This is a genomic window from Psychroserpens sp. S379A, assembly GCF_049800755.1.
Classification (GTDB): domain Bacteria; phylum Bacteroidota; class Bacteroidia; order Flavobacteriales; family Flavobacteriaceae; genus Psychroserpens.
In genome coordinates, this window is the sequence record NZ_JBNAFQ010000001.1 from 62,672 (window position 1) to 120,342 (window position 57,671).

At 32.3% G+C, this 57,671-nt stretch carries 40 protein-coding genes and 3 tRNA genes (2 of these 43 running past the window's edge); 21 read left to right on the forward strand and 22 right to left on the reverse strand.

Translation table 11 applies throughout. The features are described 5' to 3' along the window. From ACP15M_RS00265 to ACP15M_RS00275, 3 genes are all read left to right on the forward strand, one after another. Positions 1 to 359 carry the 3' portion of a DUF4294 domain-containing protein gene (locus tag ACP15M_RS00265; RefSeq protein ID WP_425075158.1) on the forward strand. The gene continues 328 nt to the left of window position 1, outside the view, so 359 of the gene's 687 nt are visible here — the last part of the coding sequence; its start codon lies beyond the left edge, outside the window; it ends in the stop codon at positions 357 to 359. Beyond that, positions 359 to 985: a PAQR family membrane homeostasis protein TrhA gene (trhA, locus tag ACP15M_RS00270; RefSeq protein ID WP_425075159.1), complete on the forward strand. Its 627-nt coding sequence runs from the start codon at positions 359 to 361 to the stop codon at positions 983 to 985. Before ACP15M_RS00265 ends, trhA begins: the two co-directional genes overlap by 1 nt. A gap of 110 nt (positions 986 to 1,095) precedes the next feature. Then, positions 1,096 to 2,649, forward strand: a complete 1,554-nt coding sequence (locus ACP15M_RS00275; protein ID WP_425075160.1) for an NAD(P)H-hydrate dehydratase — start codon at positions 1,096 to 1,098, stop codon at positions 2,647 to 2,649. A 68-nt stretch (positions 2,650 to 2,717) separates the two neighbouring features. Here ACP15M_RS00275 and ACP15M_RS00280 read toward each other — a convergent pair whose 3' ends face one another. Further along, a complete protein-coding gene (locus tag ACP15M_RS00280; protein WP_425075161.1) occupies positions 2,718 to 3,755 on the reverse strand; it encodes a TlpA family protein disulfide reductase in 1,038 nt (345 codons plus the stop codon). Between the two features lie 126 nt (positions 3,756 to 3,881). On the opposite strand from ACP15M_RS00280, the gene hutH reads away from it, so the two are divergent. Further along, positions 3,882 to 5,393 carry a histidine ammonia-lyase gene (gene hutH / locus ACP15M_RS00285; RefSeq protein ID WP_425075162.1) on the forward strand — a complete coding sequence of 504 codons (1,512 nt, stop codon included), beginning with the start codon at positions 3,882 to 3,884 and terminating at the stop codon, positions 5,391 to 5,393. 377 nt (positions 5,394 to 5,770) lie between these two features. Beyond that, complete coding sequence (locus ACP15M_RS00290) at positions 5,771 to 11,989, forward strand: hypothetical protein (RefSeq protein ID WP_425075163.1); 6,219 nt, start codon at positions 5,771 to 5,773, stop codon at positions 11,987 to 11,989. Positions 11,990 to 12,280: 291 nt separating this feature from the next. Here the strand turns inward: ACP15M_RS00290 and ACP15M_RS00295 are convergent, their stop codons facing one another. Then, positions 12,281 to 12,649 (reverse strand): hypothetical protein, encoded by a 369-nt coding sequence (locus tag ACP15M_RS00295; RefSeq protein ID WP_425075164.1) that lies wholly within the window; start codon positions 12,647 to 12,649, stop codon positions 12,281 to 12,283. An 84-nt stretch (positions 12,650 to 12,733) separates the two neighbouring features. Next, positions 12,734 to 15,283 carry an ATP-dependent Clp protease ATP-binding subunit gene (locus ACP15M_RS00300; RefSeq protein ID WP_425076051.1) on the reverse strand — a complete coding sequence of 850 codons (2,550 nt, stop codon included), beginning with the start codon at positions 15,281 to 15,283 and terminating at the stop codon, positions 12,734 to 12,736. Between the two features lie 257 nt (positions 15,284 to 15,540). On the opposite strand from ACP15M_RS00300, the gene gyrA reads away from it, so the two are divergent. Together gyrA and ACP15M_RS00310 are read left to right on the forward strand one after the other, a co-directional pair. Continuing rightward, positions 15,541 to 18,090: a DNA gyrase subunit A gene (gene gyrA / locus ACP15M_RS00305; RefSeq protein WP_425075165.1), complete on the forward strand. Its 2,550-nt coding sequence runs from the start codon at positions 15,541 to 15,543 to the stop codon at positions 18,088 to 18,090. A gap of 32 nt (positions 18,091 to 18,122) precedes the next feature. Next, positions 18,123 to 19,388: a tetratricopeptide repeat protein gene (locus ACP15M_RS00310; protein ID WP_425075166.1), complete on the forward strand. Its 1,266-nt coding sequence runs from the start codon at positions 18,123 to 18,125 to the stop codon at positions 19,386 to 19,388. A 60-nt stretch (positions 19,389 to 19,448) separates the two neighbouring features. Here ACP15M_RS00310 and ACP15M_RS00315 read toward each other — a convergent pair whose 3' ends face one another. Both ACP15M_RS00315 and ACP15M_RS00320 read right to left on the reverse strand, forming a co-directional pair. Then, the gene (locus ACP15M_RS00315) at positions 19,449 to 20,198 is read right to left on the reverse strand and encodes an NlpC/P60 family protein (RefSeq protein ID WP_425075167.1); all 750 of its coding nucleotides are present in this window, start codon (positions 20,196 to 20,198) and stop codon (positions 19,449 to 19,451) included. Between the two features lie 11 nt (positions 20,199 to 20,209). Next, a complete protein-coding gene (locus tag ACP15M_RS00320; protein WP_425075168.1) occupies positions 20,210 to 21,388 on the reverse strand; it encodes an acetyl-CoA C-acyltransferase in 1,179 nt (392 codons plus the stop codon). A 173-nt stretch (positions 21,389 to 21,561) separates the two neighbouring features. On the opposite strand from ACP15M_RS00320, the gene ACP15M_RS00325 reads away from it, so the two are divergent. The 4 genes from ACP15M_RS00325 to ACP15M_RS00340 all read left to right on the forward strand — a co-directional run bounded on the left by ACP15M_RS00325 (position 21,562) and on the right by ACP15M_RS00340 (position 23,992). Further along, a complete protein-coding gene (locus ACP15M_RS00325) occupies positions 21,562 to 23,604 on the forward strand; it encodes an HD family phosphohydrolase (RefSeq protein WP_425075169.1) in 2,043 nt (680 codons plus the stop codon). Between the two features lie 95 nt (positions 23,605 to 23,699). Continuing rightward, positions 23,700 to 23,788: transfer RNA gene (locus ACP15M_RS00330), tRNA-Ser, on the forward strand. Between the two features lie 34 nt (positions 23,789 to 23,822). Beyond that, positions 23,823 to 23,897: transfer RNA gene (locus ACP15M_RS00335), tRNA-Pro, on the forward strand. A 21-nt stretch (positions 23,898 to 23,918) separates the two neighbouring features. After that, a tRNA-Arg gene (locus ACP15M_RS00340) sits at positions 23,919 to 23,992 on the forward strand. Between the two features lie 72 nt (positions 23,993 to 24,064). Here the strand turns inward: ACP15M_RS00340 and ACP15M_RS00345 are convergent. From ACP15M_RS00345 to ACP15M_RS00370, 6 genes are read right to left on the reverse strand one after another with little or no spacing between them, the layout of a single operon-like run. Continuing rightward, entirely contained in the window at positions 24,065 to 25,246 is a 1,182-nt protein-coding gene (locus tag ACP15M_RS00345; protein ID WP_425075170.1) for a class I SAM-dependent methyltransferase, read from the reverse strand. A 4-nt stretch (positions 25,247 to 25,250) separates the two neighbouring features. Further along, positions 25,251 to 26,339 carry an AI-2E family transporter gene (locus tag ACP15M_RS00350; protein ID WP_425075171.1) on the reverse strand — a complete coding sequence of 363 codons (1,089 nt, stop codon included), beginning with the start codon at positions 26,337 to 26,339 and terminating at the stop codon, positions 25,251 to 25,253. Between the two features lie 20 nt (positions 26,340 to 26,359). Then, positions 26,360 to 26,863 carry a TrmH family RNA methyltransferase gene (locus tag ACP15M_RS00355; RefSeq protein WP_425075172.1) on the reverse strand — a complete coding sequence of 168 codons (504 nt, stop codon included), beginning with the start codon at positions 26,861 to 26,863 and terminating at the stop codon, positions 26,360 to 26,362. 8 nt (positions 26,864 to 26,871) lie between these two features. Then, positions 26,872 to 27,531 carry a DUF4159 domain-containing protein gene (locus ACP15M_RS00360; RefSeq protein ID WP_425075173.1) on the reverse strand — a complete coding sequence of 220 codons (660 nt, stop codon included), beginning with the start codon at positions 27,529 to 27,531 and terminating at the stop codon, positions 26,872 to 26,874. Between the two features lie 49 nt (positions 27,532 to 27,580). Beyond that, a complete protein-coding gene (locus tag ACP15M_RS00365; RefSeq protein WP_425075174.1) occupies positions 27,581 to 28,699 on the reverse strand; it encodes a GTP cyclohydrolase in 1,119 nt (372 codons plus the stop codon). A gap of 12 nt (positions 28,700 to 28,711) precedes the next feature. Continuing rightward, entirely contained in the window at positions 28,712 to 29,692 is a 981-nt protein-coding gene (locus ACP15M_RS00370) for a transporter (protein ID WP_425075175.1), read from the reverse strand. 102 nt (positions 29,693 to 29,794) lie between these two features. Here ACP15M_RS00370 and ACP15M_RS00375 point away from each other — a divergent pair, with 102 nt between their 5' ends. From ACP15M_RS00375 to ACP15M_RS00390, 4 genes are read left to right on the forward strand one after another with little or no spacing between them, the layout of a single operon-like run. After that, the gene (locus ACP15M_RS00375; protein ID WP_425075176.1) at positions 29,795 to 30,076 is read left to right on the forward strand and encodes a DUF4834 family protein; all 282 of its coding nucleotides are present in this window, start codon (positions 29,795 to 29,797) and stop codon (positions 30,074 to 30,076) included. Positions 30,077 to 30,105: 29 nt separating this feature from the next. Beyond that, positions 30,106 to 32,574 (forward strand): YfhO family protein, encoded by a 2,469-nt coding sequence (locus tag ACP15M_RS00380; RefSeq protein WP_425075177.1) that lies wholly within the window; start codon positions 30,106 to 30,108, stop codon positions 32,572 to 32,574. A gap of 38 nt (positions 32,575 to 32,612) precedes the next feature. Next, complete coding sequence (locus tag ACP15M_RS00385; protein ID WP_425075178.1) at positions 32,613 to 33,899, forward strand: glycosyltransferase family 4 protein; 1,287 nt, start codon at positions 32,613 to 32,615, stop codon at positions 33,897 to 33,899. Positions 33,900 to 33,919: 20 nt separating this feature from the next. Next, positions 33,920 to 35,377: a polysaccharide biosynthesis C-terminal domain-containing protein gene (locus ACP15M_RS00390; RefSeq protein WP_425075179.1), complete on the forward strand. Its 1,458-nt coding sequence runs from the start codon at positions 33,920 to 33,922 to the stop codon at positions 35,375 to 35,377. Between the two features lie 96 nt (positions 35,378 to 35,473). On the opposite strand, the gene ACP15M_RS00395 is transcribed toward ACP15M_RS00390, so the two are convergent. Together ACP15M_RS00395 and ACP15M_RS00400 are read right to left on the reverse strand one after the other, a co-directional pair. Next, on the reverse strand, positions 35,474 to 36,595 hold the full coding sequence (locus tag ACP15M_RS00395; protein WP_425075180.1) for a hypothetical protein: 1,122 nt from the start codon (positions 36,593 to 36,595) through the stop codon (positions 35,474 to 35,476). Between the two features lie 193 nt (positions 36,596 to 36,788). Further along, positions 36,789 to 37,457 carry a hypothetical protein gene (locus tag ACP15M_RS00400; protein WP_425075181.1) on the reverse strand — a complete coding sequence of 223 codons (669 nt, stop codon included), beginning with the start codon at positions 37,455 to 37,457 and terminating at the stop codon, positions 36,789 to 36,791. 191 nt (positions 37,458 to 37,648) lie between these two features. Here ACP15M_RS00400 and ACP15M_RS00405 point away from each other — a divergent pair, with 191 nt between their 5' ends. Next, the gene (locus ACP15M_RS00405) at positions 37,649 to 38,752 is read left to right on the forward strand and encodes a DUF3667 domain-containing protein (protein WP_425075182.1); all 1,104 of its coding nucleotides are present in this window, start codon (positions 37,649 to 37,651) and stop codon (positions 38,750 to 38,752) included. 9 nt (positions 38,753 to 38,761) lie between these two features. Here the strand turns inward: ACP15M_RS00405 and uvrA are convergent, their stop codons facing one another. Next, positions 38,762 to 41,551 (reverse strand): excinuclease ABC subunit UvrA, encoded by a 2,790-nt coding sequence (gene uvrA, locus ACP15M_RS00410; RefSeq protein WP_425075183.1) that lies wholly within the window; start codon positions 41,549 to 41,551, stop codon positions 38,762 to 38,764. 229 nt (positions 41,552 to 41,780) lie between these two features. Here uvrA and ACP15M_RS00415 point away from each other — a divergent pair, with 229 nt between their 5' ends. After that, positions 41,781 to 42,365, forward strand: a complete 585-nt coding sequence (locus ACP15M_RS00415; protein ID WP_425075184.1) for an RNA polymerase sigma factor — start codon at positions 41,781 to 41,783, stop codon at positions 42,363 to 42,365. Positions 42,366 to 42,424: 59 nt separating this feature from the next. After that, on the forward strand, positions 42,425 to 42,568 hold the full coding sequence (locus ACP15M_RS00420) for a hypothetical protein (protein WP_425075185.1): 144 nt from the start codon (positions 42,425 to 42,427) through the stop codon (positions 42,566 to 42,568). A 448-nt stretch (positions 42,569 to 43,016) separates the two neighbouring features. Here ACP15M_RS00420 and ACP15M_RS00425 read toward each other — a convergent pair whose 3' ends face one another. Next, positions 43,017 to 43,673: an endonuclease III domain-containing protein gene (locus ACP15M_RS00425; protein ID WP_425075186.1), complete on the reverse strand. Its 657-nt coding sequence runs from the start codon at positions 43,671 to 43,673 to the stop codon at positions 43,017 to 43,019. Between the two features lie 35 nt (positions 43,674 to 43,708). On the opposite strand from ACP15M_RS00425, the gene bcp reads away from it, so the two are divergent. Further along, complete coding sequence (bcp, locus tag ACP15M_RS00430; protein ID WP_425075187.1) at positions 43,709 to 44,164, forward strand: thioredoxin-dependent thiol peroxidase; 456 nt, start codon at positions 43,709 to 43,711, stop codon at positions 44,162 to 44,164. A 71-nt stretch (positions 44,165 to 44,235) separates the two neighbouring features. Here the strand turns inward: bcp and ACP15M_RS00435 are convergent, their stop codons facing one another. Beyond that, on the reverse strand, positions 44,236 to 45,687 hold the full coding sequence (locus ACP15M_RS00435; RefSeq protein ID WP_425075188.1) for a TonB-dependent receptor: 1,452 nt from the start codon (positions 45,685 to 45,687) through the stop codon (positions 44,236 to 44,238). 93 nt (positions 45,688 to 45,780) lie between these two features. On the opposite strand from ACP15M_RS00435, the gene ACP15M_RS00440 reads away from it, so the two are divergent. Both ACP15M_RS00440 and ACP15M_RS00445 read left to right on the forward strand, forming a co-directional pair. After that, positions 45,781 to 46,542, forward strand: coding sequence for an MBL fold metallo-hydrolase (locus ACP15M_RS00440; RefSeq protein ID WP_425075189.1), 762 nt, complete (start codon positions 45,781 to 45,783; stop codon positions 46,540 to 46,542). Positions 46,543 to 46,552: 10 nt separating this feature from the next. Next, the gene (locus ACP15M_RS00445) at positions 46,553 to 47,068 is read left to right on the forward strand and encodes a hydrolase (protein ID WP_425075190.1); all 516 of its coding nucleotides are present in this window, start codon (positions 46,553 to 46,555) and stop codon (positions 47,066 to 47,068) included. A gap of 2 nt (positions 47,069 to 47,070) precedes the next feature. On the opposite strand, the gene ACP15M_RS00450 is transcribed toward ACP15M_RS00445, so the two are convergent. The 6 genes from ACP15M_RS00450 to ACP15M_RS00475 form a co-directional block, all read right to left on the reverse strand. Further along, positions 47,071 to 47,718 (reverse strand): alpha/beta hydrolase, encoded by a 648-nt coding sequence (locus tag ACP15M_RS00450; protein WP_425075191.1) that lies wholly within the window; start codon positions 47,716 to 47,718, stop codon positions 47,071 to 47,073. A gap of 3 nt (positions 47,719 to 47,721) precedes the next feature. Continuing rightward, complete coding sequence (locus ACP15M_RS00455) at positions 47,722 to 48,054, reverse strand: hypothetical protein (protein WP_425075192.1); 333 nt, start codon at positions 48,052 to 48,054, stop codon at positions 47,722 to 47,724. A 9-nt stretch (positions 48,055 to 48,063) separates the two neighbouring features. Next, positions 48,064 to 49,323, reverse strand: a complete 1,260-nt coding sequence (locus tag ACP15M_RS00460; protein ID WP_425075193.1) for a dihydroorotase — start codon at positions 49,321 to 49,323, stop codon at positions 48,064 to 48,066. Next, positions 49,320 to 51,245, reverse strand: a complete 1,926-nt coding sequence (locus ACP15M_RS00465) for a BatA domain-containing protein (RefSeq protein WP_425075194.1) — start codon at positions 51,243 to 51,245, stop codon at positions 49,320 to 49,322. The genes ACP15M_RS00460 and ACP15M_RS00465 overlap by 4 nt, the downstream gene beginning before the upstream one ends. Before the next feature lie 85 nt (positions 51,246 to 51,330). Further along, positions 51,331 to 53,661, reverse strand: a complete 2,331-nt coding sequence (locus tag ACP15M_RS00470) for a choice-of-anchor L domain-containing protein (RefSeq protein WP_425075195.1) — start codon at positions 53,659 to 53,661, stop codon at positions 51,331 to 51,333. 74 nt (positions 53,662 to 53,735) lie between these two features. After that, positions 53,736 to 57,671, reverse strand: partial view of a choice-of-anchor L domain-containing protein gene (locus ACP15M_RS00475; protein ID WP_425075196.1) — the 3' portion only. 1,728 nt of this gene lie beyond the right edge of the window; only the last 3,936 of its 5,664 coding nucleotides appear in the window; the start codon falls outside the window, past its right edge — the gene reads right to left on this strand; it ends in the stop codon at positions 53,736 to 53,738.

Consider the following 57,671-nt stretch of genomic DNA (forward strand, 5'->3'; position numbering starts at 1 on the left):
TTCAAAAGTATATTGAAGAAGAGTTTTCAGAAGAATTAAAAAAGTTAACACGAACCGAAGGTCAGATTTTAGTAAAACTCATTCACAGACAAACAGGTAAAACCACTTTTGAGCTCATTAAAGAACTGAGAAACGGATGGCGAGCTTTTTGGTTTAATACGACAGCGAGTATGTTTGATATTTCATTAAAGCGTGAATTTGATCCGCTTAATGTTAAAGAAGACTTCTTAATAGAAGATATTTTAGAACGAGCCTTTCAAGATGGTAAATTAGATAGACAAGAACCAGCTATTGATTTCGATTATTACGAACTTACAGATAAATGGTTAACCAGTAAATCACAAGTCACAAAACAATAATGCGAATACAATCTCCTTTTGAAGAACGTTTAAATGCATATAGTCATGGTTTGGGTGTGCTACTTGGTATTGTAGGACTTGTACTTTTAGTCATTTTTTTACAAAAAGACACACCTTACGCATTATTTAGTGTCATTGTGTATGGGATTTCAATTATCATACTTTTTTTAGCATCAACATGTTATCACGCTGTAAAAGGTGAACGTCAAAAGCACTATTTTAGAATTGTAGATCACATAAGTATCTATCTTCTCATAGCTGGTACTTACACACCTGTTTTACTCATTATGCTACCAGATAGTTTGGGTTGGAATTTATTTTGGTTGGTTTGGGGAATTGCTGTTTTTGGAGTGGTATTGAAACTTTTTTTTACTGGGAAATTTGAAACATTTTCAGTCTTGTTATATCTCGTTATGGGTTGGTTGATTGTATTTGATTTTTCAACATTAGCCGATCGTATAGGAACTAACGGATTGCTACTGCTTTTTGCAGGAGGTTTATTCTATACAGTTGGCATTGTATTTTATGCCATTGAAAAAATTCCTTTCAATCATGTGATATGGCACTTTTTTGTTTTAGGTGGAGCCATTAGCCACTTTTTTATGATTTACTTCTATATAATTTAAGTGTTTTAATTTCTCTAGAGATCCTGAATTAATGAAAGCATTCTAAAACAAAATACTTATACTATTCTACTCTAAAAGCATTACTTTTACTTTTAAATAATACATTACTCGTGAAAATTTTCTCTAAAGAACAAATATATGAAGGTGATAAGTTAACTGCCCAAAAGCAGAAAATTACCTCTACAGAATTAATGGAACGTGCAGGCATACAAATTTTCAATTGGTTGCATGTTAGAATGCAAGGAGCTCAAGTTCCTATTCATGTGTTTTGTGGTATCGGAAACAATGGAGGAGATGGCTTGGTTGTTGCCAGACACTTAATAGCTCATGGCTATAATGTAAAGACCTATATTGTAAATTATAACGATAAACGTTCGAAGGATTTTTTAGTGAATTATGATCGCATTAAGGAAGCTACAAAGGAATGGCCTACAATGCTGAAATGTCAAGAAGATTTTCCTCAAATCCATAAAGACGATATCATTCTTGATGCTGTTTTTGGTATTGGTTTAAATCGTTCGATTGATGATTGGGTAACACAATTGTTTATACATTTTAGAACTAGTCAGGCTTTTACACTTTCAGTTGATATTCCTTCTGGAGCGTTTACAGATCAAGTTGTAGATAATGAAAATAGTGTTGTTTGGGCAAACCATACCTTGAGTTTTCAATCTCCTAAATTAATATTCTTTTTGCCAGAAACAGCTCAATATTCGTTGCAATGGGAAGTTTTAGATATTGGAATTGATAGAGCGTTTTTATTCAATACTGAAACGGAAGCTGTACTTATTGGAAAGCATGAAGTTTTACCAATGTATCAGCCTCGAGAAAAGTTTTCAAACAAAGGTACTCATGGTCATGCATTGATTATTGGAGGAAGCTACGGAAAAATTGGAGCTTCGCTTTTAGCTAGTAGAGCAGCTTTAGCCTCAGGAGCAGGATTGATAACTGCCTTTGTTCCTAAATGTGGTTATACCATATTACAAACAGCTTTTCCTGAAGCGATGGTGATTACAGATAATGATGAAAATTTGATTACTGATATTCATTTTGATATGCAGCCAAAAGTTATTGGTATAGGAATTGGTATGGGAACAGATTCAAAAACGATTGTAGCTTTAGAAAAATTCTTAAAAAAGAATGACACACAATTAGTTGTTGATGCTGATGGATTAAACATGCTTTCTAAAAAGAAATCGTTATTAAAATTATTACCTAAGCAAACTGTTTTAACGCCACATCCTAAGGAGCTAGAACGTTTAATAGGTAAGTGGCAAGACGATTTTGATAAGCTAGAAAAGACAAAATCATTATCAAAACAATATGATGTAATTGTAGTTGTAAAAGGTGCAAATACCATAACGGTTTACCAAGATAAATACTACATTAATACCACTGGAAATCCAGGTTTAGCAACTGCAGGAACAGGAGATGTGTTAACAGGAATTATTACAGGAATGATGGCACAAGGCTATGATGCTTTACAAGCCACGCTATTTGGTGTGTACCTTCACGGAAGGTCTGCTGATATCGCTGTTGAAGATTATGGTTATCAAAGTTTAATTGCTAGTCACATCATTGAAACGCTTGGAGACGCATATATAGATTTATTCAAACAACCAGAACAACCTGAAGTAGAACAAGAGCGAAATGAGAATCAATAGTTTAAATCGTGATAACAAAAAAGGTCGTTCTAAATAGAGCGACCTTTTTTATTTTGATAAATTAGAGTTTATACATTCAGTTTTTCCTCTAGCAATTCAACCAATTTTGGATTTGAAGGTCTAGGTGCATCAGGACTTACAATATTTCCATCAGGATCTATAAGAATAAAACGAGGAATACCATTCACTTTATAATTTCTGACAAAATCAGATAGCCAAGCCTTGTCAGAAAATAATTGAATGCCTCCAAGTTCTTTATCCTTCACCATTTTTTTCCACGATTCAAAAGCCTTCTCTTTAGTTCCGCTACGTTTTTCATCATCAACAGAAATACTTACAAACTCAATATCTTTTCCATGAAACTTTTTTTCTACTTCTTTTAAAGAAGGAATTTCACGTTTACAAGGACCACACCAAGTTGCCCAAATATCAACATATACATATTTCCCTTTCAAGTCAGAAAGGGAAGTTGTTCCACCATTGTAATTAATATAATTTTCAAAAGTTGGAGAAGGCATACCTTCTGGAAGCGCTTTGCGTAAAGCAATCTTTCCAGATAAATAGTTTTTTAAAGATTTAATAGTGCCTTCCATATTCTTTTCACCATCAGCTTTGTGTAAAGAATCGACACCTTGATATTTGGTTTCAAGATTTTTGAAACCAGTTTTATAATCTGAAATAGCTTTATTTAGATGCTCCTCATTTGGGTTTGCAAATAAATCATCTGTAAAATAAGTATTAGATAGTAAGTAGGATTGAATCACATAGTTATTAATATCTGCACCATCTCCTTTATAAACTAAGGTATTATCAAAATCATTATAGTCTGTTTCGATAGAAGATTCATAACCGTTTTTTAAATAAATCGATCCAAATTCATCACCATGTTTAATAGAATAATCACCTTCTGCTACCTTTAACGTATCACTAAAAGTACCATCTTCGTTAATGGTAATAACTTTTTCAAATTCTTTTCCTTGAAATACTTTTAAAGTTTTGCTTTCATGCGGATTCAAAATTTTACCATTTAATGTGACATAGTCTTTAGGTGTTTCTTTACATGCAAATATGGATAAAGCGCATAATGCGACTAACAATCTTTTCATTTGAAATAATTTTAAGTTTCATCAAAAATAACAGATTACGGTCATTTTGTTTACATTTTATAAATTATTAACATTTGTTGCATACTATATATGTATTGTTGATTTTTGAAAAAATAAAAAGACATAATGAATACAGTACATAAAATTTCTTCTGAAACTCTAGATATATCAACAATTCATGACATTGTTTTTCAGCAAAAGAATATAGAATTATCTTCTGAAACCATTCAAAAAATTTCTAAATGTAGAGCATATCTTGATGCAAAGATGGATCAACATGAAGATCCAATTTATGGTATTAACACAGGTTTTGGATCTTTATGTAACGTAAAGATTTCAAAAGATAAGTTAACACAACTTCAAGAAAACCTTGTAATGTCTCATGCATGTGGAGTAGGAGATTTAGTATCAAAAGAAGTCGTTAAATTAATGCTGTTTTTAAAAATACAATCACTTAGTTATGGACATAGTGGTGTGCAACTCGAAACAGTTGAACGTCTTATTTATTTTTATAATAATGATATTTTGCCTATAGTTTATACTCAAGGTTCGTTAGGAGCTTCTGGAGACTTAGCTCCTTTAGCACATTTGGCTTTACCATTAATAGGAAAAGGAGAGGTGTATTACAAAGATGAAATTTGTAATACTGAATCTGTATTGAAAGAATTAAAGCTAAATCCAATTAAACTTCAATCTAAAGAAGGTTTAGCCTTACTAAATGGCACTCAATTTATGAGTGCTTATGGTATTCATTTACTTTTAAAGTCATATAAACTGTCGTATATGGCAGATTTAATTTCGAGTATTTCCTTAGATGCTTTTGATGGAAGGATTGAGCCATTTAATGAACTTGTTCATTTGGTTAGACCTCATAATGGTCAGTTAAAAACAGCAGAACGAATAAGAGAGTTTCTTGATGGCAGTGAGTTGATTAGTCAAGAAAAAACAGAGGTTCAAGATCCATATTCGTTTAGGTGTATTCCACAAGTTCATGGAGCGACTAAAGACACACTAACCTTTGTAAAAAAGACGTTCCTCACTGAAATTAATTCGGTAACAGATAACCCAAATGTTTTTGTAGATGAAGATAAAATTATCTCTGGAGGAAATTTTCACGGACAACCTTTAGCATTAGCACTAGACTATCTTAAAATAGCTATAGCAGAGCTGGGAAATATTTCTGAACGCAGAATTTATCAATTGATATCTGGTTTGAGAGGATTGCCAGCTTTTTTAGTAGACAATCCTGGTTTAAACTCTGGTTTTATGATTCCTCAGTACACAGCGGCAAGTATTGTTAGTGCTAATAAGCAATTAGCAACTCCAGCTAGTATTGATAGCATAGTATCGAGTAATGGACAAGAAGATCACGTTAGTATGGGAGCAAATGCAGCTACTCAAGCTTATACATTAATATATAATGTAGAGCGTGTTTTGGCTATTGAATTATTTAATGCGTCACAGGCAATACACTTTAGAGCACCTAAACAGTCATCATCTCTAATTAATTCTTTTGTAAATAGTTATAGAGAAACTGTTCCATTTATAAAAGAAGATGAAATTTTTAATGAAAAAATAAAAACTTCAATACATTTTATCGAAGATTTTAGCATAGAAAAAGAATTACTTTTCGACTAAATGCAAGAAATTATTGCTTAACGGTTTAATGTAATAAAAAACATGAAATTTATTTGGCAATCAATATTTTATCTTCTACTTTTGAATGTAAGTTTTGATGAATTTGATTCATTTTAGCTTCTTAAAAGTAAAGCGAAAGCAATACTTTTATGATCTTACCAAAAATTGTTTGATAGCACAACAATTGATTATTAGCACATTTATTTAGAACTAGAATTTCGAGTTCTACTCAGGTAAACTGTATTTTTTGTATACAGTTTATCACAAAGTTTTAAGCTTCAACACGATTTGAAAAATTGTGTTTTTAGCTGGCAATAAAGTATTGTCACAAATAAATATGTTAAGATAATTTTAATTTAAAACCAAATGTTATGTTTATGAGCAATTTTACCCGAAGTGGTAGTCCCGCCAAATTATGGCAGTCTATCACAAATTTATCGTGTTGTAGCATTGATTTTAATACTAAACTAAGGAGTAGTGTAAAGGCGATAGCCTTTATGATGCTTTTTGCGTTTAGTATAAGTACAATCAATGCACAAAGCCTAGAAAGAAGTACTTTCTATGATGTATGTCAAGCTGATGCTCCATCAGGTCCAAGTGATTCAGATGTAGCGAACTTGTATTTAAACCAATGTGGAGATATTCCTGTGGAAGTTAACAGAACTGTTAACATGTCAGGAAATGACTGTGCTTGGACTGTTGAATACGCGTTTGATATCAAATGTGGTGCCTTTGAAGATGAAATTAAGTTTACATATTCTGGAGGAGATATTGCACCACCATCATTAAATGATGGAGCGCAAGTTCCAACAGGAGCATCAGGAATGAATTTATGTTTAGCCCAAGCTCCAAGTGGACCAAAAGTAACTCAAATAGCAGGATTGTATTCAGACAATTGTGGTGAAGTTGTAGTTCAGAAATTTGGTTCTCCAGAAGGAACAGATTGTGAATGGACAGCAAATTACAAGTATATAATTATGGATACTTGTGGTAACATGATTGACGATTTAGATATCAATTATAGTGGTGGAGATAATCAAGCACCACAATTAAATAAAGGAGCTCAAATTCCAACAGGTCAAACTGGCTTAAATTTATGTTATGATGAAAAGCCTTTAGGTCCTACTGAAGCAGAAATTGCAGCTTTATTTTCAGATAATTGTGGATCAGTAAACGTGAACAAAACGTTAGCAACTGAAAAAGGTAATGACGATTGTAAATGGTTATCAGCATTTCAATATACCATCCAAGATGATTGTGGTAATTTTGCTGAGCCAATCTTTATAGAGTATATGGGTGGAGACTCAGAAGATCCTGTATTAAGTGGAGTTCCTGCTAATACAGAAGTATCTTGTATTGATGAGATTCCAGAACCAGCTAATGTAACAGCTACAGATAATTGTAAAGATAATATTCAAGTAATTTTAACAGAAAATAATGATAATTTAGGATTAGCTTGTGAAGGTGGCGAATTAATCAGAACATGGACTGCAATAGATGATTGTGGCAATATGGTTTCTGAAAGTCAAACAATTGTAGTTTTACCAGCGCCTATGGCTGAATTTGAGCCAGTTTCACCTGAAACCATTTCATGTGAAGAAGCTTTTGCATTCCAAGCTGAGGATTTATTATACAGTAATGGTATCTCAAAGAGTGCTTGTTCAATTCAAGGATCAGTTCCAGGAACTGCAACACCTAATTTCACACTTTGTGGTGGAGAAATTGTTGTAAATTGGACTTACACAGATGAATGTGGACGTACTATAAATGCAGAAAAACTTTACACAGTTTCACCTGCACCAGCTGCAACATTAGATGTAGTTGAGAACTTTGAATTAAGTTGTGCAGATGCAGCAGCTTATGTAGCAGCTCCATTAGGATATTCAAATGGTTTAGAAGGTGATTGTGGAATCAATGGTTCGGTAGAGCCACTTCAAAAGAATCAGTTTGATGCTTGTGGAGGGAAAATCCTTGTAGATTATGTTGGAGAAGATTCATGCGGAAATCCATTAAATGCAACATTAGACATTACAGTATTACCAGCACCAGCGCCAGTGTTTGATGCTATAGATGTAGAGTCTGAATTATCATGTGCAGATGCAAGTACATACGTAGCTGCAGCATTAAACTATTCAAATGGTTTAGAAGGAGAATGTAATATCAGTGGTTCAGTAGAACCAGTTCAAACAAATAATTTTGATTCATGTGGTGGAACAATTACAATCACTTGGAATGGTCAAGATGAATGTGAAAACCCACTAAGTGCTAGTGTAGACATTAATGTTTTACCAGCACCTGAAGCAGTGGTTTCTACACCAGAATTCCCGTCAAATATTGCATGTTCAGATGCAGCAGGATTTGATGCAGCTGATGCAACATATACAAATGGAGGATTAGATGCTTGTGAGATTTCAGGATCATTAGAAGCTAATATCGTAAAAGAGTACGATTCTTGCGGTGGAAAAATCACTGTTACATATAATGGCGAAGATGAATGTGGTCGTCCATTAAGTGCTGGTCCATTTGATATTGATGTAGATCCAGCGCCTGAAGCGGTAGTTTCTACACCAGAGTTCCCATCAAATATTGCATGTTCAGATGCAGCAGGATTTGATGTAGTTGATGCAACATATACAAATGGTTTATCAGATGCTTGTGAGATTTCAGGATCATTAGAAGCTAGCATTGTAAAAGAATATGATTTATGTGGTGGAAAAATCACTGTTACATACAATGGTGAAGATGAATGTGGTCGTCCATTAAGTGCTGGTCCATTTGATATAGATGTTGATCCAGCGCCAGAGGCAAGTTTTGATGTTGAAGAACATGAAGACATTACTTGTTCAGAAGCAGCAAACTACCAAGCAGGTTCATTAGGATACTCTAATGGAATTGAAGGAGAGTGCGGAATAAATGGTGAAGTAGATGGCGTTTTAAGTGGAGAATTTACTGCTTGTGGAGGATTGTTATATGTTGATTGGAGTTATACTGATGAGTGTGGAAGAACAATTACAGCAAGAAAACAATTAAAAGTTACTCCAGCTCCAGCTCCAACTTTAGATGTAGTTGAAGATTTTAATTTAAGCTGTTCTGCTGCTGATGGATATCTAGCAGAACCATTGAACTATTCAAATGGATTAGATGGAGATTGTAATATTTCAGGTTCTTTAGAACCAGTTCAAACTAATAATTTTGATGAGTGTGGTGGAACAATCACAGTAACATGGGATGGAGAAGATATTTGTGGTAACTTATTAAGTGCTTCACAAACGATTACTGTAGATCCAGCTCCAATGGCTGAGTTTATTAACCCGTCACCAAGTATTGAAGTTGCTTGTGATTTAGCAGACGATTATATTGTTAATGATTTAGATTACTCAAATGGTTTAGAAGGGACATGTGGTATCAATGGTTCAGTTCCAGGAGTGTTAAGTGGAAGCTATGATGCTTGTGGTGGTACACTATATGTGGATTGGAAATTTGTTGATGCTTGTGGTCGTGAGATTGAATACACAAAAACAATTACAGTATTACCAGCTCCAGCACCTGAAGTAACTACTCCAGAATTCCCAAGCAATATAGCTTGTGCTGATGCAGCGAACTATTCTGCTGCTAATGCTACTTATACAAATGGTTTAAGTGGATTATGTGAATTATCAGGAGAGATCGAAGCAGATGTCGTAAAATCTTATGATGCGTGTGGAGGAACAATCACAATTAATTATAGTGGAGTAGACGCATGTCAAAACCCGCTAAGTGCAGGACCATACACAATAGTAGTAGATCCAGCACCAGCACCAGAGGTTACAGCACCACAGTTCCCAAGTAACATAGCGTGTGCAGATGCAGCAGGATTTATGGCTGATAATGCGACATACAGCAATGGCTTAGAAGGGACAGCATGTGAGATTTCAGGAGAGATTGAAGCAGATGTTGTAAAAGAATACGATCAGTGTGGAGGAATGATTACAATAACTTACACAGGTAAGGACATTTGTGATAATGACTTAAGTGCAGGACCATACACAATAGTAGTAGATCCAGCACCAGCACCAGAGGTTACAGCACCACAGTTCCCAAGTAACATAGCGTGTGCAGATGCAGCAGGATTTATGGCTGATAATGCGACATACAGCAATGGCTTAGAAGGGACAGCATGTGAGATTTCAGGAGAGATTGAAGCAGATGTTGTAAAAGAATACGATCAGTGTGGAGGAATGATTACAATAACTTACACAGGTAAGGACATTTGTGATAATGACTTAAGTGCAGGACCATTTGTAATTGAAGTTAAACCAGCACCAGCACCAGAATTCTATCCAATAGATGATGATAGTATTGCTTGTGAGGATTTAGCAACTTATACTCCAGAATACTTAGGATATAGTAATGGTATTGATGGACCATGTGGAATCAACGGAGAAGTTCAAGGAGTTGCAGAACCATTTGATGGAAGCTGTGGTACTTTTGAAGTTAATTTCTCTTATGAGTCTTGTGGTGTAACAATTACTGCATCTCAAACAATTACAGTAATTGATGAAACGGCTCCAGTATTAGTTGGTGAGTTACCTCAAGGTATGTCAGATGTTGATGCTTGTTTATCAGGAGCTCCAGCTCCACCTACTGAAGAGTATATTGAAGGATTATACTCTGATAATTGCGGAAATGTAAATGCAACTTTAACGATTGTATCTCCAGAAGAGAATACAGATTGTTTATGGGCTGTATTATACAGATATACAATTGAAGATGATTGTGGAAACTTTGCAGCACCAGTTAAGATATATCATAATGGAGGTGATAATACACCACCAGAATTGGTAGGAGACTTACCAGAAGGTGTTACTGGTTTACAATGTTTAAGCGAAAACCCTGGAGAACCAGATTTAGCACAAATTGAAGCAGCTTATACAGATAACTGTGGAGATGTAATAATCACACCATTTAAGGTTTTCATCGCAGGTGATGATTGTGGTTGGACTGCTACTTACGAGTATGAAATTAAAGATACTTGTGGAAATAAATTGCCAAACTTGGTAATTGAAAATAGTGGTGCAGATACAATGGCTCCTGAGTTAGAAGGTGAGATTCCAATGGGATCTAATACAGTTAATGCTTGTAAAGATTCTGATTTAGGTGAGCCTACTGAAGAAGAGATTGCAGCATTATTCTCAGATAACTGTGCAGAGCTTACTGCTGATAATGTATTAAAAGTAGAAAAGCTTTCTATCGGAAGTGATTGTGAGTGGATTAGAGTGTTTGAATACACAGTTTCTGATAACTGTAATAATTCTTATCCAACATTCAAAATCAACTACCAAGGTGGTGATTCAGAAGGACCAATGTCAACTGGAGAATGTACAGATGAAGTAATGGTGCTTAATACACATGAATGGGATGGATTAGCATGTCCTCAAGCTGCAAGTATATCACTTGTTGATGGACAGGAAATTTCTGTTGATACTCCATGGACTGTAGCTGGAATTCCTGCTTCAGAAATAGGATCAATTTATGGATGTTATACTGATAACTGTACTGCAGTTGAAGACTTAGCGTTCAAAGTAATTGGACTAGTAGAAGATAAAGGAGATTGTTCTACGACACTTACTGTTACTTTTGATGTTTTTGATAGCTGTAGAAATAAATCAGTAGATCCATTAGTATGTACATTTATTATAAATGATACAACTGCACCAGTATTAGAATGTCCAGCAGACGAAGACTTTGGTCTTGTTGAAGAAACTCCAACAGAGTTTGCTGATAAAGCAGCTTGGACAGATAATTGTCAAGGTTCTGGTGAAACTGAAGTATATGTAGATTCTGATATTTCAGAAGATCAAGGAGAACTTGTTTATGATGAAGGTGATTATGTATTTACTTTCCAAGCAGGTTACGTATTGACTTTAGGTGGTCTGCCAACAGGTACTATAAATGATTATCCATATTACTCTGGAGTAATTACAGATTACAATGGAAACGTGTTGCCAAGCTATGGTACTTTTGAAGTTATTTATAGCTTAAATGATGGTGAGTATAAAGTAATGCAAGACTTTGGTAATGGTCCATTTGTAGCTGGTACAGCAAGTGCAGATGCATTTGAAACTTGTGATCCTAATGCATGGAGTTTTGATGAGCAAGATGGTCATAATAAAGCATTTACTTTAGAATGTCCTAAATATTCATACACTACAAACTATACTTTAGTACGTACATTTATTGCTGATGATGGTTGTGGTAATACGTCTGAATGTGATGTGACTTATACTTGGTCAATTAACAATAGTGATCCAGTATTTAGAAACAATACTTATTCTACTGTAGTTAAAGAAGATAAGATTGACTTTAAAGCGTATCCAGTACCATTTGATAATGAAGTAACTATTTCTTATGTATTTGGTTATAAAACAGATGTGACTATCGAGTTATTTGATACAAAAGGATTGTTAGTTACAAGTGTAACTAATACTAGATATGTTTCAGGTGCTACAGATAAAACTAAGTTAGATTTAACCAAGACACCTAGTCAAGTGCTTTATGTGAAGTTAACTACGAACAGAGGTACAGTTACTAAGAAGATTGTGTCTTCAGGTAGATAGTATCATAAATAATTAGGAAAACTTCCTAAGGGTAAATAAAAAAAGGCAGCTAGTAATAGCTGCCTTTTTTAATTGTAAAATGTTTTGTTATTGAGATAAGAAGAATTGTAAATATCTATTAACAGAGGTACTACCTGTTATTCGTTAAAACGGTTATCATTTAAAGTACTTATAAAAAAAACTAGTGCGCTCTGAAGTTGTGATTTAAAAAATCTTATTTAAAGTTGATTACATTCAATAGCTAGCTTTGTTTAATTGTAAAAATAAAATTATGTGTGCTGAGATGAAGTGTTAGTGCACAACAACTTGACTAGCCCAAGTAGTGGCTTCATCAATAGTATCAAAAATTTCAAAAGGTTTGTTTAAAAACAGCTTCTCGATTTCAGCATTTCGTTTTGCCTTATAATCTGAAGAGACAACACAAAAACCAGCTAAGTTTTCAATTTTTGAAGTTTCTCTATACACAGCTGGATCTACAGCGTAAGAATTAAGTCTATGTGTGATGTATACAAATGGTTTATTCTTGTAGTATGTATCAGCAACGTTAAGTAAAACTTCATTATGCTTAGGAGTTACTGTAACGCCTTCATTTATAATAACAATCATGTGGTTATCATAAATATGCATAGTACAAAAATCATATTTTAAAACATCTGTCATACCTAAAGTTACTAATTCCTAAACTAGAAAGCAAAAAAAATACGTCTTGAAATTTCAAGACGTATTCAGTTTTAGTGTCAAAAGTTATGATTCGGAGTGCTTTTTAGGTTTTTCAATTTTTATGGTCAATTCGTTAGACTTTGTATCTATATCCATAATAATTTTATCACCTTCTTGTATTTGAGAGTTTATAATCTCTTCTGCTAAAGCATCTTCAATATATTTTTGAATAGCACGTTTTAAAGGTCTTGCTCCATATTGCTTATCAAATCCTTTATCTGCTATATAATCTTTAGCTTTATTTGAGAGTTCAAGTTGATAGCCTAAATCTTTAATACGTTTGATTAGTTGTGCTAATTCAATATCAATAATTTTATTAATGTCTTCTTTTTCTAAGGCATTAAAAACCATAACATCATCAATTCTGTTTAAGAATTCAGGAGCAAATGCTTTTTTTAGAGCGTTTTCAATTATACTACGACTATTTTCATCAGCTTGTGCATTTTTTGCAGCAGTTCCAAAACCAACACCTTGTCCAAAATCTTTTAATTTACGAGCTCCAATGTTAGACGTCATGATAATGATTGTATTTCTAAAATCAATTTTACGACCTAAACTATCAGTCAGGTATCCATCATCTAACACTTGCAGAAGCATATTAAAGACATCTGGATGCGCTTTTTCAATTTCATCTAGAAGCACAACAGCATAAGGTTTACGTCTTACCTTTTCAGTTAACTGTCCACCTTCTTCGTAACCAACATATCCTGGAGGTGCTCCAATTAAACGTGAGATAGCAAATTTTTCCATGTATTCACTCATGTCTATTCTAACGAGCGCTTCTTCGCTATCAAATAATTCACGAGCTAGCACTTTTGCTAACTGTGTTTTACCAACACCTGTTTGTCCTAAAAAGATAAATGAACCAATTGGCTTGTTTGGATCTTTAAGTCCAGCACGATTACGCTGAATCGCCTTAACAACTTTAGCTACAGCTTCATCTTGGCCTATAACTTTACCTTTTATAAGTTCTGGTAATTGGGCAAGCTTGTTACTTTCGGTTTGGGCAATTCTATTTACAGGAATTCCAGTCATCATTGAAATAACATCAGCGACATTGTCTTCTGATACAATTTCTCTATGTTGTTTGGTTTCCTCTTCCCATTTTTCTTGAGCTACAGCCAATTCTTTTTCAAGACGCTTTTCATCATCTCTAAGTTTAGCAGCTTCTTCATATTTTTGCTTTTTAACAACAGTATTTTTTGTCTCTTTAACTTTTTCAAGTTTTTTTTCGAGTTCTAAAATTTGTTTCGGAACATCAATATTAGTAATGTGTACTCTTGATCCAGCTTCATCTAAAGCATCAATTGCTTTATCTGGTAAAAAGCGTTCAGTCATATATCTATTTGTCAATTTTACACAGGCTTCAATAGCTTCATCTGTATAATCAACATTATGATGCTCTTCGTATTTTCCTTTAATATTATTAAGGATTTCAATAGTTTCTTCTACAGTAGTTGGTTCGACTATAACTTTTTGAAAACGACGCTCTAACGCACCATCTTTCTCTATATATTGTCTGTATTCATCTAAGGTTGTTGCTCCGATGCATTGAATTTCTCCACGTGCTAAGGCAGGTTTAAACATATTTGATGCGTCTAAACTTCCAGTAGCTCCACCAGCTCCAACTATAGTGTGAATTTCATCTATAAATAGGATAATATCATCATTTTTTTCGAGTTCGTTCATAACGGCTTTCATGCGTTCTTCAAACTGTCCACGATATTTCGTTCCAGCTACAAGACTTGCTAAATCAAGTGTAACAACACGTTTGTTGAATAGAATACGTGATACTTTACGTTTCACGATTCTAAGTGCTAATCCTTCAGCAATAGCAGATTTACCAACACCTGGTTCACCAATTAATAAAGGGTTGTTTTTTTTGCGTCGACTCAATATTTGAGAAACACGTTGTATTTCCTTTTCTCGTCCAACAACTGGATCAAGTTTACCTTCTTCTGCTAACACAGTCAGGTCTCTCCCAAAGTTATCTAAAACAGGTGTTTTAGATTTCTTAGTTGATTTTGAACTTGATTGACCAAAAGGGTTTTGCTTTGAGTCATCATCTTCTGTAGGTTCATCATCAGAAAAAGATTCTGCTTTTGGTTCTTCTATAAAATCATCATCGTTTGTTATCATAAATTTGAATTGTTCTTTAACATTATCATAATCCACTTTTAACTTATTTAAAAGTTTGGTGGTTGGATCGTTTTCATTTCTTAAAATGCACAATAATAAGTGTGCAGTATTAATAGAGGTGCTTTGAAAAAGTTTGGCTTCTAAAAATGTAGTTTTTAAAGCACGCTCTGCTTGTCTAGTCAAATGAAGGTTTTTCTTTTCATTTGAAGTTACTGTAATGTTAGGGTTAGCAGGACTTAAAATTTCTACTTTTCGTCGTAAGTGATTCAAATCAATTTCTAAAGCTCCTAGTATATCAATTGCCTTGCCGCTACCATCTCTAAGTAAGCCTAGCATCAAATGCTCTGTACCTATAAAATCATGACCTAGGCGCAAAGCTTCTTCTTTGCTAAACGCAATTACATCTTTAACTCTTGGGGAAAAATTATCATCCATAGTAAACTCTTTCTGCATTAAAAATAATAAAAACAAGTATATAAAGGCAAAAACTATACCTTAAAATAAATTATTAGTCTAATAGACTAAAAAAACTTTACATATTCAAAGTATTTGGCATGTAACTTATTAAAAAAAAGCATCAAATTTTGTTAATAAAAAATCTCAAAAAAGCAAAATATAAGTTCTGTAAACACTATGAAATTAGTTATCTTAGCGTGTTTTGAAAACCTACAAAAAATCTAATAATTTTATATATGGCAGAAGGAGAAAAATTGATTCCTATTAACATAGAAGATGAAATGAAATCGGCTTACATTGACTATTCAATGTCAGTCATTGTGTCACGTGCTTTACCAGATGTAAGGGATGGCTTAAAACCTGTTCACAGACGTGTGCTTTATGGTATGCATGAATTGGGTGTTAAATCTAATACAGCTCATAAAAAATCAGCGAGAATCGTTGGAGAAGTTCTTGGTAAGTACCATCCACATGGTGATACATCTGTTTATGATACAATGGTTCGTATGGCTCAAGAATGGAGTTTGCGTTATATGTTAGTAGATGGACAAGGAAACTTTGGTTCTATTGATGGAGATAGTCCTGCAGCAATGCGTTATACTGAAGCGCGTATGCGTAAGATATCTGAAGATATGCTTGCTGATATAGATAAGGAAACTGTAGATCACAAATTAAATTTTGATGATACATTACAGGAACCTACAGTATTACCAACTCGTATACCTGGACTTTTAGTTAATGGAGCTTCTGGTATTGCAGTTGGTATGGCTACAAATATGCCTCCTCATAATTTAAGTGAAGTTGTTGATGGAACGATTGCTTACATCGATAACAATGACATTGAAATAGATGAACTTATTACACATGTAAAAGCGCCAGATTTTCCAACAGGTGGAACCATTTATGGCTACGATGGTGTTCGTGAGGCTTTTAAAACAGGTCGCGGACGAATTGTCATGAGAGGTAAAGCAGTTATTGAAGAAGTTCAAGGACGTGAATCTATTATTGTGACAGAAATTCCATATCAGGTGAATAAAGCTGATATGATTAAGAAAACAGCAGACCTTATTAATGATAAAAAGATAGATGGTATTTCATTAATTAGAGATGAATCGGATAGAAACGGAATGCGAATTGTTTATGTTTTAAAGCGTGATGCCATTCCTAATATCGTTTTAAATATGTTGTATAAATACACAGCATTGCAATCGTCTTTTAGCGTTAATAACATTGCCTTAGTTAATGGTCGTCCACAATTGTTGAATCTTAAAGATATGATTCATTATTTTGTAGAGCATAGACATGATGTTGTTGTAAGACGTACTAAATATGAATTACGTAAAGCTGAAGAACGAGCACATATATTAGAAGGTTTAATTATTGCTTCAGATAATATTGATGAGGTCATAGCACTTATTAGAGCATCTTCAAATGCTGATGAAGCAAGAGCCAAGTTAATAGAGCGTTTCAAACTTTCAGAAATTCAAGCAAAAGCTATCGTAGAAATGCGTCTGCGTCAGTTAACTGGTTTAGAGCAAGATAAATTGCGTTCTGAATATGAAGAGTTAATGAAGACGATTGAAGATTTAAAAGATATTCTTGATAAAAAGGAACGTCGAATGGATATCATTAAAGACGAGCTTTTAGTAGTAAAAGATAAATATGGTGATGAGCGTCGTTCGTTAATAGAATATGCTGGAGGAGATTTGAGTATTGAAGATATGATTCCAGATGAACAAGTAGTGATTACCATTTCTCATGCTGGTTATATTAAAAGAACATCACTTACAGAATACAAAACTCAAAATAGAGGAGGTGTTGGTCAAAAAGCATCTACGACGCGTAATGAGGATTTCTTAGAGCATTTATTTGTTGGAACCAATCACCAATACATGCTATTCTTTACACAAAAAGGAAAATGTTTCTGGATGCGAGTGTATGAAATTCCAGAAGGAAGTAAGACTTCAAAAGGAAGAGCCATTCAAAACCTTATCAATATTGAGCAAGATGATAAGGTAATGGCATTCATTTGTACACAAGATTTAAAAGACGAAGATTACATTAACAATCACTATGTGATTATGGCAACTAAAAATGGTCAGGTTAAGAAAACGTCTTTAGAGCAATATTCTCGTCCGAGAACCAACGGAATTAATGCCATTACAATTAAAGAAGACGACGAATTACTAGAAGCAAAATTAACTACTGGAAACAGTCAAGTAATGCTAGCGCTTAAATCTGGTAAAGCCATTAGATTTGAAGAAGCCAAAACTCGTCCAATGGGAAGAAATGCTTCTGGAGTTAGAGGAATTAAACTAGCAAATGATAAGGATGAAGTTATTGGTATGGTTGCTGTTGAAAATCCGCAGGAAGAATCTGTTTTAGTGGTTTCAGAAAAAGGATACGGAAAACGAACTTATATAGATGATCCTGAAGATGGAGAAGCGGTTTACAGAATTACAAATCGTGGAGGAAAAGGCGTGAAAACCATTTCAATTACTGAAAAGACAGGACATTTAGTAGCTATCAAATCGGTTACAGATGATGATGATTTAATGATTATTAATAAATCTGGTATAGCAATTAGAATGGCAGTAAATGATTTAAGAGTGATGGGACGTGCAACACAAGGTGTTAAGTTAATTAATCTCAAAGGAAGTGATTCAATTGCTGCTGTTGCTAAAGTCATGAAAGATGAAGAAGAGGAAGAATTAAATCAAGATAGTGCTGATATTCAAAATCTTAATGAAGATGGCACAACTATTGATATTAACGAAGAAGAATAACAATAATTAACACTAAACTAAACGAAGTAATAATGAAAAAACAAATTGTAATTGCTTTAGCTCTTTTAGTAAGCGCATTTTCATTTTCTCAAAAAAATGAATTGAAAGCAGCAGAAAAAGCAATTAAAAACAACAATTTTGCAGATGCTAAAGCTGCAATTCAATCTGCAGAATCTCTTATCGGTTCAACAGATGATAAGACCAAAGCAAAATTCTATTTCTTAAAAGGACAAGCTTTATATGCTAATGGATCAAGCTCTGGCAAAGAAATTGATGAAGCTATTGAGAGTTTTAATATGGTTAGTGATATTGAATCAAAATCAGGAAAGGTAAAATACTCTGCTAATGTAGAAGAAATTAAAACTCAAATCCTTTCAGGAGTATTAACGAATGCTAATTCTGCTTTAAAAAACAAGCAGTATATGTTATCGTCAAATGGATTTAATAAAGCATATAGAATGTCACCTAAAGACACATTATATCTTTATTATGCAGCTTCAACTGCTGTTACAGCTAAAGATTATGATACATCTCTAAAATATTATGAAGAACTTAGAGATTTAGGTTATACTGGAATTGACATGGAGTATACGGCTATAAATAAAGAATCAAATGAAACAGAAACTTTTGATAGTAAATCTTTAAGAGATTTTGCTGTAAAATCTGGAAGTCATATTGTCCCTAAATCTCGAAAAAAAGAATCAAAATCTGGTGAGATAATTAAAAATATTGCTCTAATATATATTAATAAAGGAGAAGACGAAAAGGCTACAGCGGCAATTAAAGAAGCAAGAGCAGAAAACCCTAATGATGTATCTCTAATTATTTCTGAAGCTAATATTGAATTAAAGTTGGGGAATGATGATAAATTTAAGAGTTTAATGGAAGAGGCTAAACAGAAAGATCCTGATAATGCTGTGCTTCATTATAATATTGGTGTAATGACTATGAAAGAAGGAGAATATGAAACAGCTAGAAATTCATTTAAAAAAGCTTTAGAGTTAGATCCTTCAATGCAAGATGCAGCACTAAATATTTCAACAACTTACATCGAAGAAGGTAATGGTCTTGTAGAAGAAATGAACAACTTAGGTACATCTGATGCTGATTTTAAAAGGTATGATGAATTGAAAGATCAAAAAGTTGATTTATTTAAAAATGGTGCTGATATTTTAGTTCAATATTTAGATAACAATCCTAAAGGAAGTAATACTATATTTCAACAGTTAAATAATATCTATTTAGCTATTGGAGATGTTGATAAAGCTAAGATGTATAAAGCTAAGATTAAAGAATAATTTATATACACTTATTCAATAAAAAAAAGCTACTCAATTAAGAGTAGCTTTTTTTTATTATCATATAATTTTTTTAATCACACGAAGTTTATGTGTATGGATTTTCTTATCTGTGTTATAAATCCCAGAATGGTCTAAACGATCAATTCTAACTTTACCATGTGCATGAATGATATAATTATCTTCCATTATAATACCAACATGAACAATAGCACCTTCATTATTATCAAAAAAAGCTAAATCACCTGGCTCACTTTCTTCAATAAAACTTAAAGCGACACCTTGTGTAGCCTGTTGAGAAGCATCACGTAGTATACTATAACCATTCAATTTGTAAACCATTTGAGTAAAACCAGAGCAATCAATTCCAAACGGTGTTTTTCCGCCCCAAAGATAAGGTGCGTTCAAATACATGAATGCAGTTTTTATTAGGTTTTCTTTTGGTGATTTAGACGATATTTTATTACCATCAAAGCTGTGTTTCAAAAGGTGTAAACCGTTTAAAGATGCTCCAAGAGGAATGGTAGATAATTGTTGATTTCTATCTTCGACATATTCTACCAAATCATTTGAAAGTATATGATCTTCACTCTTTATGGTTTTATAATCATTTTCAGTAATTTCTAAATACTGCTTATTGTCTATCCAGCCTTCATATTTATCAAATGCTAAACGAATTCTACTCCAAGATTTACGCTGTTCTAAGACTTTAAAAATTTCACCATACAATACCTGAGAGACTAACTCACAAGTATCACTTGGCTCAGCTCTAAGTGGAACAATGCTCAGATTACAAATTCCGTATTGCATTAAGGATAAAATTAATTACGTTCTAAAACAACAGCTGAAGCACCACCACCACCATTACAAATAGCAGCTGCACCAATTTTAGCATTGTTTTGTTCTAAAACATTAAGTAAAGTAATTAAAATTCTCACACCAGAACATCCTAAAGGATGACCTAAAGAAACAGCTCCTCCATTAACATTTACATTGCTGTCATTTAAACCAAGTATTTTCATGTTAGCCAAACCAACCACAGAAAATGCTTCATTAAATTCAAAAAAGTCAACATCATCAATCGAAATTCCAGCTTTATCTAAAGCTTTTGGTAAGGCTTTAGCAGGAGCAGTTGTAAACCATTTTGGTTCTTGAGCAGCATCTGCATAGCTTTTTATTGTAGCAAGAGCTTTTAGACCTAACTCATCAGCTTTGTCTTTACTCATTAATACCATAGCACCAGCTCCATCATTAATTGTAGAAGCATTAGCAGCAGTAACAGTTCCTTCTTTTGTAAAGGCAGGACGTAATGCTGGTATTTTTTCCATTTTTACATTTGTGAATTCTTCATCTTTAGATACAACAATAGCATCACCACGTCGCTGTGGGACTTCAACAGGAACCACTTCATTATCAAATTTACCTGATTCCCATGCTGCAGCTGAGCGTTTATAGGATTGAATAGCAAATGCATCTTGATCTTCACGTGAGAAATTATATTCTGTTGCACAAGCATCAGCACAAACTCCCATGGCATTTTTATCATAAGCATCAACTAATCCGTCTTTTTGCATACCATCTTCCATTGAAGCAGGTCCAAATTTTGTAGCACTTCTCGCGTGAAAATAATGAGGTATTAAACTCATGTTTTCCATACCACCAGCAACAATAACATCAGCATCACCTAAGGCAATAGATTGCGCAGCTTGCATAACAGCTTTCATTCCAGAAGCACATACTTTGTTTACTGTAGTACATGGAACAGAATCAGGAATTCCAGCATAAATCGCTGCCTGTCTGGCTGGAGCTTGACCAGTACCTGCTTGAACAACATTACCCATTAATACTTCTTGAACCATTTCTGGTTTTAAATTGATTTTATCTAAAGCTCCTTTTATTGCTACAGCTCCAAGTTTTGGAGCAGGTATAGTTGATAAAGCTCCTAAAAAACTTCCTATTGGAGTTCTAGCAGCTGAAACAATTACGACGTCTTTACTCATTTTTAATCCTTTAAAATTATTTGATGCAAAATTAATCAATTTTAATAGATTTTTTGCTATCTAAATGAGAACATCAAAAGTTTAATCTATTATATTTTATTACTTTTGAATGTATACAAACTCATAAAAGGCCTCAAATACAAACAAGTGTTTGTAACTCCTTAATAAACAACATGGAAGACTTAATTAATAAATGGTACAGAAATCATTCTCTTTTATATAAAGTGCTTCTGTTTTTGAGTACTACTTTTTTAATAGTATATCTATTTCCTAAAAGCGGAAAGTTTAAATATAATTTTGATAAAGGCAAGCCTTGGCAGTCTGAAAACTTATATGCTCCATTCGATTTTGCAATAAAAAAGTCTTTAGATGAAATTCAGAATGAAGAGCAAGAGATAAAAAATATTAGTCCCATTTATTTTGATATTAATACTGCCATTCATAATGAGGTATTAAATGCTTATGACGAAAAATTTGAAGAAACATTTTCTGATACAATACCTAGAAAGAAGAAATTATTTGATATAGGTAAGTCTGTTTTAAATACCTTGTATGAGTTTGGTGTATTAGACGAAAATTATAAATATGCAGATAGTAAAAATGCAATTTTAATTGAAGACCAAAAGCAAGTTGCAAAAATAAGTTACGGACAACTAATTAAGATTGATGAATTTCGAACAATCCTTGAAGATGCTTTAACAACTAATGATTTAAAAGCATATGAACCTATCTTTATTTCTTTGTTTTTTGATGTAGTATCATCAAATATTACGCTAAATAAATCTCTTACAGAAAAAGCTCTTCAAGAAGAATTAAATAATATTTCTCAAGTAAGAGGAAGTATAGAAAAAGAGACTTTAATTATTTCTAAAGGTGAAATAGTTGAAGGAAACAAATATGATGTATTAAGGTCACTTGAGTCAGAATATGAATCTCAAGTATGGAACGCTTCAAATTATAACTTAGTTATTTTTGCCTATGCATTGTTGGTCGCTTTGGCACTTTTAATGTTACTGCTTTTTTTACGAAAGTATAGAATTGAAGTGTTTTTAGACAATACTAAAGTCACCTTTATTTTCTTCAATATCCTATTGATGATTTTATTGACAACTTTAGTTATTAACTACAATTCAAAACAAGTTTATGTTATTCCGTTGTGTATTTTACCATTGGTTTTAAAAGCCTTTTTTGATGCTAGATTAGGGCTTTTTGCTCATGTATTAACAGTATTGCTTTTAGGTTTTATTGTCCCAAATAGTTATGAGTATATGTTTCTTCAAATTATTGCAGGAATTGTAACGATACTAACAGTTTCCGAATTGTATAAGCGTGCTAATTTATTTATTTCTGTAGGGCAGATTACACTAATTTATATTATAGCTTATTTTGCCTTTTTTGTGATCCATGAAGGAAATATTACAAATCTAAAACTGGAAACTTTCGGACTTTTTATTTTGTGCGGATTAGCAACGCTATTTGTGCAACCACTAATTTATATATATGAAAAACTATTCGGATTGGTTTCTGACGTGTCACTTTTAGAGCTTTCAGATACTAATACCAAATTATTAAAAGAATTATCTAATAAAGCTCCTGGAACATTTCATCACTCACTAAATGTGGCTAATCTAGCAGAAGCTTCAGCAAATGAAATTGGAGCAAATGCGATGTTAGTAAGAGTGGGAGCTTTGTATCATGATATTGGTAAAATGAAGTCACCAACATATTTTACAGAAAATCAAGCTACAGGAATTAATCCACATGATGAATTATCGTCTAAAGAGAGTGCTAAAATTATTATTGATCATGTTATTGATGGCATAGAAATAGCTAAGAAAAATAAGTTGCCTGATCGTGTTATAGACTTCATTAGAACTCATCATGGGACTAGTATGGTGTATTATTTTTATATGAAAGAAAAAGAACTTGGCGATACAATTAATGAAGATGATTTTAGATATCCTGGACCTAAGCCATATAGTAAAGAAACAGCAATATTAATGATGTGTGACAGTGTAGAAGCAGCATCTAAAAGCTTGAAAGAACCTTCTTCAACAAAAATTGATAAATTTGTAGAATCAATAATTGATAAGCAAATGGAAAATGGGCAATTTTTAAATGCTAATATTACATTTAAAGAAATTCAATCGATTAAGAAAGTCCTTAAAACAAAGTTAGCCAACATATTTCATTTAAGAATTGAATACCCAGAATAAATTTTTGATAAAAAATTTAAAAAAATAGTTGCGTTCTTTGTAATGATAAGTTACATTTGCATCCGCAATTTATTGCAAAGTTCATATACAAAAAAGGAGAGGTGCCTGAGTGGCCGAAAGGAGCGGTTTGCTAAATCGTCGTACCTAGAAATAGGTACCCAGGGTTCGAATCCCTGTCTCTCCGCTAATTTCATTTGAAATTTATTAAAGATAACCTTCGGAGTGTAGCGTAGCCCGGTTATCGCGCCGCGTTTGGGACGCGGAGGTCGCAGGTTCGAATCCTGCCACTCCGACAAATTTGACTTTAGAGTTAAGGGCTCTTAGCTCAGCTGGATAGAGCACCTCCCTTCTAAGGAGGCGGTCGAAGGTTCGAATCCTTCAGGGCTCACAAAAAGACTTAACAGAAATGTTAGGTCTTTTTTGTTTTAAATTGATAATTTCTAATTACACACAACCATCTCTAATCAACTTTAGTACAGGATAGAACTATTTTTTCGTTTAAAAGATTTGTTGTAAAAAAAAGATAGGTTTCACCTCCTTCTTTTATTTCAAATTTTTTCCGAACATGCTCAACTGACTCTGGAAAGTTTCTAATGGTAATATTTGCTTTTTTTTGGCACTCCTTTTTTATAAGTTTTTTATTATAAGGAATTATTTTATCTATTTTAAAACGCCTTCCAGGAAAAGTTATTAAATCTTTAGAGGTATAGAGGTGACTATTACTATGTAATTTGTCTGCCTTTAACTTTGTAGATATAAGTTTAAATGCACCAGATTTATAAATAGATACATTGGGTTCATATAAAAAAGAAAGAGGTTGACTATATGTTGGAACAGCAAATTGTTCTTCATTTAAATTAAAAGTAAATAGCTCTTTGTTATTAGTGTTGATATTAACTGCAGTTGTTTCTACATTACCTATGTGTTCTTTTTTTAAAATCCATAACAATTCTTTTACTTCGTTTTTAACTGAAACGATATGGATCGATTCAACGTGTTTTAATTCTTTGAGTCCGATTGAAATATCTAGAAGAGGAGATGTTTTAATCATAATTTGCTCAGTTTTAGAAAACAGAAATTCTAGATTTTCAGGTATGTTGGGCAGGCAATCTTCAAGAAAGAATACTTTTCCTTTTTGTTGATGTCGTCTTGAAGGGTCTACATATATCCAGTCATAGGTAATATCATTGTTACTTATAAATTCTAATCCATCAGTTTCAATGATGTCAATATTTGAGGTTTTCAATTGTTTGGAATTATGAGCTACAATCTGTGAAAGTTCATTATTTATTTCACAATGTAATACATGAGAAAATTGTTTTGAAAAATAATAACAATCAACACCAAATCCACCTGTAATATCTATAATTCGATTACCAGAAATTAACTCCGATTTATATTTTGCTGTAGTTTCAGATGAAGTTTGTTCTATATTAAGCTTATTAGGAAAGTAAATATCATTTGTGTTAAACCAAGTAGGTAATTTGGTTTTGCATTTCCGTTTAGCTTCAATTTGTTCAACTATAGCTTTAGTATTGACGTTATGAATTGATTTTCCTTTTAATAAAAGTTTAGTGATGTCGTCATTTAGATGTGAATTTATATAGGTTTGAACTTCAGTATGTAAGATGTTTTTGTTCAAATTGTTATAAATCTTTTGTTAGTTTTTTAACCACTTTATTTTCAGAAAGAAATTCTTTTAAAATTACTTTTATAGCTGTGTAAGAGGGTACAGCAACTATCATTCCTAAAATTCCAAAGAGTAATCCTGCAATAATTATCACTAAAAATATTTCTAAAGGATGTGATTTTACACTTTTTGAGAATATAAAGGGTTGACTAAAGAAATTATCTATTAATTGGGCAATTATAAAGCCTATCATTACATAGGTAGTTTTGGGTAAAATAATATCGCTAAAACTTTCGCCTAAGTTACTAGACATGGTTAAAACAATCATTAAAATGCCACTAACTAATGGTCCAACATAAGGAATGAGATTAAGCAAGGCGCATAAAAAAGCAATAACAATAGCATTGTCTATGCCAAATATTAAAAGCACAATTGTATAGATTACAAAGAGGATTAATATTTGAAAAATCAAGCCTACAAAATATCTCGATAGTAAATCTTTTATTTTTTCTGAAGAATTTTTCCAACGAGATTCTTTAGAATCTGGAATGAAAGTAATGATTCCATTTTCAAAAAGTTTACTGTCTTTTAAGAAGAAAAAGGATATAAATAACACAGAAAATAAGCCAATAAGCGACTCTCCCAAACCACCAATAAATGAGTTTAAAAAATTTGGTATTATAGAATAGTCAAGAGAAGAAAGCATTCCAGAATCTTTAATTGATTGCTCGACATCAACTTTACTTAAGTCAAAATAGGTGATGATTTCAGAATATAGATTTTCAGCATTGTTTTGCAATTCATTAATATCTAGAAGTGACAAATTTTGACCTTGTTCTACAACTAAAGGAATAAACATTCTTAACAATCCGAGTAATAAACCAATAAATAATACCATTGTTAAAATCACAGCAATAGTAGTATTAAATTTGAGTTTACGCCTTAAAAACAGTACAATAGGTCTTCCGATAAGTGAAATTACGCCAGCAATAGCAATGTATACAATTACAGATTGAATTTTGTATAAAAAAAACAGAACTAAGCTTATGCCAATTAAAATACCAAAAGCTCTAAGTATGCCGTTTGCTATAATTTTTGAATTCATGATTTAAAGATATAAAACTGTTACAAGAATTGCCTAGTAATTTCAAATAAAGCTACAGAAGTTGCCTGAACAACATTCATACTACTATTTTGACCAAACATCTCTAAATGAATAATAGCATCAGACATGTTTAAAATAGTTTCAGAAATACCAAAATTTTCATCACCAATGATTAATGCTATAGGTTGTTTATTTGAAAACTGAAATGTATGTAGTGCATGGCTATTGTTAGTGATTTCTAAAGCAATAATTTGATAGCCTTTATTTTTGAGTAGGAGTACAGCTTTGGAAGCATTATTACAAACTTCAAAATCGACATAGTTTTGAGTAGCTCTAGACGTTTTAGTCATTTTTCGTCCTAACGGAATGTGTTCACCACATAAAATGAGTTTTTCTACACCAAAGGCATCTGCAGTTCTAAATAAACTACCAACGTTTGGAGCATTGGTCACGTTTTCACATACTAAAGTTATTGGAAATGTTCGTTTTGAAAATGTTGAAGAGTAGTGGTCGAGTTGTTTCATGCATTAGTCTAATTCTCAAAAGCATATTTAACAATATTTGCTCCCATTTTAAGGGCTTTTTCTCTTACACTTGGTGGATCGTTATGTACTTCTGGATCTTCCCAACCATCACCTAAATCACTTTCGAAAGTGAATAAAACTACTAGTCTTCCTTCGTGAAATAAACCAAATGCTTGAGGTCGTTTGCCATCATGTTCATGGATTTTTGGTAATCCATCAGGAAATGCAAATGCTGTTGAAAAAATTTTATGTGAAGCTGGTAATTCTATTAATTCTTGATTAGAAAATACTTTTTTTAATTCTTTAGTAATGTAAGGTTTCATTCCGTAGTTATCATCAATATGAAGAAAACCTCCAGAGATTAGGTAGTTTCTAAGGTTTTCTGCATCTTCATCACTAAAAAACACATTGCCATGACCAGTCATATGTAACATAGGAAACCGAAAAATATCAATACTACCAACATCTACAGTTTCGGGACTTGGATTTATTTTAGTATTGATGTTTGCGTTGCAATAATCAATTAAATTAGGTAATGCTGTTGGATTACTATACCAATCACCTCCTCCTTTATATTTTACAATTGCTAAATCTTGAGCGTTACTACTTGATAGAATACATCCAATTAAAAATAAAGAAAACAATACAGTTTTGAAGTGTTTAGACATGTATCAAAAATATTAAATTACCATTACCGATAAGTATTTTTAACGTTTATTAAAGATTTTTTCGAAATGTTTTTCTTCTTCTAAATATTGTAGGATTAAAATGCTTCCATATTTTTCTAATAGCTTCATTGTCTTCTAACTCAGGAGTTCTGTAACAATTTTCAATTCCTTTTTTCTTGAAGATGTCATAATACTCATTAAATATTACAGCATGAACTCCTTTATTTTGGTATTCAGGATGTATTCCTATAAGGTAGAAAATAGCATCTTTACTGGTTTTTTTAGCTTTTAAAATATGATTAAAACCAAGCGGAAAAAGTTTTCCTTTTGCCTTTTGTAGTGCTTTTGCAAATGAAGGCATTACAATAGCAAAACCAATAAGTTCATCATCTTTATCGACCACAAATTTTATGTATTCTGGGTTTATAAAACTTATGAATTTCTTCTTAAAATATTCCTTTTGTATATCAGTAATTCTAACAAATGAAGATAGTGAAGCATAACTCTCATTAAATAAATCAAACATTTTATCTACATAAGGCATAACGTCTTCAGTTTTTTCAAACTTTAAAGCTTTTACACCAAAGCGATTTTTAATTAATTCTTGCGCTTTTGAAAATGTTTCTGGGTTTACATTTGAAAACGGAAAGATGCTTTCTATATATGTTTTTTCTGGTTTGTAACCTAAATTTTCATAATGCTTAACATAATATGGATGGTTGTACCAAGTAACCATAGGAGCAATGACATCATAGCCTTCGGTAATTACACCAACTTTATCTAAATTTGAAAAACCAACTGGACCTTCGGCATATTCTAAGTTGTGAGATTTACCAATGCGTTCTACTTCTAGCAATAATGCTTTTGAGACTTCTACATCATCAATAAAATCGAACCAACCAAAACGCATTTTCTTCTGATTTTGTCCATCAACTTCAAGCCAATTAATAATTGCAGCAATACGACCAACAATAGTATTGTTTTTATAAGCGAGAAAAAAACGAGCTTCAGCATCAAGAAAAATAGGATTCTTTTTTTTGTCAAAGGTTTGTAGCTCTTGACTAATAATAGGAGGTACCCAGTATTTTGAATCTTTGTAAATTTTAAAAGGAAACTTTACAAATTGCTTTAAGTCACTTTTAGAATGAATTTCTTTAACTGTAATCATAAATAATTCTTCTTAAAGACTTCCATCGTCGTCAAAATCAACATTATCTTTTTTCTTTTTCTTTTTCTTCTTTTTAGGTTTTCTCTTGTCGGCATCTTCTTTAGAGTTTCCATTGTCGGTTTCTTTATCTTTATGAAAATCTAAACGATATGACACTCCAAAATTAACATTAAATACTGAAGGTGTATCTTTGGTGTTTAATGTTACAGCAGTATCTAACTGAAAATCTTTACTCCATAAATATGCACCTCCAAAGCGAAATAAATTATCAGCATAATAATCACTTTTAATCCCTTGCGTTTCAGCAAAAATTACCCATTGAGGATTAAATGAGTGTGTTAGTGTTAGAATGTATTGAAAATCTGAAAAATCGGTTCCAATTCTGTCTTTACTTAAATTCATAATAAACACCCAACCTCCTGCAAAGTTGTTTTGAGTAGCAATCATTATTTTTGGGCTAAAACCTTCAACATCTGGAGGTAAATATGAATTATCTTTACTGTCAAAATTCGCACCTGCGTAAACTGCTACAGCAGGAATTAGAGATTTCCACTTGAAGGTTCTGTTAGCGTGATAACTGTATAAATTTGGTTGGTCTTCTTCTTTTTTATAAGGATCATATACGAGGTATTTTGCACCAATAGCAAAATTTTTAAAATTTGAACGTTTGTTCTCTACTGCTATAAAACCTCTATTATCAGTAAAAGTATCATTTTGGTAAATCCCTTCAATATTGATTTCTAATTCTTCAAATAATAAACCATAACGAGCTGCAAAATCAACTCCAAAGCCAGAAACCTCATATTTTAATGGTGTATGTTTTTCTTTTACGATATATGGACCGACTTCTAATTGAGCAACATTTGTGCCTACTGAGAACGCACTTCTAGAGACACCAGGTCTGTTAGAATTAATAACTTCAGTGTATTGTGCAAAGGCAGATTGGATTGAGAAAACTAGGAAAAAGGTAATAGAAACTTTAATAAAATTCATTGGCTTTTGATTTGATTCAAATATAGAGATTTTATATTTTTTTTAAGTATTTATAGCTGTTTTTAAATACTTATAATTGTATTTTTGTGTAAATATCTATTTATGTTACAAACAGCATCATTTGTGGGTTTTTTTAGAACGATTTTAATTATCGCTTTGGTATATTATGGTATCAAAATTTTATCACGATTTTTTGCGCCTTATCTTATGCGTTATATGTCTAAAAAAATGCAACAAAAATTTGAAGGACAATTTCAGCAGCAACAACAGCGTCATAATACTCAGCGAAAGGAAGGTGAAACCATAATTGATAAAGTGCCACAACAGCCTAAAACTTCAGATAAAAATGTTGGTGAGTATGTAGATTACGAAGAAATTGAGTAAATTTCGACTTCATTGATTAATTAGAATTCATGCCATTATCATTAAAAAAATGTCTTCCACACCTATTAGTCTTAATCGGATTTGTGGTTATTTCTCTAGCATATTTTAGTCCTGTTTTACAAGGAAAACAAATCTTTCAGAGTGACATCAAGCATTATATTGGCATGTCTAAACAGCAAAAAGATTTTAAGGTTGCCACTGGTGAAGAAACCTATTGGACAAATAGTGCTTTTGGTGGAATGCCAACCTATCAATTAGGTGCTAAATATCCTCATAATTATATCAAAAAACTAGACCTTGCGTTGCGATTTCTTCCGCGACCAGCAGATTATCTATTTATTTATTTATTAGGGTTTTATGTGTTTTTACTTACATTAAAAGTTGAACATAGATTAGCTGCTTTAGGAGCCTTAGCTTTTGGTTTTTCTACCTATTTAATTATCATACTTGGCGTTGGGCATAATAGTAAAGCTCATGCCATAGCCTATATGCCTTTAGTACTTAGCGGAATTGTACTCGCATTTCGAAAAAAATACGTTCTCGGATTCTTATTAACTACGGTTGCACTAGCTCTTGAAATCTGTGCCAACCATTTTCAAATGACCTACTACTTAATGTTGTTGGTTTTCGTTCTCGGAATAGCATATCTTATTGACGCTTACAGGAAGAAGCTATTGCCTCATTTTTTTAAAACGGTTGGTTTGCTATCGATTGCAGCTTTAATTTCAGTGGCTTTAAATGCTACAAACATATTAGCGACTCAAGAATATGTTAAGGAAAGTACTCGTGGACAAAGTGAATTAACGATTCATCCTGATGGTTCTCCAAAAGAAGTTACAACAGGTTTGAGTAGAGAGTATATTACAGAATATAGTTACGGATTACTAGAAACATTCAATTTATACATTCCGAGGTTTTTAGGTGGAGGAAGTGGTGAAGATGTCGGGAAAGATTCTGCATCTTATAAGTTTTATACCAACATAGGAGCAAGTCCGATTGAAGCTTTAAACGAAGTCAAAAACACACCTACATATTGGGGAAATCAAACTATTGTAGAAGCGCCAGCTTATGTTGGAGCTGTTATTTTGTTTTTGTTTGTTTTCGCGCTATTCATGGTTAAAGGTCGATTAAAATGGTGGTTAGTAGGAGGTAGTTTACTGTCTTTAATTTTATCGTATGGAGATAGTGAACCTTTTGCATTTATAACCAATTTCTTTATTGATTATGTGCCATTATATAACAAGTTTAGAGCTGTAAGTTCTATACAAGTTATTTTAGAACTATGTATTCCTGCGTTAGCAATTTTTGGATTATCACGATTGTTTAATCAATATGTCAAAGATGAAGATAAACTAAAAGCTTTAAAGTTTTCGGCAATGATTGCTGGAGGATTAGCGTTAGCTTTTTTACTGTTTAAAGGAGCTTTTGATTTTGTTGGAGCAAATGATGGTTATTACAGACAAGCCTATGGACAATATGGAGAAGCCTTTGTTGATGCTTTACGCGAAGATCGAAAAGCTTTTTTTACTCAAGACACCTTGAGAACATTAATTTTAGTATTGCTATCTGCTGGAACAATTTTTATGTTCTTGCGAAAAAAGATTTCTGAAAATATAGTTATTGTTGCTTTTGCTGTTTTAATATTGTTTGATTTGGTTGGTGTTGATAGACGTTATGTTAATAATGACAACTTCGTGTCTGCGATTAAAGTTAATAAGCCTTACCAACCCAATGCTGCTGATAAAGAAATTCTTCAAGATGATTCACATTTTAGAGTGTTAGATTTATCTAATGAAGGGAGTAGAAATCCAGCTAGAGCTGCCTATTTTCATAATTCGTTAAGTGGTTATCATGCTGCTAAACTAAAACGTTTTGACGAATTGTACGATTTTCATATTACGAATAATAATATGAATGTCTTAAATATGCTTAATACAAAATACATTATTGCTGAAGATCAAGGACAAGTGTTTCCTTATGTAAATGAAGATGCTAATGGCAATGCTTGGTTTGTTGGTACTTTGGAAAAACTTAATTCTGCTAATGCAGAAATTAAAGCACTAGATAGTTTGAATGCAGCGATTAAAGCAGTTACAACTTCTAAAAGGTTATCGACTAAACAATTTGTGGTAGATTCAACAGCTACAATTACTTTAGAAACTTACAAACCAAATGAGTTAAAATACAAATCGTCGAATCCAAATGATGGCTTTGCAGTGTTTTCTGAAATGTACTACGGAAATGGATGGAAAACTACAATTGATGGTAAAGAGGTTAATATTGAACGTGTTAATTATGTTTTACGTGGTTTAGAAATTCCTTCAGGTGAACATACTATCGAATTTAAATTTGAGCCTCAAGTGGTAAAAACAGGAAGCACTATCGCTTTAGCGAGTTCTATACTTTTTGGATTGTTGTTGCTTGGTGGATTGTTTATTGAGTTTAGGGATAAGATAATTAATGTCATTCCGACTGAAATGGAGGAATCTAATAATTAAAAAAATAGTTTTCTCGACTGCGCTCGAAATGACAACTAATGAAAAAAGCACTCATCATATTGTATTATTGGCCACCAGCAGGAGGTCCAGGCGTACAACGTTGGTTAAAATTTGTAAAGTATCTTCCTGAATTTGGTATTGAACCTATTGTGTATTGTCCTGAAAATCCAAATTATCCAATTGTAGATGAAAGTTTAGTTAGTGAAGTTTCAGACGCTGTAACAATTTTAAAGCAACCTATAAAAGAGCCTTATCGTTTTGCTAATTTATTATCTAAAAAAAACTCAAAACAAATTAGTTCTGGAGTTATTCCGAAGCAAAACAAACAAACATTTATTCAAAAGTTATTGCTTTACATTCGAGGGAACTTCTTTATTCCAGATGCTCGAAAACATTGGATAAAACCTTCAGTATCATTTCTTTCAGAATATATAGAAAAACATCACATTGATACAATTATAACTACTGGTCCACCACATAGTTTGCACCTTATAGGTCTTCAACTTAAAGAACAACGCAACATCAAATGGTTAGCAGATTTTAGAGATCCTTGGACGACTATTGGCTACCATAAACAGTTAAAACTAACTCGAAGTTCTGCAACAAAACATAAAGATTTTGAAGCTCAAGTGCTTCAGTCTGCAGACCAAATTGTTGTGACAAGTAACAATACTAAAAAGGAATTTACATCAAAAACGAATCAACCTATTACTGTTATTACTAATGGTTATGATGTGCATAAGGTTTCTCGTCCAGAAAAAGATAAAAAGTTTACACTGTCTCATATTGGTTCGTTATTGTCTGAGCGTAATCCGAAACAATTATGGGAAGCTTTAAGTGAATTAATTAAAGAAAATTCGTCTTTTTCAGAAGCTTTTCAGTTGCAGTTAATTGGAGTGGTTAGTGACGATGTTTTGCAAACGCTTCAGGAGTATAAATTGTCTGAACATATAAACATAATGGGGTATGTGTCGCATGATGAAGCCTTAAAAGCACAAATGAGTTCTCGATTATTATTACTGGTTGAAATTGATTCCGAAGACACCAAAGTCATTATTCCAGGAAAGCTTTTTGAGTATATGATTTCGGAAACACCTATACTAGCTGTTGGTCCAAAAGATTCTGATGTTGAAACCATTATTAAATCGACTAATACTGGACAGTATTTTTATTACGACCAGAAACAAGCCATTAAATCTCAGATTTTATCGTATTTTGAAGCATATAAAAGCAATACATTATCTGTAAATGCTATTGGATTACAGCAATACAGTAGAAAAGCATTAACGAAGTCTTTAGTAGATTTGCTGAAAGAGCAACCTTAATATTTCGGAAACTTACATTTATGGGAATCGTCATTAACCAGTCTTTTAAAAATACTATTACAACCTATCTTGGTTTTGGACTTGGCGCGATAAATACCCTTTTTTTATATACCGAATTTATGAGCGACACCTATTATGGTTTAGTGGCTTATATTTTATCTACTGCCAATATTATGATGCCTTTAATGGCGTTTGGCGTGCATAATACCATTATTAAGTTTTACTCTACTTTTAAAACAAAAAATGCACTTAATAGCTTTTTAACCTTGATGTTGTTTTTGCCATTAGCGTTAACAATTCCAATAGGTTTAATAGGTTATTTGGGTTATGATACTATTGTTAGTTGGTTAACTCAAAAAAATAGTATTGTAGGTAATTACCTTTGGTACATATTTATCACAGCTTTAGCAATGGCTTATTTTGAAGTCTTTTTTGCTTGGGTTAAAGTGCAAATGAAAACAGTTTTTGGAAACTTTATGAAAGAAGTATTTCATAGAGTAGGTGTGATGGTTTTGTTATTTGCCTTGTATTTAGAATGGCTTACAGTTGAGCAATTTTTAATTGGTTTGGTTGGTGTTTATGTGTTGCGTATGCTACTCATGTTAATTAATGCGTTTTATGTTAGGCTTCCTGTATTTCGATTTAATAAAATTGATAAACTAAGTTCGATTTTAAAATATTCTAGTTTAATTATTGTTGCAGGTTCTATTGCGACCATGATTTTAGATATTGATAAGTTTATGCTTAACAATTATATTGAAATTGAAAAAGTAGCTTATTATAGCGTTGCTGTGTTTATTGCGACTGTTATTGCAGTACCACAACGTGCTATGCATCAAATAATGATGCCTTTAACAGCAAAATTTATAAATGATAATAATAGAGAAGAGCTTAATGATTTATATGAACGAAGCTCACTAACATTATACATTATTAGTGGCTTTATTTTTCTATTGATTGTTTTAAATATTAATCAATTATATGCTATAATCCCTGAAGAATTTTCAGGAGGCATAACTGTTGTTTTTCTAATTAGTATTGCCAAGCTTTACGATAATCTTTTAGGAAATAACAATGCTATTTTGTTTAATAGTGATTATTACAGAATGGTACTTGTATTTGGAGTTGTTTTAGCTATTAGTGCAGTAATACTCAATATAGTTTTAATTCCTTTATATGGTATTGATGGTTCTGCCTTGGCAACTTTGATTGCTGTTTTACTTTACAACACTATCAAGATTATTTTTGTAAAGAAGACATTTAATATGTTGCCATTTACAAAGCAAACTTTAAAAATTTCAATTTTATTGGTTGTTTGTGTTTTGGTATTTTATTTCTGGGAATTTCCTTTCAATGCGTATTTAAATATTGTATTAAAATCTATAACAATAGGAATCGTATATGCACTTTTAATTTACAAGCTAAATATTTCAGAAGATATAAATGAAATGTTTGAAAGATATTTAAAGTTGAAGTAATGTTTTTTTAAATGGGAAAATCCCATAAGAAGCTTTAAAGCATACTCTTACAGGATATTCCACTAACCAACCAAAATCTTGATGTTTTTTAAGAACTTATCGTGTTCTTTTTATTCTTGTATTTGATGTTCTCACTTTAGAGGTTCTAGAACCTTTCTTGTTATTATATATACGAGTATTAGATGCTTTTGGTTTTCTTACAGACGTATTATTTCTAACAGTTCTAGTGTTTGTTTTATTATTAGACACAATAGTTTTGCTTCTGGTCACATTATGTCGAGAATTTGTAATACTTCTTTCATTAGAACTTCTATTAACAGTAGTTATACGTCTATTTTCTGTGCTTCTAGAATTAGTATTTCTAGATGTAGTTCTATTGGTGTTTGCTCGCTGTCTATGATCTGTAGTTCTAATAGTGTTATTTGATAGTGTACGACTTGAATTCGCTTCAGTATTGTTTGATAAACGTCTTGTGTTTGTTCTAGTAGTACTAGTGCTTCTTGTTCTCTCATTTCCTCGAATGACTGCTTCTTGTCTATATCTCGTATTGATGCTATTTGCTCTTCTTCCAGTTGTTGCAACTGTATTTCGACGACTATTAACACGTACAGGTTGTCTTACATTATTTCTATATGGTCTGTAATACGTATGTCTAATAGGAGTATAGTATTGTCTGTAAGGTCTGTTGTAAACAACACAATAACTTGCTTGAGGAATAACATAGTATCTATGCCAAGGTCTAAACACATAAGCTCTATTATATATATTGATAAATCCAGTACAATGTGTAAATGTTCTATAGCTATTATAGTGTACAAATAAACCACCTACACGTGAAATTCTTCCCCAAGAATTATAATTAATGTTAACATTACCTACTTGAGTAACGCGACCATAATAATCATAAAATACAGGTGTGTTTTCAATTTGAACAATAGCTCCAAAATCGTCGTATTGCACATAAGGGTTATAGTTATATCCTGAATTAAAACTAATTGAAAATCCAGGTGTATTTACAGCTACATTTACATTAGGACCATAATTTTGCATATAAAAATCAAATTGACCATCAGGAAAGATTGAAAATTCTATACCATCTTCAACAAAAATGAAAGAATTGCCATAACCTCTCACAAAAACATTTGATATATTGTTGGTTGCGAAGACTGATGTTCCTCCTAGGAATAATACAGTCATAAGTAATACTAATTTTTTCATAATTGTAAGGGTTTTATTGTTACAACTATCGTAAAACAATTAGTGTGCCAAAAACACAATATAGATAGAAGTTGCTAATTAACAGTAGGAAGTAAGGAGTAATAAATAAAATGTTTTGTGGTGTAATAAAAATCCCAAAGGCTTGGGGAAGCACTTTGGGATTAGTAAAGTTCATGTTAGTATTGGGATGAACTTATTTTCTTTTTTTACTCTTTTTTATTTCTCCGTTTTTTCTGTAGTAATAGAAGGCATCATCATAGTTGTCAATATCATTAAATCCAAAACTTTCCTGACCATAACCAACACCACATTCTAAGTTTGAGTTATATCTGTTTACACTTCCTGAAGTATGAACAATTTGTCCCCAACGATTGTAGTTTACTCGTAAGCCACCAACTTGTCTTAGTGTTCCATGATGACCTCTTTGGTAACTCATATACACCGAACCTGCTCGTTTAATTCTTCCACGTCTGTCGTAGTTAATAAATACATTTCCAATTCTGCGAACAAGTCCGTTAGAGTCGTGAGTAATAACGACACCTCTAGGAGATCCATAATTTGAATAGTGAGTTCTACGTACAGTGCCTGGAGCTCCATAAGTTGTATTGGTAGAGCTTCTGCGAGTGTTACGTCTGTAGTGCATACTTGTTGAGTTGTTAAAAGTTTCGGTGTTAAAATCGAAACTTCCATCAGGAAAAATTAAAAATTCTACACCTCGTTCTATAAATGCAATAGGTTCTGCAAAACGATAGTGTGAGTTACTAAAATCCTCCCTATTTAAAACAGCATGTCCTGCTGTTGAAGCTGATGCAGATGTTATTCCTAATAACATCATGGCAATAAAAAATAATTGTTTTTTCATAATTATAGGTTTTTAGATTTTATCGTCGTTTTCAACTCGTTTGAAAACTTTTAGACTTATTAACCCTCAACCAATTTGCGTGCCAAAACTGTAAGATTTTAATTTTCAGGTGATTGAATTAAGTTTCAGAAATGGACTCTATCGAATAAGTAATTATTTTACTACTTTTATACTAGCTTTTAAATCTTTATATGGAAGATCAGTCCTTAATTCCTTCAGATCAACGATTACAATGCCAGAATTGTGAATCTGAATTAGAACATCAATTTGAATTTTGCCCTCATTGCGGACAAAAAACAGATGATGAGTTAACAATGGGAGTGCTGTTTTATAATACCATTAGTAATTATTTTTCGTTTGATGCTCGTTTTTTAAAAGGCTTTATTCCATTAATGTTTAAACCTGGTTTTCTTCCTTTAAAATTTATTGAAGGTAAACGCTTATTGTATTTGCATCCTGGACAAATGTATCTGTTTGTTGCGTTTGTTTTCTTTTTTGTATTCTCGTTTACAGTTACTGAAAATCTAGACCATCTCAATAGGCAACTAAAAAATCACGATTTAGCAACTTTTACAGGTGGTTCTCTCGATAGTATTCCAAATTCATCATTTGACTCATTACAGGTTGAAAAGTTAACGAAACCAATAAAGGATAATCAACAGGCTTTAGGATTGAAAGATGAAGAAGTCAAAATTCTTGATTCTCTAATTGTATCAGAATCTAATAAAGAAGGCTTGAATAATAAAAGTTTGACCTTTGATTTTGATCCAAAGAAAGTAGATTCGCTATTAAAGATTGAAGCAGAGGAACCTTTGATTTATAAAGCAATGGGAATGCCAGATGATGCTGGAGTTGTTAAGCGAAAGTTTTATGCGCAAATGCTTAAGCTTTACAAAGACAAAGGTGTTGGTACTATTCTTTTAACGCTTTATAATAGTCTTCCAATTGCATTATTTTTCTTATTGCCAATTTTCGCACTCATATTAAAAATTCTATTTTATAAAAGAGGCTCTTATGTGCATCATTTGGTCTTTAGTCTGTATTTCTTTTCGTTTTTGTTTACAGCTTTTTGTATACTATATCTGTTGAATTTAATTAGAGATATTCCAGATTGGATTGATTGGATTTTGTTTTGCTCTACGTTTTTCTATTTAATGATTGCTGTAAAGCGCTTTTATCGTCAAGGTTGGTTTTTAAGTTGGCTTAAAAGTGGCTTGACGACATTTATGTTTCTAATATTTATAGCACCTTTAGTGATTTTAATTGCTCTCGGTTTTTCCTTTATGTTTTATTAGAAACGAATTCTAAGCATTTAATTTTGCTTTTAAAAAATCACCAGTAATTGAAGCTTTAGTTTTGGCAACCTCTTCTGGAGTTCCTTGAGCAATTAGTTGTCCGCCACGTTCACCACCTTCAGGACCTAAATCAATGATATAATCGGCACATTTAATTAAATCAATATTATGCTCGATTACAATTATAGAATGTCCTTTTTCGATTAATGCTTGAAAAGATTTCAGTAATTTTTTAATATCATGAAAATGCAATCCTGTTGTTGGTTCGTCAAAAATAAATAAGGCATTATTACTTTTTGAACCTTTGCCTAAAAACGAAGCCAGCTTAATACGTTGCGCTTCACCACCAGAAAGCGTAGAAGAACTCTGACCTAAAGTAACATAGCCTAAACCAACATCTTGCAATGGTTGTAGCTTGTTTTGAATTTTAGTTTCCTTATGTGTTTTAAAAAATGAAATAGCATCATCAATAGTAAGGTCAAGAATATCAGCAATAGATTTGCCATTAAACTGTACTTCTAAGACTTCCTTTTTAAAGCGTTTTCCGTTACAGGTTTCGCAAGTAAGATGCACATCAGCCATAAACTGCATTTCTATGGTAACTACGCCTTCGCCTTTACACGTTTCACAGCGTCCTCCATCTACATTAAAACTAAAATGCTTGGCTTGATAGTTTCGTATAGTACTTAATTTTTGTTTGGCAAATAACGCTCTAATATCATCGTAAGCCTTAATGTATGTTACTGGATTAGAACGAGATGATCGTCCAATCGGATTTTGGTCTACAAACTCGATATGCTTGATATTACTAAAATTGCCTTTAACTTCTGAAAACTGACCAGGTTTATCACTAAAATCGGTTAGTTTCTTTTGAATTGCTGGAAACAAAATCTTTTTTACTAATGTACTTTTTCCGCTACCAGAAACTCCAGTAACTACAGTAAGCATTTCTAAGGGAAATGAAACATCAATATTCTGAAGGTTGTTTTCTCGAGCTCCAACAATATCAATATGATATTTTGAAGTTCTTCGCGTTTTCGGAAGCTCAATTTCTAAATTACCATTTAAGTAATTGGCTGTTAACGACGTTGAAGCTAAGATGTCTCCATAAGTTCCTGTAGCAACTACTTCACCACCAAAAGTTCCAGCTTCTGGACCAATATCTATAATTTCATCGGCAGCTTGCATGATATCTTCATCATGTTCTACCACAATTACAGTATTGCCTAAATCGCGTAAGGCTTTTAGAACATTAATTAGTTTTTTGGTGTCCTTTGGATGTAAGCCAATACTAGGCTCATCTAAGATATACATTGAGCCAACTAAACTACTTCCTAATGAAGTCGCTAAATTAATACGCTGACTTTCACCTCCTGATAAGGTGTTAGATTTTCTGTTTAAAGTTAGATAATCTAAACCAACATTAGTTAGAAAAGATAGTCGGTTAGTAATTTCCTTTAGTAAACGTTTGGCAATTTTAGTATCGTGATCGCTCAATTCTAACTGGTTGAAAAAGCTAACAAGTTTATGAAGTGGCATTTCAACTAAATCTGTAATTGTAGTATTAGCAATTTTTACATAACCAGCTTCTTTTCTAAGACGTTTGCCATGACAAACATTACATTTGGTTTTTCCTCTATAACGAGAAAGCATCACACGATTTTGAATTTTGTAGGCTTTGGATTCTAACTCTGCAAAAAAGGAATTTAAGCCTTCAAAATATTCGTTACCATCCCAAATGAGTTGTTTTTGCTCTGGAGTTAATTCAAAATAAGGTTTGTGAATTGGAAAATCAAATTTATGCGAATTGTTAACCAATTGATCTCTGTACCAACTCATACTTTCGCCACGCCAAGGAAAAATAGCATTGTCATAAACCGATAAGCCTGTATTTGGGATTACGAGATCTTCGTCTATGCCAATCACATCACCATAACCTTCGCATTTAGGACAAGCTCCATAAGGATTATTGAAGCTAAACAAATGCACATTTGGTTCTAAAAACGACATGCCATCTAACTCAAACTTATTGTTAAATTCAGTTTTTTTAGAATCAGAAAGATTTTCAATAATGCAAGTACCTTTGCCTTCAAAAAAAGCAGTTTCTATAGCATCTGCTAAGCGATTGTAAAAATCGTCTTCGTGTTTTACAATAATTCTATCAACAACAAGATAGATGTCTTTATTTAAGTCTTGCTCAAGAGCATCTTCAATTCTTAAAACAGTATCATTATGCTGTATTCTTGAGTAACCTTGTTGGTTTAAGACCTTCAATTTGTCTTCAATGGTTCGACCTTCTTCTAATATAATTGGAGAAAGTAATAACAGTTTTGAGCGTTCTTCAAACGATTTTACAAGCTCTAATACATCTTTCGTGCGATGTTTTTTTACTTCATTTCCAGAAATAGGAGAGTAGGTCTTTCCAATTCTAGCAAATAAAAGCTTAAGGTAATCGTATATTTCGGTTGAAGTACCAACGGTAGATCTTGGATTTGTAGAATTCACTTGTTGTTCGATGGCAATAGCAGGAGCAATACCTTTTATAAAATCGACTTTAGGTTTATTAAGTCGTCCTAAAAACTGTCGAGCATAGCTTGAAAGACTTTCTACATAGCGTCTTTGGCCTTCAGCATATAAGGTGTCAAAAGCTAAACTAGACTTGCCTGAACCTGATAATCCTGTAATAACTACTAACTTTTGTCTAGGGATAACCACATCAATATTTTTTAAATTGTGCAGTTTAGCTCCTTTAATGATGATATTGTCTTTAGGGATAACGTCTAAAATGTTAGTGTTCATAGGACTTTGAAGAAATTTGAATATGCAAAGATACTATAAGTATTTCATCAATTAAAATTGAAAATATGCAATTAAAATGTTAAAGTTTCACATTTTTTTTTGGAATTTCGGAATGATTGTTGTTATATTTGAGTCATAACATATTAAAACAGAAGCGCCTATTACATAAGATTACTTTATAAAGTTTAACCCCAAGCTAAGATTAATTCTTTGCTATAAAGTAATGATTATGAGACACGAACTTATCACAGACGCTGTTTTAGTAAGAAACTACATGAATGGAGACGAAAGTGCTCTTTCAATCTTAATTAACAGACACCAACAACGTATTTACAGTTTTATCTATTCTAAAGTATTTGATAGAGATATTACTGAAGACATTTTTCAAGATGCTTTTATTAAAGTCATTAAAAACTTAAAACTTGGTAAATATAACGAAGAAGGTAAGTTTTTACCTTGGGTAATGCGTATATCGCACAACCTTGTTATTGATCATTTTAGAAAGAATAACAGGATGCCAAAGTTTGATAATTCTGGAGAGTTTAGCATTTTTTCTGTGCTAGGTGATAATGCATTAAATGCTGAAAAACAATTGATTAAAGACCAAGTGGAATGTGATTTGCGTAGAATTATTGAAGAGCTTCCAGAAGATCAAAAAGAAGTATTAGTGATGCGAATGTATAAGGATATGAGTTTTAAAGAAATCTCTGAACGAACAGGTGTAAGTATCAATACTGCTTTAGGAAGAATGCGTTATGCACTTATTAATTTAAGAAAGGTTATAGATAAAAATAATATTGTTTTAACCAACTAATACAATAAGTAAAGATTTTGTGCGTTTATGGAGTATATGAAACCAATTAAAAACATAAAATGGCAAAACTTTACTCTGAATGTTCCCCAAAAAAAGACAATCTTAACCCAAAAAAGGAAACCATAGATTTTCTTTTAAATTACTCAAAGGCTTTAAGTGTTATACATTATAATAATTTGAAGTTTGAAGCACTTCAAAACTAATTTGAAAAATCCTGATTCGTTAGTCGTCAGGATTTTTTTTTGACTTATATTCAACACAATAGATTTCTCGACTGCGTTCGAAATGACAGTTGATTCTCTTTAGAGTAGGCTAAATTTTTACTAGATATCATTCCAACTGAAAAGTAGGAACCTCTTTTTTAATTCTTATTTAATGCAATAGATTTCTCGACTGCGCTTGAAACGACAGTTGATTCTCTAGAGTAGGCTAAATTTTTACTAGATACCATTCCAACTGAAAAGTAGGAACCTCTTTTTTTATTCTTATTTAATGCAATAGATTTCTCGACTGTGCTTGAAACGACAGTTGATTCTCTTTAGAGTAGGCTAAATTATTACTAAATGTCATTTCGACTGAAATGGAGGAATCTCTTTTTAAATTCTTGATAGTGCAATAGATTTCTCGACTGCGCTCGAAACGACAGTTGATCTATTTTTTCTTCTTGTAATAATCGTCAATTACAGATTTTCGTCCAATCGTTTTAGTAATGATGTCTTTCTCTAAATCCCAACCTCTAGCAGGAGAATATTCTCTTCCGTACCATATAATCTGCAAGTGTAAATCATTCCAAAGTTCTTTTGGAAATAACCGTTTAGCATCTTTTTCGGTTTGCACTACATTTTTACCATTCGTCAAATTCCATCGATACATAAGTCTGTGTATGTGTGTGTCTACAGGAAACGCAGGAATACCAAAAGCTTGCGATAAAACTACTGCTGCTGTTTTATGACCAACAGCAGGAAGAGCTTCAAGTTCTTCATAAGTTTGCGGAACCTTTCCATCATGTTTATCAATTAAAATATGTGATAAACCATGAATGCCTTTGCTTTTCATTGGAGATAAACCAACAGGTTTAATAATCGCTCTAATATCTTCAACCGAAAGCTTAATCATATCATAAGGATTGTCAGCTTTTTCAAATAGAAGAGGTGTGATTTGATTTACACGTACATCTGTACTTTGTGCAGACATTAAAACAGCTATTAAAAGCGTGTATGGATCTTTGTGATCTAAAGGAATTGGAATGGTTGGATATAATTCTTTTAACGTATTAATAACAAAATCTACCTTTTCTTGCTTGGTCATAAGTCGTATTTTTACAAAAAGTAAAGTTAGCAATTATGACACAATTAAAAGTAGGAGATAAGGCTCCAAATTTTTCAGCTCTAGATGAACAAGGAAACACAATTTCTTTAGTAGATTATAAAGGAAAAAAGTTAGTGGTATTCTTTTATCCAAAAGCGAGTACTCCTGGTTGTACAGTTGAAGCATGTAATTTAAACGATAATTTTGAACGTTTCCAATCGCTAGGTTACGAGATTTTAGGTGTCAGTGCAGATAGTGCTAAAAGACAGTCTAATTTTAAAAATAAATACGGATTTAAATATCCCTTATTAGCAGATGAAGATAAAGCTGTAATTGAAGCGTTTGGAGTTTGGGGACCAAAGAAATTTATGGGAAGAACTTTTGACGGTATTCATCGAACAACATTTGTAATTGATGAAAATGGTGTCATTGAAAATGTAATCACAAAAGTAAAAACAAAAGCACATACCTCTCAAATATTAAGTGATTAAAAGAAGAATACTTAGTTATAAAAAAAGCCGTATGATATTCATACGGCTTTTTACTTATAAAATAATGAGACTTATTTTCCTAAATAGACTTGTTCAGACTCACACCCAAACAAACTTTTCTCTTTAATTAGTTTGGCAACACCTTCAGGTAGCATAGCTTCCCATCCATCATCTCCTTCGGCAATCATTTTTAAAACGGTTCTAGAAAAAACATTTAAAATAGATTCATCATAATCTGTAATATCAACTACTTTACCGTTGTACTTAAAGAATTTATAAAGCTCTTTCATTCTTGGATGCACCTTCAGATTTTCGCTAGTTGTAGTTGTTCCGTCATCATTTTGCATTGGATATAGATATACTCTTAAGTCTTTAAAGAATAGTTTTCCAAAAGCTTCTAAAATGCCACCACTTAAATGGCGATAATATTTTTCATCAAAAATATCGACGAGATTGTTAACTCCCATTGCTAATCCCATTCTAGCTTTTGTATATTGAGAGAAGTATTCTACAAGTTTGTAATATTCTTGAAAGTTAGAAATTAAAACTGTTTGACCAAGAGAGCACAGTAATCTGGCTCTATCCATAAAATCTTGTTCGTCAATTTCACCTTCGGCTCTTAAGTTTGACAACGTAATTTCAAAAACCACCTGAGTTTTGTTGGTGTCAACTTTGTTTTCTTTTATATACATGTCATAAGATTTCTTATACATGTCCATATTAACCTTAGTTACAGGTCTAAAACTACCACGCAATGCCAAAATATTCTTTTTATAAAGCACTCTAGCTGGAAGCACATTATTTCCATCAGGAGCAAACATAACAGCATCAGTCATTCCATTTTTAACCAGTTGTAAACTCATTAAACGGTTATCAACATCTTCAAAAACAGGTCCAGAGAAATTGATGGTATCAATTTCTACTTGGTCTTTGTCTAGATGGTCATAAAGGTATCTCAGTAATTTTTTTGGTTCGTTGTATTTATAAAAAGCACCATAAATTAAATTCGTTCCTAAAACACCAAGTGTTTCTTGTTGTAGTCTAGCATCTGTCTCTTTAAAACGAATGTGTAATACAATTTCATTATAATCTTGATTAGCATCAATTTGGTATTTAATACCAACCCAACCATGTCCTTTGTATTTTTTTGCAAAATCGATAGTTGCTACTGTATTTGCATAGGTAAAGAACATTTTATTAGGATGATCTTCTCTAGAAAGACGCTCTTCAACTAATTCAATTTCATAATCGAGCATTTTACGTAATCGCGCTTCTGTCACATAGCGTTTGTCATCTTCAATACCATAAATGGCATCACTAAAGGCTTTGTCGTAAGCAGACATAGCTTTTGCAATAGTTCCTGAAGCACCTCCAGCTCTAAAGAATTGACGTACAGTTTCTTGTCCTGCGCCAATTTCAGCAAATGTTCCGTAAATATTTTCGTTAAGATTAATTCTTAGGCATTTTGTTTTTAACGAAGGAATCTCGTCAAACTCTCTATCTCCTTTTAAGGTTATTTCCATCTTTAGTCTGGGTTTTGTCAACAATACAAAGGTATTAAAATAGAAGGTATAACTAAAAAAATTAGTTTTATTTTTGCTTTAAATTAGTCGATTTTGAAAATTACGTTTTTAGGCACAGGAACATCACAAGGCATTCCAGTTATAGGAAGTAATCATCCTGTGTGTTTAAGCTCAAATCCGAAAGATAAACGCTTGCGAGTTTCTGTTTTAATAGAATGGGATGAGTTTGCTTATGTTATAGATTGCGGACCAGATTTTAGGCAGCAAATGCTTCGAGCTAATTGTAGTAAAATAGATGGTATTGTTTTTACACACGAACATGCCGATCATACTGCAGGATTAGATGACATAAGACCCTTTTATTTTAGGCAAGGAGATATTCCGTTTTATGCACACAAGCGAGTGTTTAGAGAATTGCAAATTCGGTTTGATTATATTTTTACTTCAGAAGAGAAGTATCCAGGTGTGCCAAGTGTGATTCAAAATGAAATTAAAAATGAACCTTTTAAATTGGGAAACTTAAAGGTTATTCCAATTAATGGCTATCATCATAAATTACAGGTTTTTGGATTTCGGTTTGATGATTTTGCATATTTAACTGATATGAAAACTGTTGCAGATGAAGAAATCGAAAAATTAAAAGGTGTAAAAATATTAGTAGTAAACGCATTACGAGAGCAAGAGCATCTGTCACATTTTAATGTTTCTGAAGCGCTAGCGTTTATTGGTAAAGTAAAACCAGAGAAAGCATATTTAACTCACATAAGTCATTATTTAGGATTTCATGATGAGGTACAACAAAAACTACCAAAAAACGTTTTTTTGGCATACGATAACTTAACATTAGAATTATAAAACCCAAGCTATGAAACAAAGACTATTCATGTACTTATTTATTTTCACGTTACTATTAGTGATTTTTCAATTTGTAAATTCCAAAAACATAATAGAAGGTTATGACCAAAAATTAACCAGCTATATGGAAGTAAATACACAACTAAAAGATTCGATTAGAGGTATTGAAGATAATTTGGTTTCAGATATATATACGTTTAAGTTTGACACCAACGAAGACGCGATGATGTATTGGGAAGATCAAGGGTTTAGAATTTCGGAATTTGTTCCTTTTATTAAAGATGAACTTATGAATCTTAATATTTACGAAACTGAAGATCATCCATTAGTGCCATATGCATCGATGACTGATCAGAAAATGTTAATTGACCAGATTAGAATGCTAAATCATAAATGGATTATTGCTAGTTTTACTGATGGAAAATATTGGGGAGAAATGCTATTAGCTTATAACATTGAAACTATTAATGGTCAAAAAGAGCTTAAGTTCAAGGTTATTGAATCGTCATTGTATAGTCCAAGATAATCTTAAATTCTATGTTCTAGCCAACTTCTAAATTCATAAAAATTTTGTGGAGCAACTCCATGTCCAACTGGAAATTCAGAATACACATTTTTAATACCTAATGTGTTTAAAAACTGAGGTGCTTTTCTAGCCCAATCTACAGGAATGACTTGGTCTGCACTTCCGTGAGAACAATAAAAATCTAAATGCGAATAGTCTTTGCTATCGAGATTATCATCAATCATGTCTTCGCTAACATAACCACTTAAAGCAATGATATTTTTAACTTTTTCAGGATAGGTGAGCGCTACAGCATAACTTAAAATGGTGCCTTGGCTGAATCCTAAAAGCGTTATATTGTTTTTGTCTACTGGATATGCTTCACAAGCTTGATCAATAAAAGAAGCAATTTTATCTCGAGATTCTATAGCTTGTTCGGTGTCATTCCATTTATTTTGATTGGCATCAAAATTAATAGCATACCAAGCGTTTCCATAAGGTTGCATAGGATAAGGAGCTCTTACAGAAATGACAAATAATTCTTCAGGTAGCTCTTGAGCAAACGAAAATAAATCATTTTCATCGCTACCATAGCCATGACACATGATAAGTAAAGGTGCGTTTTCTTTTAAAGACGAAGGTCTTGTGATGTGGTGTAGTGGTAGACTCATAATTTATTGTCCGATTGAAGCAAATAATTTTTGAAAAAATGGCCCTAAAACAGGAACTTCATTCATTTTTTTACCAAGAGCACCAAAAATACCATATAAGAACAATACAATAAAAAATATCCAAAATGATGTTGATATCATCCAGCTGTCAAAAGCTCCAATAAAGTAGCCTAAAGCCATTTGTAAAAGCCATAACCCTAAGGCTTGTCGAACATGAAAAGAGACTAAAGGATTTCTAACTTCACGATTGAGAAAGAAAGCGATTAAGGTGCCTATAAGTGTGATGTAAGCTACAATTGCTAAACTATCATTAGAGTCTTTTGGAGTAGTGTTCATGATTAGATTTTATTGTTTTGATAACACAATTTTGTTGTTTGAAATAATTCCTAAAACAGTTCCTTTTAATTGGCTGTTTTCAAATATTGAGTTTTTAGACCTAGATTGTATTTGCTTTTTTGTAAACACATAATTAGTGTTTGGATCAAACAACGTAATGTCTGCTTTATTTCCAATTGAAATTGAAGCCGAATCAATACCAAATCGCGCTTTGCCTTTGGTTAACAATTCAATTGTTTTCTTAATTGTAAATACAGAATTTAAAGCTCCAAAAGCGCTTTCTAATCCGATAGTTCCATATTTGGCATAATCAAATTCTATTTTTTTGTCTTCAATATCTATTGGATTATGGTCACTTGTTACCATATCGATTGTGCCATCTTTTAGACCTTCAATGAGAGCGTCAACATCATTTTGAGTTCTCAATGGAGGCAAGACTTTAAAGTTTGTATCGAAGTTTTCTAAAGCGTTGTCTGTAAATATTAAGTTGTGAATTGCAACACTACAAGTCACGTCTAATTTTTTCTGTTTAGCTGCTCTAATTAAAGCAACCGATTTTGCAGTTGAAATTGTAGGAATATGTAGTTTGCCTTCGGTGTATTCAAGAATACTTAAATCTCTGGCGATTTGCAATTCTTCAGCCAAAGCAGGATTTCCTTTTAATCCTAAAGAGGTACTCGTTACATTTTCATTCATCACACCTAAACCACTAATTCTTGATTCCTGTGGAAAAGAACACACCAAACCATCAAAATTACTTGCATATTGTAAAGCAAGTTTCATAAGGTTAGGGTTTTCAATAGGATGTTGGTAATCGTAAAAAGCTACTGCTCCAGCATTTTTCATATCGAAGAGTTCTGCTAGATCTTTTCCTTCGCTATGTCGAGTTAAAGCTCCAATAGGATAAAGGTTTGTGGCATGTTTTTTTGCTTTCGATTGCAAAAATGTAATATCAGCATTGGTGTCAATTACAGGATTTGTGTTTGCATTAACTGCAACCGACGTAAAACCAGAGTAAGCCGCAGTTTTGAGTCCGTTTTCAATCGTTTCTCGTTCTTCATAACCAGGTTCGCCAAAGCTTACACTACTATCAAACCAACCTTGTGATACATGAAGATTGTCGAATTTTAACTCTTTGTAATTATTCGGATTTGAAATGCGTTTTGATATCTTAGAAATCACACCTTTTTCGATTAAGATGTCAACTGTTTCATTGTGAAAATCGCTTTTAGGATCAACTATTATCGCTGATTTTAGAAGTGCATTCATTTTAGAAATTTTAAGATAAGCATTTCAATAATTAAAAACGCTAGTGCAAAAATAACAAACCATTTCCATAGCTCATTAACATTTGTGGCACTTTTTATATCATTTATGGTTGTAGCAATAGAATCACTTACTGAAGCATTTTCAATAGTGGTCAAATCAAAATAAGTAAGCTTGCTTTCGTTTCGGTTAAAGTTAAAACTCAAATTTTCTAAAAAGATGTCTTTATTCTGAACTGCTATAATTCCTGAAAAATTCGGATAATCATTGGTTTGCAAAGTAACTTTGTTTGGATATGTTTGTTGCAATGGTATTACAGAATGTTCGCCATTAACTAAGGTTAATATATCATCTTGTTGAAGCTTTGTTGAAATATCAATATTGTGTTCTTTACCTAAAATATAGTAGAGTTGAGGTGTTCTTAAACTTTGTTTTCCGATGTTGTATAACACTGGAACAATTAAAGGAGAGTTCTTGAAATTTGAATTATCAGTATTTAAAGCTGCTGAAAAACGATAGATGTTTTCTGATTGAGAAAGAAAAGAAACACCATCTTCAAAACTTAAAATAGAGGCACCAGAATTGGAAGTCGTGTTATAATATGAATTAACTTTTGGATACTGAAAATTTTTAATTTGTTTGTCAAAAACATTGGTTAGTAAAGGGTGAGAAAAATGTATTGTGGTAACTCGTTTTTCTTGAGGAGATATGGAGTCGAGCTTTGATAAATTATAATTTGTAAATAATTGATTATATGTGTTTAATGATGGTTTTGTTGAAGGAATAATTAAAACAAAACCTCCATTGTTTGTAAATGCCTTTAAAGCCGTTGTTAAGGATAACGGAATGTCATTTAACTCGTTTAAAATAATTAAGTTTTGATTGTCAATGGTGTTATAATTTAACGCATTAAAAGGTGTCGAACTATAGTTAAACTCATCACTTGTATAGATTTTTTTTAAGAAGGTGTCATCTGCTTCGTTAATTGCTAAAACGTTAATTGGTTCACGCTGATCTATATTAAAATAGAATTCATTATCATATTGAAGATTTTGGTCTTCAATAGTGATTTTTCCATTAAAAAAGGTGTTTGCTGGTATTGTAAAAATGGTACTAGCTTCTGTATTGATGTTTACAGCGCTTTTAGCAATAAGTTTTTCACCATTAAACAAAGATACAGGTAAGGTTTCAATAGGTTCGCCTTGGTTTTTTAGCTGTACTGTGAGTTCTAGATTTTCAATTGTAGATTTTGAAATAAATACACTGTCAATACTTACATTTAATATGTTTTCAGGTTGTAACTGAACTAATTTTATTTGTGCTGTACTGTCATTTGCAATAGAAAATACATTTTCTTTTTGTTGAAAATCTGAAACTAATACTAAGTTTTTAATAGTGCTTTCATCTTTAGAAAACACCTCTTTTCCTTTTAAAATTACCGATTCGTAATCGAGTTGATTAGGCGAATGCTTAAGCTGTATCAAATCATTTTTTATAGTTTTGATAGTTGTATTATAAAAGTTAGCATCGTTTGTAAATAGTGAGATACGTTCATCTTCATCAATAGTTTCAATAACATCTTGTACAACTTTATTTAACAAAGTTCCGTTAGTGCTTTTCGCTTGCATACTAAATGAATTGTCTAAATAAATAACCGTTTCGCTTTTTGTATTGAAACTTTCAGAATTAGAAATATAAGGTTGAGCAAAAGCAATAATCACACAAGCCAATAAAAGCATGCGTGTTAATAAGGTAAGCCATTTTTTTAGTTGCGAACTTTTACGTGTTTGAATGGTTAGTTCTTTTAAAAACTGAACATTTGTAAAAGGTACTTTTTGAAACTTTCGAAGCTGAAATAAATGAATAATTATAGGAATGATAAGCAGGAGTAAAGCGTAGAGAATTTCTGGATGTTTAAACTGCATTCCTAGATTGTAATTTTTTGTGCATTCAATTAATGCTCAAATATAGAAAATGCTAAGGGATTTGTATACGTAGCTTTTGAGAAAATTAACGTTTCAGTGCGAAATGACCAGTAAATGTTCTTCCGTCAATAAGCGTTGCCACAAACCAATAGTCTGATGAAGGTAGTGCTTGTCCGTTAAATGTTCCGTCCCAACCAGAACTCAAATGATTAAGCTCAGTAATTAATTTTCCGTAGCGATTAAAAATCTTAATATCGATTCCTTGGTTATAATCTTCGTTAACGCCATATACATGCCATTGTTCGTTACGATCATCTCCATTTGGAGTAAAAAACTTTGGAAATCCTAAAACAGAAAAAGTTTGCTCAACATATCCACAATCATTTAGGTCTCTAACATAAACGGTATGAAATCCTGGAGGAACATTTGTAAAGACATTGCTTTCTTGAAAGATAACACCAAAAACGTCTAAAGCATATTCGTAAATACCTTCTCCAGAAACTTGAACAGTTACAATGTTGTTACTTGTGCCTTCTTGAATTACAAGATTATCAATAGTTGCAATATTTGAAGGGTTAACAGTAATAGTTCTGCTTGAAGAACAACCATTTGGATCGGTTACAATTACAGTATAAGTACCAGGTTCATTAATGTCGTTGAATGACGTGTTTACAGAAGTTGAAACACCATTTAATAACCATTCATAGTAATAATTACTTGGAGAATCGTTGAGTACACCTCCAAATAATGTGATGGTTTCAGGAAACGAATTTAAACAGTATATGAGCTGCTCGTCTTCTAAAAGCACTGGAGTATATAAGACCTCAAGTTCTACCGAAGCAATAGAAAAACATTGATTGTTGTTTTCAACTTTTACAAATAGGGTTTGATAATTAGGAGTTATGTTTTGATAATTTGTGCTTAAAGCATTATTGTCTTGAAAAGCATCATTTTCAGTTTCATAAAAGCTCACAGAAGCTCCAGCTGGAATCTGACTTTGAATAGTATTGGTAATGTCATTCAAATCAAAAGTAGCAAAGCCATCAATAACATCACCATCGCAAGCTTCAAGCGTTGGAATGTTTAGAATGTTGTTAGAAATTTGGAGCTCTAATTCGGCAACATCAAAACATCTGGCTTGATTTTCAACACGTGCATAAACCGTTTGAAACGGAATTGTATTTTCAAAGTTAGTGGCATTAATAAGCTCATTAACGTTTTGTAATGCATCATTTTCGGTTAAGAAAAAGTTAGCTACAAAAATTGAAGCATCATTATTTGTAATATTATTTTCAGCATCAAAAAGATTGTATGTGGTTAAACCGTCTTGATTTTGATCACATTCAATTAAAACCGAATCAAAAGCAATAGGGTTTTCGACATATTCAATCACAATTTCTCCGTAAGAAATACAATTATTGTTTAGCGTGACTTCAACATTATAAGTTCCAGCATCTGTAACAGTATAAGTTGCATTAGTTTCAGAAGTTAGTTCAATACCATTCTTAAACCACTTAAAATTATTGCTATTAACTTGTGAAGCGTCTAAAGTTAAAGTCTCATTTTCGCATATCGCATTTTGAGTGGATAATAATCGGTTTGGACCAAGATCTGTTGACAATTGAAAGCTTCCAGCTTCTAGAAATACAGCAGAATCATATCTGTAATTTTGCTCATCTGCAATAACGAGTTTTACATGATAAGTTTCGTTTGGAACAACATTAGCTGTTGCTGTTAATACTTTGGTTTGTCCATTAAAGTTTATAGGCACATTACTATCATTCCAGCTTTCAAAATAAAATTCATTTTCGGCTTCACAACCACCAGGAATGTCTGGGTGAACAGTTGTTACTTTAACAGGTGTTTGTGTGTTTGGAACTAAAGCAATATTAGTATACTGTTGCTCATTTATAGGACGAATTAAAAAGCCAAACAAATCGGAATATTGACAAGTGTTTGGGTTGCCTTCTTGGTATTCTTCGGAAGCAAATAAATATCTAAAACTAACTTGAGAAGCAATTGATGTAAAATCAAACTCAAGAATAGTCGCATTTATGGTATTACTTTCATTTAATGCAGCTTCTAAGTCTGAATCACCTGTCCAACCAGAAGCATTATCATCACTTAAAGAGTTGTTTGGTCCAGGAACATTAGATAAGCGTCCAGTGCTAAGTACAAGACCACTTTGAAAAGGAAACGTTGTGCCTGAAGCATTAAAATAGCCATAACTTTGATCTGATCCACCAAAATCACCTCCAACCACATTAGTTACAACAACATTTTCAATACAATCACTATCAATAAGAATGTCTTCAATAAGTTCTTGAGCAGAGTAAGTTTGGTTATCAACCTGAATGCTTTGCCCAAGTGCAACTGTACTTACAAGAAAACAAATAAGATAAAGTAAAAATTTCATTAGCAATTTTTCCGATTGCAAAGATACGTATAGCGCAAGCTTTAAAATACAAAAAAAGTGTTAATTAAAGTAAACTAATAACGTAGTGCAAAGTGACCTTTTACTTCAAATGTTTTTCCGTCTTTTTTAACTTTTGCTAAGTACCAATAGTCAGAAACAGGCATTAAGCTACCATTATAATAACCATTCCAACCAGAAGAATTAGACGTTAGCGTTTGAAGGAGTTTGCCATAACGATCAAAAATATAAATAATGGTTCCTGGTAAGGTTTCTACACCAGTAATATGCCATGTATCAAAATGACCATCGTCGTTTGGTGTCATAAACTTTGGTGTATCGATTACAACAATTTCTTTGGTTATTGGTGTACAGCCATTTAAATCTATAATAGTTACTGTATGATAACCTAGACTTACGTTTTCAAAAACATTAGAAGATTGAGGAGGAAGATTGTCTAACTGATATTGGTAATTTCCAATCCCTTCAATAGTAACAATAATATTATTTGGATCTGAAAAATCAATACTTTCAGTAATTACTATTGTAGCTGCTTCAGATTCTGTAACACTAAATACTTCTATAGTTTCACAACCTAAAGGAGAAGTGACTGTAACAGAGTAAACACCAACTTCTGTGATTTCAATTTCTGGAGTGGTTTCATTAGTAGACCAAAGATATGTATCTCCAATTTGGTTTGTATTAGCACTAACAGTTAATGGCAAATTTTCTAGACAAATAACTTGAGAACCAATATTTACAATAGGTTTAGGATGCACAATAGTTTCAAAAGAAGTGATGTCATAACAGCCTGTAGTGTTATTTTCAACACGAACGTAGATGAGTTCTCCATCTGCAGCATTGTAGTTTTGATTTAAAGCATTAAGGTTATCTTCAGCAGCAATGAGATCGTTGTGGTATGACACTGTAAAGCCATTCGGATTTTGATTGTTTAACACCATAGCATTCTGAGATGATAAATCAAAAGTGAAAAATCCGTCATAATCATCATCACATGCTTCGAGATTGTTTGGTGTGTTTGCTTCAGGAAGCAGGTTGACAATTAGATTAAACTCATGAATGTAATAGCAATGTGTTGTAGAAAATTCTATTCGAGCAAATATGGTATCGCTAAGCGATTGATATTCGTATTGATTATTAAGAGGGTTTAATTGATTGGTTGCATCAATTTCAGTTGCATAATAATCAACTATAACATTACTTGTTTGTACTAATAAAGATGAATTAATCTCGGAAAGCTCTACAGTTTCTATAGCATTAGCACAAACTTCAAACTCATCTGAAGCATTTATGGCTGGAGGTAAATTAACATTTAATTCTAGTGGAACAAACCTATAACAGTTAGCTTCTGTATTGAATACTTTTATGTAAATGGTTTGCGGACTGTGCAAACTTGTGTAATTTGTAGGATTTGAAATGATGTTAACATCATCTTGAAGGTCTTCAATAGATTCAAAATAAGAGATGATATTATTGGAATTTACAGTATTGAAAAGTTCGGCTTCAGCTTGAGTTAAATCAAAAGAAGTCATGCTATCATAATCAGTATCACAATGAGTGATTGAAGAAGGTACTGATGGATGTAAATTGGTAATTAAATTAAATTGAGTTAAGTCGTGACAACCAGTTGTATTATTTTCAATACGTGCGTAAATAATTTCTCCATTTTCGCCTAAGTAATTATAATCTATAGGATTTTCACCAAAGTTTGCTTCAGTTTCAGAATTGTAATAACTTACAGTAAACCCGTTAGCATCTTGGTTACCAAGAACAGAATTGTTAACTAAAAACAGATTAAAAGTTTCAATGCCATCATTGGATTCGTCATCGCAAATTTGTAAATCTAAAGGTTGATTTGCAACTGGTAAAGGATTGACGATAAGTTGAAAAGGGTAAATATAAAAGCAAGCTGTAGTTGCATATTCAACACGAGCAAAAATGGTATCATTAAAAGTAGAGTAGGTGTAATTCTCACCTAAGGCATTAGCCTGACTTTGCGCGTTTGAAAGAGATTCGTAATAACTAAAAATCACATCATTTGAATCGCTTACGATGATAGTGTTAATCTCATTTAAATCAAAACTGTTAGAAGAGTTAATGCAAATATTATAATCTTGAAACTCGTTGATTAAAGGTGGTAAATTTACAGATAAGCTTATAGGTTCTACGTTATAACAATTAGAAAGTGTGTTAGTTATTTTAATATAAACTGTTTGCGGATTAGATGTATTTGTATAATTATTAGGATTTGAAATGATTCCTGAATTACTTTCGACATCTTCTAGTGTTTCGTGATACGTAATTTCAATATCATCTGCTCTAACATCAAGTACTTCTGTTTCTACTTGAGTTAAATCAAAAGTGATTATACCATCATAATCTTCATCACAATCACTTAAATCTGGAGCAGCATTTATTTCAGGAACTTGAATAACATTTATTGAAAATTCTGTGATAACAGGACAGAGTATTTCGTTATCAACTCTAACATAAAGTACTTGAGGATTGACCACATTTGTGTACTCTAAAGGCAATTCATTTACGTTTAAATCGGCATCATTAAAACTTGTATGAAAAGAAATATCAAGGTTTTCAGGTATGCCATTACTGATTTCTTCTATTTTTTCAGTTAAATCGTGAGGTTCAAATCCATCATTTGAAGCATCGTCACAAATCATAATATCAGTTGGCTGATTATAAGTAACAAATTGCACAACTTCAATTTCTATCGAAGACGTATCAAAACAATCAATATCTGTGATATTTTCGACACGTATATAAATTGTTTGCGGATTGGAAAGGTTTTGATAAGCCACATTTTTGTCAATACTATTAACTCTATCAATAGCATCTTGTTCAGTTTCAAAATATAGAACCTCTTTTCCAGTTTGACCATTTAGTATGTCGCTATCTTTTGTATGCAAGAAGAAATCGTTAATTTCATTACCATCACTCTCACAGGTAATGTAGGTTTCTACAGGAGAAAATACAGGTAATGTATTTACGATAACATCAAACTCTACAATGCTATGACATGTAGTAATTAAGCTTTCAACTCTAACAAAAATAGTTTGGGTTTGTGTATTAATGCTATTAGGATTTGGTATGGCATTAGTTGCATTATCTGCATCTGTAAAGCTGGTATGAAATGTTAAGATTAAATCTGTTGTGTCTGATACAATTTCTGAAATGCGACTTTCTAAGTTTACAATATAATAAGCATCTTGGTCATTATCACAAATAATTATATCTGAAGGTTGCATGACAACTGGAGGATCTATAACCAAAACATCTAAAGTAGAAATGTCATAACAAGTAGTTTGTGTATTGGTTACTCTTGTATAAACAGTTAACGGATTAACAGTGTTTGTATAGTTTTGAGGTAATGCATTTTCATTATTTAAGGCATCTTGCTCAGTTAAATAATATTTAACACTTGGAAAATTGATTCCAGTACTTACATAATCGTCAAAGGTTGAAAGTACAATTGCAGTCGAACCATCAAAATCTGTATCGCAATATTCAACCATATTAAGATTTTGAATGGCTATAGCTGGATGAATTACAAGATCAACAGTATTAAATTGAATACAAGAATCTAGTGTTGCACTGATGTAAATTGTAGTTATGGTTGACGTTGCTGTATACGGAATATTTTTGTCTAAAGCGTTATTGTTGTTAAGTTGATCTGTTTCAGTTTCGAAAAACGAAATGTCAAAACCTTCATATTCGTTAATAACTGCCAATTCTAATTGATTAAGGTCAAAATTTGCTATACCATCATTTGAAGCATCATCACAAATACCAAAGTCACTAGTATTAAAACCAGAATCAACAATGTTAGTATGGAGTTCAATAGGCATAATAGCAGCACAGCCATTAGCGTTAGTGACTTTTATATATACCAGTTGAAAATTTGGAACTGTATTTTGAAACGCTGTTGGATCAAGAATTTGATTAATATCTTCTTCAGCATTGCTTTGTGTTTCATA

What these genes read in the sequence shown, in the direction of transcription:
- trhA (WP_425075159.1), top strand. Translation starts at nt 359, where the DNA reads ATGCGAATACAATCTCCTTTTGAAGAACGTTTAAATGCATATAGTCAT.
- ACP15M_RS00280 (WP_425075161.1), bottom strand. Translation starts at nt 3,755, where the DNA reads ATGAAAAGATTGTTAGTCGCATTATGCGCTTTATCCATATTTGCATGT.
- hutH (WP_425075162.1), top strand. Translation starts at nt 3,882, where the DNA reads ATGAATACAGTACATAAAATTTCTTCTGAAACTCTAGATATATCAACA.
- ACP15M_RS00290 (WP_425075163.1), top strand. Translation starts at nt 5,771, where the DNA reads ATGAGCAATTTTACCCGAAGTGGTAGTCCCGCCAAATTATGGCAGTCT.
- ACP15M_RS00295 (WP_425075164.1), bottom strand. Translation starts at nt 12,649, where the DNA reads ATGACAGATGTTTTAAAATATGATTTTTGTACTATGCATATTTATGAT.
- ACP15M_RS00300 (WP_425076051.1), bottom strand. Translation starts at nt 15,283, where the DNA reads ATGGATGATAATTTTTCCCCAAGAGTTAAAGATGTAATTGCGTTTAGC.
- gyrA (WP_425075165.1), top strand. Translation starts at nt 15,541, where the DNA reads ATGGCAGAAGGAGAAAAATTGATTCCTATTAACATAGAAGATGAAATG.
- ACP15M_RS00310 (WP_425075166.1), top strand. Translation starts at nt 18,123, where the DNA reads ATGAAAAAACAAATTGTAATTGCTTTAGCTCTTTTAGTAAGCGCATTT.
- ACP15M_RS00315 (WP_425075167.1), bottom strand. Translation starts at nt 20,198, where the DNA reads ATGCAATACGGAATTTGTAATCTGAGCATTGTTCCACTTAGAGCTGAG.
- ACP15M_RS00320 (WP_425075168.1), bottom strand. Translation starts at nt 21,388, where the DNA reads ATGAGTAAAGACGTCGTAATTGTTTCAGCTGCTAGAACTCCAATAGGA.
- ACP15M_RS00325 (WP_425075169.1), top strand. Translation starts at nt 21,562, where the DNA reads ATGGAAGACTTAATTAATAAATGGTACAGAAATCATTCTCTTTTATAT.
- ACP15M_RS00350 (WP_425075171.1), bottom strand. Translation starts at nt 26,339, where the DNA reads ATGAATTCAAAAATTATAGCAAACGGCATACTTAGAGCTTTTGGTATT.
- ACP15M_RS00355 (WP_425075172.1), bottom strand. Translation starts at nt 26,863, where the DNA reads ATGAAACAACTCGACCACTACTCTTCAACATTTTCAAAACGAACATTT.
- ACP15M_RS00360 (WP_425075173.1), bottom strand. Translation starts at nt 27,531, where the DNA reads ATGTCTAAACACTTCAAAACTGTATTGTTTTCTTTATTTTTAATTGGA.
- ACP15M_RS00365 (WP_425075174.1), bottom strand. Translation starts at nt 28,699, where the DNA reads ATGATTACAGTTAAAGAAATTCATTCTAAAAGTGACTTAAAGCAATTT.
- ACP15M_RS00370 (WP_425075175.1), bottom strand. Translation starts at nt 29,692, where the DNA reads ATGAATTTTATTAAAGTTTCTATTACCTTTTTCCTAGTTTTCTCAATC.
- ACP15M_RS00375 (WP_425075176.1), top strand. Translation starts at nt 29,795, where the DNA reads ATGTTACAAACAGCATCATTTGTGGGTTTTTTTAGAACGATTTTAATT.
- ACP15M_RS00380 (WP_425075177.1), top strand. Translation starts at nt 30,106, where the DNA reads ATGCCATTATCATTAAAAAAATGTCTTCCACACCTATTAGTCTTAATC.
- ACP15M_RS00385 (WP_425075178.1), top strand. Translation starts at nt 32,613, where the DNA reads ATGAAAAAAGCACTCATCATATTGTATTATTGGCCACCAGCAGGAGGT.
- ACP15M_RS00390 (WP_425075179.1), top strand. Translation starts at nt 33,920, where the DNA reads ATGGGAATCGTCATTAACCAGTCTTTTAAAAATACTATTACAACCTAT.
- ACP15M_RS00395 (WP_425075180.1), bottom strand. Translation starts at nt 36,595, where the DNA reads ATGAAAAAATTAGTATTACTTATGACTGTATTATTCCTAGGAGGAACA.
- ACP15M_RS00400 (WP_425075181.1), bottom strand. Translation starts at nt 37,457, where the DNA reads ATGAAAAAACAATTATTTTTTATTGCCATGATGTTATTAGGAATAACA.
- ACP15M_RS00405 (WP_425075182.1), top strand. Translation starts at nt 37,649, where the DNA reads ATGGAAGATCAGTCCTTAATTCCTTCAGATCAACGATTACAATGCCAG.
- uvrA (WP_425075183.1), bottom strand. Translation starts at nt 41,551, where the DNA reads ATGAACACTAACATTTTAGACGTTATCCCTAAAGACAATATCATCATT.
- ACP15M_RS00415 (WP_425075184.1), top strand. Translation starts at nt 41,781, where the DNA reads ATGAGACACGAACTTATCACAGACGCTGTTTTAGTAAGAAACTACATG.
- ACP15M_RS00420 (WP_425075185.1), top strand. Translation starts at nt 42,425, where the DNA reads ATGGCAAAACTTTACTCTGAATGTTCCCCAAAAAAAGACAATCTTAAC.
- ACP15M_RS00425 (WP_425075186.1), bottom strand. Translation starts at nt 43,673, where the DNA reads ATGACCAAGCAAGAAAAGGTAGATTTTGTTATTAATACGTTAAAAGAA.
- bcp (WP_425075187.1), top strand. Translation starts at nt 43,709, where the DNA reads ATGACACAATTAAAAGTAGGAGATAAGGCTCCAAATTTTTCAGCTCTA.
- ACP15M_RS00435 (WP_425075188.1), bottom strand. Translation starts at nt 45,687, where the DNA reads ATGGAAATAACCTTAAAAGGAGATAGAGAGTTTGACGAGATTCCTTCG.
- ACP15M_RS00445 (WP_425075190.1), top strand. Translation starts at nt 46,553, where the DNA reads ATGAAACAAAGACTATTCATGTACTTATTTATTTTCACGTTACTATTA.
- ACP15M_RS00450 (WP_425075191.1), bottom strand. Translation starts at nt 47,718, where the DNA reads ATGAGTCTACCACTACACCACATCACAAGACCTTCGTCTTTAAAAGAA.
- ACP15M_RS00455 (WP_425075192.1), bottom strand. Translation starts at nt 48,054, where the DNA reads ATGAACACTACTCCAAAAGACTCTAATGATAGTTTAGCAATTGTAGCT.
- ACP15M_RS00460 (WP_425075193.1), bottom strand. Translation starts at nt 49,323, where the DNA reads ATGAATGCACTTCTAAAATCAGCGATAATAGTTGATCCTAAAAGCGAT.
- ACP15M_RS00465 (WP_425075194.1), bottom strand. Translation starts at nt 51,245, where the DNA reads ATGCAGTTTAAACATCCAGAAATTCTCTACGCTTTACTCCTGCTTATC.
- ACP15M_RS00470 (WP_425075195.1), bottom strand. Translation starts at nt 53,661, where the DNA reads ATGAAATTTTTACTTTATCTTATTTGTTTTCTTGTAAGTACAGTTGCA.